At 72.4% G+C, this 55,407-nt stretch carries 52 protein-coding genes and 3 pseudogenes (1 of these 55 only partly in view); 28 read left to right on the top strand and 27 right to left on the bottom strand.

Annotated features, from left to right (window positions below; genetic code table 11):
• Positions 1-289: 289 nt before the first annotated feature.
• Together ACWFR1_RS23640 and ACWFR1_RS23645 are read right to left on the bottom strand one after the other, a co-directional pair.
• On the bottom strand, positions 290-1,201 hold the full coding sequence (locus tag ACWFR1_RS23640) for an SDR family oxidoreductase (RefSeq protein ID WP_453554222.1): 912 nt from the start codon (positions 1,199-1,201) through the stop codon (positions 290-292).
• Positions 1,202-1,279: 78 nt separating this feature from the next.
• A complete protein-coding gene (locus tag ACWFR1_RS23645) occupies positions 1,280-2,056 on the bottom strand; it encodes an SDR family oxidoreductase (RefSeq protein WP_453554224.1) in 777 nt (258 codons plus the stop codon).
• 78 nt (positions 2,057-2,134) lie between these two features.
• On the opposite strand from ACWFR1_RS23645, the gene ACWFR1_RS23650 reads away from it, so the two are divergent.
• Genes ACWFR1_RS23650 through ACWFR1_RS23665 form a run of 4 tightly spaced genes read left to right on the top strand, consistent with a single transcriptional unit; the run spans position 2,135 to position 5,620 of the window.
• Positions 2,135-2,917 (top strand): enoyl-CoA hydratase family protein, encoded by a 783-nt coding sequence (locus tag ACWFR1_RS23650; RefSeq protein ID WP_453554225.1) that lies wholly within the window; start codon positions 2,135-2,137, stop codon positions 2,915-2,917.
• Between the two features lie 14 nt (positions 2,918-2,931).
• The gene (locus ACWFR1_RS23655) at positions 2,932-3,780 is read left to right on the top strand and encodes a CoA transferase subunit A (protein ID WP_453554350.1); all 849 of its coding nucleotides are present in this window, start codon (positions 2,932-2,934) and stop codon (positions 3,778-3,780) included.
• Complete coding sequence (locus ACWFR1_RS23660; RefSeq protein WP_453554227.1) at positions 3,777-4,556, top strand: CoA-transferase subunit beta; 780 nt, start codon at positions 3,777-3,779, stop codon at positions 4,554-4,556. The genes ACWFR1_RS23655 and ACWFR1_RS23660 overlap by 4 nt, the downstream gene beginning before the upstream one ends.
• Positions 4,553-5,620 (top strand): NAD(P)H-dependent flavin oxidoreductase, encoded by a 1,068-nt coding sequence (locus ACWFR1_RS23665; protein ID WP_453554229.1) that lies wholly within the window; start codon positions 4,553-4,555, stop codon positions 5,618-5,620. The genes ACWFR1_RS23660 and ACWFR1_RS23665 overlap by 4 nt, the downstream gene beginning before the upstream one ends.
• A gap of 72 nt (positions 5,621-5,692) precedes the next feature.
• On the opposite strand, the gene ACWFR1_RS23670 is transcribed toward ACWFR1_RS23665, so the two are convergent.
• The 4 genes from ACWFR1_RS23670 to ACWFR1_RS23685 all read right to left on the bottom strand — a co-directional run bounded on the left by ACWFR1_RS23670 (position 5,693) and on the right by ACWFR1_RS23685 (position 9,502).
• The gene (locus tag ACWFR1_RS23670) at positions 5,693-6,850 is read right to left on the bottom strand and encodes an acetyl-CoA C-acetyltransferase (protein ID WP_453554230.1); all 1,158 of its coding nucleotides are present in this window, start codon (positions 6,848-6,850) and stop codon (positions 5,693-5,695) included.
• Positions 6,851-6,949: 99 nt separating this feature from the next.
• Positions 6,950-7,537 carry a TetR/AcrR family transcriptional regulator gene (locus ACWFR1_RS23675; RefSeq protein ID WP_453554352.1) on the bottom strand — a complete coding sequence of 196 codons (588 nt, stop codon included), beginning with the start codon at positions 7,535-7,537 and terminating at the stop codon, positions 6,950-6,952.
• A gap of 13 nt (positions 7,538-7,550) precedes the next feature.
• Positions 7,551-8,339 carry an SDR family oxidoreductase gene (locus ACWFR1_RS23680; protein WP_453554231.1) on the bottom strand — a complete coding sequence of 263 codons (789 nt, stop codon included), beginning with the start codon at positions 8,337-8,339 and terminating at the stop codon, positions 7,551-7,553.
• The gene (locus ACWFR1_RS23685) at positions 8,336-9,502 is read right to left on the bottom strand and encodes an acyl-CoA dehydrogenase family protein (RefSeq protein ID WP_453554233.1); all 1,167 of its coding nucleotides are present in this window, start codon (positions 9,500-9,502) and stop codon (positions 8,336-8,338) included. The genes ACWFR1_RS23680 and ACWFR1_RS23685 overlap by 4 nt, the downstream gene beginning before the upstream one ends.
• 45 nt (positions 9,503-9,547) lie before the next feature.
• On the opposite strand from ACWFR1_RS23685, the gene ACWFR1_RS23690 reads away from it, so the two are divergent.
• From ACWFR1_RS23690 to ACWFR1_RS23710, 5 genes are all read left to right on the top strand, one after another.
• Entirely contained in the window at positions 9,548-10,465 is a 918-nt protein-coding gene (locus ACWFR1_RS23690) for an enoyl-CoA hydratase (RefSeq protein WP_453554234.1), read from the top strand.
• A 34-nt stretch (positions 10,466-10,499) separates the two neighbouring features.
• Positions 10,500-11,669 (top strand): acyl-CoA dehydrogenase family protein, encoded by a 1,170-nt coding sequence (locus tag ACWFR1_RS23695; protein ID WP_453554236.1) that lies wholly within the window; start codon positions 10,500-10,502, stop codon positions 11,667-11,669.
• Positions 11,669-12,661 carry an acyl-CoA dehydrogenase family protein gene (locus tag ACWFR1_RS23700; RefSeq protein WP_453554354.1) on the top strand — a complete coding sequence of 331 codons (993 nt, stop codon included), beginning with the start codon at positions 11,669-11,671 and terminating at the stop codon, positions 12,659-12,661. The genes ACWFR1_RS23695 and ACWFR1_RS23700 overlap by 1 nt, the downstream gene beginning before the upstream one ends.
• Before the next feature lie 147 nt (positions 12,662-12,808).
• Complete coding sequence (locus ACWFR1_RS23705; protein WP_453554238.1) at positions 12,809-14,203, top strand: MFS transporter; 1,395 nt, start codon at positions 12,809-12,811, stop codon at positions 14,201-14,203.
• Entirely contained in the window at positions 14,200-15,285 is a 1,086-nt protein-coding gene (locus ACWFR1_RS23710; protein WP_453554240.1) for an acyl-CoA dehydrogenase family protein, read from the top strand. Before ACWFR1_RS23705 ends, ACWFR1_RS23710 begins: the two co-directional genes overlap by 4 nt.
• Positions 15,286-15,295: 10 nt before the next feature.
• On the opposite strand, the gene ACWFR1_RS23715 is transcribed toward ACWFR1_RS23710, so the two are convergent.
• Positions 15,296-16,489: an MFS transporter gene (locus tag ACWFR1_RS23715; RefSeq protein ID WP_453554241.1), complete on the bottom strand. Its 1,194-nt coding sequence runs from the start codon at positions 16,487-16,489 to the stop codon at positions 15,296-15,298.
• Positions 16,490-16,594: 105 nt separating this feature from the next.
• A complete protein-coding gene (locus ACWFR1_RS23720; protein WP_453554243.1) occupies positions 16,595-17,698 on the bottom strand; it encodes a chitinase in 1,104 nt (367 codons plus the stop codon).
• A 164-nt stretch (positions 17,699-17,862) separates the two neighbouring features.
• Between ACWFR1_RS23720 and ACWFR1_RS23725 the strand changes: the two genes are divergently transcribed.
• Positions 17,863-18,465 (top strand): HutD/Ves family protein, encoded by a 603-nt coding sequence (locus ACWFR1_RS23725; protein WP_453554245.1) that lies wholly within the window; start codon positions 17,863-17,865, stop codon positions 18,463-18,465.
• Between the two features lie 230 nt (positions 18,466-18,695).
• Here the strand turns inward: ACWFR1_RS23725 and ACWFR1_RS23730 are convergent, their stop codons facing one another.
• Entirely contained in the window at positions 18,696-18,839 is a 144-nt protein-coding gene (locus tag ACWFR1_RS23730; RefSeq protein ID WP_453554362.1) for a hypothetical protein, read from the bottom strand.
• On the opposite strand from ACWFR1_RS23730, the gene ACWFR1_RS23735 reads away from it, so the two are divergent.
• Complete coding sequence (locus tag ACWFR1_RS23735) at positions 18,778-19,662, top strand: DUF389 domain-containing protein (protein ID WP_453554247.1); 885 nt, start codon at positions 18,778-18,780, stop codon at positions 19,660-19,662. The genes ACWFR1_RS23730 and ACWFR1_RS23735 overlap by 62 nt on opposite strands.
• A 57-nt stretch (positions 19,663-19,719) precedes the next feature.
• On the opposite strand, the gene ACWFR1_RS23740 is transcribed toward ACWFR1_RS23735, so the two are convergent.
• The 3 genes from ACWFR1_RS23740 to ACWFR1_RS23750 all read right to left on the bottom strand — a co-directional run bounded on the left by ACWFR1_RS23740 (position 19,720) and on the right by ACWFR1_RS23750 (position 23,223).
• Positions 19,720-20,622: a YhjD/YihY/BrkB family envelope integrity protein gene (locus ACWFR1_RS23740; RefSeq protein ID WP_453554249.1), complete on the bottom strand. Its 903-nt coding sequence runs from the start codon at positions 20,620-20,622 to the stop codon at positions 19,720-19,722.
• A gap of 92 nt (positions 20,623-20,714) precedes the next feature.
• A complete protein-coding gene (locus tag ACWFR1_RS23745; protein ID WP_453554250.1) occupies positions 20,715-21,125 on the bottom strand; it encodes an SHOCT domain-containing protein in 411 nt (136 codons plus the stop codon).
• A gap of 61 nt (positions 21,126-21,186) precedes the next feature.
• Positions 21,187-23,223: a SpoIIE family protein phosphatase gene (locus ACWFR1_RS23750; protein ID WP_453554252.1), complete on the bottom strand. Its 2,037-nt coding sequence runs from the start codon at positions 23,221-23,223 to the stop codon at positions 21,187-21,189.
• Between the two features lie 298 nt (positions 23,224-23,521).
• Between ACWFR1_RS23750 and ACWFR1_RS23755 the strand changes: the two genes are divergently transcribed.
• The 3 genes from ACWFR1_RS23755 to pyrF all read left to right on the top strand — a co-directional run bounded on the left by ACWFR1_RS23755 (position 23,522) and on the right by pyrF (position 25,344).
• Entirely contained in the window at positions 23,522-23,716 is a 195-nt protein-coding gene (locus ACWFR1_RS23755) for a hypothetical protein (protein WP_453554254.1), read from the top strand.
• Positions 23,717-23,832: 116 nt separating this feature from the next.
• Positions 23,833-24,513: a DUF5701 family protein gene (locus ACWFR1_RS23760; RefSeq protein ID WP_453554256.1), complete on the top strand. Its 681-nt coding sequence runs from the start codon at positions 23,833-23,835 to the stop codon at positions 24,511-24,513.
• A 132-nt stretch (positions 24,514-24,645) separates the two neighbouring features.
• Positions 24,646-25,344 (top strand): orotidine-5'-phosphate decarboxylase, encoded by a 699-nt coding sequence (pyrF, locus tag ACWFR1_RS23765; RefSeq protein ID WP_453554258.1) that lies wholly within the window; start codon positions 24,646-24,648, stop codon positions 25,342-25,344.
• A 20-nt stretch (positions 25,345-25,364) separates the two neighbouring features.
• Here pyrF and ACWFR1_RS23770 read toward each other — a convergent pair.
• A pseudogene (locus ACWFR1_RS23770) lies at positions 25,365-25,835 on the bottom strand (transposase).
• A gap of 52 nt (positions 25,836-25,887) precedes the next feature.
• On the bottom strand, positions 25,888-26,481 hold the full coding sequence (locus tag ACWFR1_RS23775; protein WP_453554259.1) for a hypothetical protein: 594 nt from the start codon (positions 26,479-26,481) through the stop codon (positions 25,888-25,890).
• Between the two features lie 144 nt (positions 26,482-26,625).
• Here ACWFR1_RS23775 and ACWFR1_RS23780 point away from each other — a divergent pair, with 144 nt between their 5' ends.
• Entirely contained in the window at positions 26,626-27,645 is a 1,020-nt protein-coding gene (locus tag ACWFR1_RS23780; RefSeq protein WP_453554261.1) for a hypothetical protein, read from the top strand.
• Between the two features lie 470 nt (positions 27,646-28,115).
• On the opposite strand, the gene ACWFR1_RS23785 is transcribed toward ACWFR1_RS23780, so the two are convergent.
• Positions 28,116-29,528, bottom strand: a complete 1,413-nt coding sequence (locus ACWFR1_RS23785; RefSeq protein WP_453554262.1) for an amidase — start codon at positions 29,526-29,528, stop codon at positions 28,116-28,118.
• Positions 29,529-29,602: 74 nt separating this feature from the next.
• Positions 29,603-29,842, bottom strand: a pseudogene (locus tag ACWFR1_RS23790) (hypothetical protein); the annotation flags it as partial.
• 125 nt (positions 29,843-29,967) lie between these two features.
• Between ACWFR1_RS23790 and ACWFR1_RS23795 the strand changes: the two are divergent.
• The 3 genes from ACWFR1_RS23795 to ACWFR1_RS23805 all read left to right on the top strand — a co-directional run bounded on the left by ACWFR1_RS23795 (position 29,968) and on the right by ACWFR1_RS23805 (position 32,296).
• Entirely contained in the window at positions 29,968-30,390 is a 423-nt protein-coding gene (locus ACWFR1_RS23795) for a hypothetical protein (protein WP_453554264.1), read from the top strand.
• 218 nt (positions 30,391-30,608) lie between these two features.
• Positions 30,609-31,235 carry an RNA polymerase sigma factor gene (locus ACWFR1_RS23800; protein ID WP_453554356.1) on the top strand — a complete coding sequence of 209 codons (627 nt, stop codon included), beginning with the start codon at positions 30,609-30,611 and terminating at the stop codon, positions 31,233-31,235.
• Positions 31,232-32,296, top strand: coding sequence for a CU044_5270 family protein (locus ACWFR1_RS23805; protein ID WP_453554266.1), 1,065 nt, complete (start codon positions 31,232-31,234; stop codon positions 32,294-32,296). The genes ACWFR1_RS23800 and ACWFR1_RS23805 overlap by 4 nt, the downstream gene beginning before the upstream one ends.
• Before the next feature lie 97 nt (positions 32,297-32,393).
• On the opposite strand, the gene ACWFR1_RS23810 is transcribed toward ACWFR1_RS23805, so the two are convergent.
• Complete coding sequence (locus ACWFR1_RS23810; RefSeq protein ID WP_453554268.1) at positions 32,394-33,614, bottom strand: saccharopine dehydrogenase family protein; 1,221 nt, start codon at positions 33,612-33,614, stop codon at positions 32,394-32,396.
• Positions 33,615-33,732: 118 nt separating this feature from the next.
• Between ACWFR1_RS23810 and ACWFR1_RS23815 the strand changes: the two genes are divergently transcribed.
• Positions 33,733-34,428: a TetR/AcrR family transcriptional regulator gene (locus tag ACWFR1_RS23815; RefSeq protein ID WP_453554270.1), complete on the top strand. Its 696-nt coding sequence runs from the start codon at positions 33,733-33,735 to the stop codon at positions 34,426-34,428.
• Between the two features lie 116 nt (positions 34,429-34,544).
• On the opposite strand, the gene ACWFR1_RS23820 is transcribed toward ACWFR1_RS23815, so the two are convergent.
• The 3 genes from ACWFR1_RS23820 to ACWFR1_RS23830 form a co-directional block, all read right to left on the bottom strand.
• On the bottom strand, positions 34,545-34,928 hold the full coding sequence (locus ACWFR1_RS23820) for a nuclear transport factor 2 family protein (protein ID WP_453554272.1): 384 nt from the start codon (positions 34,926-34,928) through the stop codon (positions 34,545-34,547).
• 102 nt (positions 34,929-35,030) lie between these two features.
• A complete protein-coding gene (ligA, locus tag ACWFR1_RS23825; RefSeq protein WP_453554274.1) occupies positions 35,031-37,106 on the bottom strand; it encodes an NAD-dependent DNA ligase LigA in 2,076 nt (691 codons plus the stop codon).
• Between the two features lie 46 nt (positions 37,107-37,152).
• Entirely contained in the window at positions 37,153-37,710 is a 558-nt protein-coding gene (locus ACWFR1_RS23830) for a TetR/AcrR family transcriptional regulator (protein WP_453554276.1), read from the bottom strand.
• 168 nt (positions 37,711-37,878) lie between these two features.
• On the opposite strand from ACWFR1_RS23830, the gene ACWFR1_RS23835 reads away from it, so the two are divergent.
• The 5 genes and pseudogenes from ACWFR1_RS23835 to tpx all read left to right on the top strand — a co-directional run bounded on the left by ACWFR1_RS23835 (position 37,879) and on the right by tpx (position 43,545).
• The gene (locus tag ACWFR1_RS23835; RefSeq protein WP_453554278.1) at positions 37,879-38,862 is read left to right on the top strand and encodes an oxidoreductase; all 984 of its coding nucleotides are present in this window, start codon (positions 37,879-37,881) and stop codon (positions 38,860-38,862) included.
• A 147-nt stretch (positions 38,863-39,009) separates the two neighbouring features.
• On the top strand, positions 39,010-40,437 hold the full coding sequence (gene rox, locus ACWFR1_RS23840; protein ID WP_453554358.1) for a rifampin monooxygenase: 1,428 nt from the start codon (positions 39,010-39,012) through the stop codon (positions 40,435-40,437).
• Between the two features lie 315 nt (positions 40,438-40,752).
• Positions 40,753-41,382, top strand: coding sequence for a response regulator transcription factor (locus ACWFR1_RS23845; RefSeq protein ID WP_453554280.1), 630 nt, complete (start codon positions 40,753-40,755; stop codon positions 41,380-41,382).
• A pseudogene (locus ACWFR1_RS23850) lies at positions 41,382-41,934 on the top strand (DUF4255 domain-containing protein); the annotation flags it as partial. The gene ACWFR1_RS23845 and the pseudogene ACWFR1_RS23850, both read left to right, overlap by 1 nt.
• A 1,110-nt stretch (positions 41,935-43,044) precedes the next feature.
• A complete protein-coding gene (tpx, locus tag ACWFR1_RS23855; protein ID WP_453554281.1) occupies positions 43,045-43,545 on the top strand; it encodes a thiol peroxidase in 501 nt (166 codons plus the stop codon).
• Positions 43,546-43,683: 138 nt separating this feature from the next.
• Here the strand turns inward: tpx and ACWFR1_RS23860 are convergent, their stop codons facing one another.
• Positions 43,684-44,094 (bottom strand): Fur family transcriptional regulator, encoded by a 411-nt coding sequence (locus ACWFR1_RS23860; protein WP_453554283.1) that lies wholly within the window; start codon positions 44,092-44,094, stop codon positions 43,684-43,686.
• A 205-nt stretch (positions 44,095-44,299) separates the two neighbouring features.
• Between ACWFR1_RS23860 and katG the strand changes: the two genes are divergently transcribed.
• Positions 44,300-46,522 carry a catalase/peroxidase HPI gene (gene katG / locus ACWFR1_RS23865; protein ID WP_453554285.1) on the top strand — a complete coding sequence of 741 codons (2,223 nt, stop codon included), beginning with the start codon at positions 44,300-44,302 and terminating at the stop codon, positions 46,520-46,522.
• Positions 46,523-46,638: 116 nt separating this feature from the next.
• Here the strand turns inward: katG and ACWFR1_RS23870 are convergent, their stop codons facing one another.
• The 3 genes from ACWFR1_RS23870 to ACWFR1_RS23880 form a co-directional block, all read right to left on the bottom strand.
• Complete coding sequence (locus ACWFR1_RS23870) at positions 46,639-47,508, bottom strand: poly(ethylene terephthalate) hydrolase family protein (protein ID WP_453554287.1); 870 nt, start codon at positions 47,506-47,508, stop codon at positions 46,639-46,641.
• A gap of 249 nt (positions 47,509-47,757) precedes the next feature.
• Positions 47,758-48,756: a type I glyceraldehyde-3-phosphate dehydrogenase gene (gene gap / locus ACWFR1_RS23875; RefSeq protein ID WP_453554289.1), complete on the bottom strand. Its 999-nt coding sequence runs from the start codon at positions 48,754-48,756 to the stop codon at positions 47,758-47,760.
• 206 nt (positions 48,757-48,962) lie between these two features.
• Positions 48,963-49,919 (bottom strand): GlxA family transcriptional regulator, encoded by a 957-nt coding sequence (locus tag ACWFR1_RS23880; protein ID WP_453554291.1) that lies wholly within the window; start codon positions 49,917-49,919, stop codon positions 48,963-48,965.
• Between the two features lie 221 nt (positions 49,920-50,140).
• On the opposite strand from ACWFR1_RS23880, the gene ACWFR1_RS23885 reads away from it, so the two are divergent.
• Positions 50,141-51,469, top strand: coding sequence for a serine hydrolase domain-containing protein (locus tag ACWFR1_RS23885; protein WP_453554293.1), 1,329 nt, complete (start codon positions 50,141-50,143; stop codon positions 51,467-51,469).
• Between the two features lie 23 nt (positions 51,470-51,492).
• On the opposite strand, the gene ACWFR1_RS23890 is transcribed toward ACWFR1_RS23885, so the two are convergent.
• Positions 51,493-52,026: a GNAT family N-acetyltransferase gene (locus ACWFR1_RS23890; protein ID WP_453554295.1), complete on the bottom strand. Its 534-nt coding sequence runs from the start codon at positions 52,024-52,026 to the stop codon at positions 51,493-51,495.
• Between the two features lie 159 nt (positions 52,027-52,185).
• Between ACWFR1_RS23890 and ACWFR1_RS23895 the strand changes: the two genes are divergently transcribed.
• Positions 52,186-53,037 (top strand): excalibur calcium-binding domain-containing protein, encoded by an 852-nt coding sequence (locus ACWFR1_RS23895; protein ID WP_453554297.1) that lies wholly within the window; start codon positions 52,186-52,188, stop codon positions 53,035-53,037.
• A 71-nt stretch (positions 53,038-53,108) separates the two neighbouring features.
• On the opposite strand, the gene ACWFR1_RS23900 is transcribed toward ACWFR1_RS23895, so the two are convergent.
• Complete coding sequence (locus ACWFR1_RS23900) at positions 53,109-53,945, bottom strand: class II fructose-bisphosphate aldolase (RefSeq protein WP_453554299.1); 837 nt, start codon at positions 53,943-53,945, stop codon at positions 53,109-53,111.
• Positions 53,946-53,981: 36 nt separating this feature from the next.
• A complete protein-coding gene (locus ACWFR1_RS23905; RefSeq protein WP_453554301.1) occupies positions 53,982-54,905 on the bottom strand; it encodes an SIS domain-containing protein in 924 nt (307 codons plus the stop codon).
• Between the two features lie 150 nt (positions 54,906-55,055).
• On the opposite strand from ACWFR1_RS23905, the gene ACWFR1_RS23910 reads away from it, so the two are divergent.
• A protein-coding gene (locus ACWFR1_RS23910) for a DeoR/GlpR family DNA-binding transcription regulator (protein WP_453554303.1) crosses the window boundary here: on the top strand, positions 55,056-55,407 show its 5' portion. Its footprint extends 452 nt past the window's final position; only the first 352 of its 804 coding nucleotides appear in the window; the start codon lies at positions 55,056-55,058; its stop codon lies off the right edge, out of view.

A 55,407-nucleotide genomic window follows, 5' to 3' on the forward strand; every position in this document is an offset into this window, starting at 1 on the left:
GCCGCCGCGATCTGGCACAACCACAAGACCCGCCAGCCGGTCACACGATCACTGATCGCCTACGACCACTGATCATTCGGAATGACTCGTCTAGGCCGGTACGGATGAGCGCGGGGAGCGCCGTTTCCCGGTGAGCGGGAAAGGCCCCCCGGAGGGGGTGGAACGCGGGGCGGAAGGACCCGCAGGGGGCGGAACATGGCGCGAAGGGTCTGCCGAGAGAGCGGAACGCGCCGCGGGGTGGGCTCGTGGCCTGAGGCCGCGAGTCCGCCCCGCAGGGTGGGGAGATCGATCAGCGTGCCCCGTACACGGGCTGCGGGGGCTCCGCCTCGGCGAGGAGCTTCAGCGCCGTGTCGCCGGCCTCCGCGGGTGTCCAGCGGGCGCCCTTGTCGGCCGTGGGGCCGGGCCGCCAGCCCTCCATGACGGTGATCCGGCCGGCCTCGGCCTCGAAGACCCGTCCTGTCACTCCGGCGGAGGCGGCGGAGCCGAGCCAGACGACGAGGGGGGAGACGTTCTCGGGGGCCATGGCGTCGAAGGCGTCGCCCTCGGGGGCGGCCATCGTCTCGGCGAAGGTCCGCTCGGTCATCCGGGTGCGGGCGGCGGGGGCGATCGCATTGACCTGGACGCCGTAACGTCCCGCCTCGGCGGCGGCGACGAGGGTGAGGCCGACGATTCCGGCCTTGGCGGCGGCGTAGTTGCCCTGGCCTACGCTGCCGAGGAGACCGGCACCCGAGCTGGTGTTGATCACTCGCGCCTCGGGCGTCCGGCCGGCCTTGGCCTCGGCGCGCCAGTGCGCGGTGGCGTACTTGAGCGGCAGGAAGTGGCCCTTGAGGTGGACGCGCATGACGGCGTCCCACTCGTCCTCGTCCAGGTTGACCAGCATGCGGTCGCGCAGGAACCCGGCGTTGTTGACGAGCGTGTCGAGCCGGCCGAAGGCCTCAAGGGCGGTGGTGATCAGCGAGGCCGCGCCGTCGGCGGTGGCGATGTCGCCGCCGTGGGCGACGGCTTCCCCGCCCGCCGCCGTGATCTCGTCGACGACCTGCTGGGCGGGGCCCGCGCCTCCTCCGCTGCCGTCCGGGGCGACTCCGAGGTCGTTGACGACGACCTTGGCGCCCTCGGCGGCGAAGGCGAGCGCGTGCGCGCGGCCGAGGCCGCGGCCCGCCCCGGTGACGATGACGACGCGTCCGCTGCACAGTCCTGGCATGGTGTGTTCCTTTCGCTGAGCGATGAGGGATGAGCGATGAGGGATGAGCTTCGGGGTGGCTCGGGCCGTGAGCGACCGTCAGTGGTTGACGGTGGCGGCGTCGAGGAAGCCGGGGCGTTCCCCGCCGCCGTGGACGTGCAGGCTGGCGCCGCTGATGTAGGCGGCGCGGTCGGAGGCGAGGAAGACGCAGGCGTCGCCGATATCGGCGGGCTCGGCGAGCCTGCCGAGGGGGACGGTCCGGCCGACGGCGGCGACACCCTCCTCGTCCCCGTAGTGCAGGTGGGACAGTTCGGTGCGCACCATGCCGAGGACGACCGTGTTGACCCGGACCCGGGGTGCCCATTCCACGGCCATGGAGCGGGCGAGGTTGTCGAGTCCGGCCTTCGCGGCTCCGTAGGCCGCGCTCCCCGGTGACGGGCGGGTGCCGCTGACGCTGCCGATCATGACGATCGACCCTCCCCCGGCCTGGTGGCGCATCACCTCGTACGCGGCGAGGGAGGCGGTCAGCGGGGCGACGAGGTTCAGCTCGACGACGCGGGCCTGTCGCTCGGCCCCTCCCTCGTCGAGCATCCGGAACGGCGTTCCGCCGGCGTTGTTGACGAGGGTGTCGAGCCGTCCGTGGTCGTCGCGGACCCGCTCGAAGAATCCGGCGACCGCCGCCGGGTCGCGCAGGTCGACGGGGAGGAAGCGGGCCGTGCGCCCCGCCGCCCCGACGGGTGCGTCGGGTGGCCGTCGCGCGCAGGTCACGACCTCCGCACCGGCTTCCAGCAGGGCGCGGGTGATTCCCGCGCCGACACCCCGTGTGCCGCCGGTGACGACGGCGACGGATCCCGTCAGATCGATGATCGCTGCCAATGGGTACCTCCCGCAGCGCGCGAACCGCTGCTATCTTCCACCTAACAAACGTTAGGTGGAAAGGTAGCTGATCTGCTCATGGGTGTCTCCACCTCCGCCCCGGAAGAGGGCATCGCCGTCGTCACCGTGGACTTCCCCCCGGTCAACGCCCTTCCCGTACAGGGCTGGTACGACCTGGCCGCCGCGGTACGCGCCGCCGGCGCCGACCCCGAGGTGCGCTGCGTGGTGCTGGCCGCCGGGGGGCGCGGTTTCAACGCCGGCGTCGACATCAAGGAAATCCAGCGCACGAGCGGGCACGACGCCCTGCTCGGCGCGAACCGCGGCTGTTACGAGGCGTTCGCCGCCGTCTACGACTGCGAGGTGCCGGTGGTCGCCGCCGTCCACGGCTTCTGCCTGGGCGGCGGGATCGGTCTCGTCGGCAACGCCGACGTCGTCGTCGCCTCCGACGACGCGACCTTCGGCCTGCCCGAGCTGGACCGTGGCGCGCTCGGCGCGGCCACCCATCTCTCCCGGCTGGTCCCCCAGCATCTGATGCGGGCCCTGTACTACACCTCGCGCACCATCACCGCCCAGGAGCTGCTCGGGCACGGCTCGGTGTGGCGGGTCGTCCCGCGCGAAGGGCTGCGGAAGGAGGCCCTTGAGCTGGCCCGGGAGATCGCGGCCAAGGACGGGCAGCTGATCCGGCTCGCCAAGGCCGCGATCAACGGCATCGACCCGGTGGACGTCCACCGCAGCTACCGCTTCGAGCAGGGCTTCACCTTCGAGGCCAATCTCAGTGGTGTCGCCGACCGGGTCCGCGACACCTTCGGCACGGAGGCGGCGCACCCCACGCACAAGACGGTCAAGGAGGAGCAGTCGTGAGCAGGGACAAGACGATGACCGCCGAGGAGGTCGTCGGCCGCCTGGAGAGCGGGATGACGATCGGCATCGGCGGCTGGGGCTCGCGGCGCAAGCCGATGGCTCTGGTCCGGGCGCTGCTGCGTTCGGACCTCACCGATCTGACCGTCGTCTCCTACGGCGGCCCGGACGTCGGGCTGCTCGCCGCCGCCGGGAAGGTCCGCAAGCTGGTCGCCGCCTTCGCCACCCTGGATTCCGTCCCGCTGGAGCCGCACTTCGTGGCGGCCCGGCAGAACGGCGCGTTCGAGATGGTGGAGCTGGACGAGGCCATGGTCATGTGGGGGCTGACCGCCGCCGCGCAGCGTCTGCCCTTCATGCCCGTCCGGGCCGGGCTCGGCTCCGACCTGATGAGCGTCAACCCAGCGCTGCGTACGGTGACTTCGCCGTACGACGACCGTGAGGAGTTCGTCGCCGTGCCCGCGCTGCGCCTGGACGCCGCGCTGGTCCACCTCAACCGCGCCGACGCCCACGGCAACGGCCAGTACCTGGGCCCCGACCCGTACTTCGACGATCTGTTCTGCGAGGCCGCGGACGCCGCGTACGTCTCGTGCGAGCGGATCGTGGAGACCTCCGAGCTGCTGAAGGACTCGGGACCGCAGTCGCTGCTCGTGAAGCGCGCGTTCGTGAACGGTGTCGTCGAGACCCCGAACGGCGCGCACTTCACCTCCTGCGCGCCGGACTACGACCGCGACGAGACGTTCCAGCGCGCCTACGTCGCCGCCGCTCGCGATCCGGAGGCCTGGCGGGCCTTCACCGAGCGGTTCCTGTCCGGCGACGAGGACGCGTACCAGGCCGCGGTGGCGGCGTTCCACGAGGGGGAAGCATGAGCGGCAGCAGCACGACGGAAGCGACGAAGGCGACGAAGGCCGAGTACTGCGTGGTGGCGTGCGCCGAGGCCTGGCGGGACGCGGGCGAGATCCTGGCCTCCCCGATGGGCACCGTCCCGATGATCGGGGCCCGGCTCGCGCGGCTCACCTTCTCCCCCGACCTGCTCCTGACCGACGGCGAGGCGCTGCTCATCGGCGACGCACCGGCTCTCGGCGCACCGCCCCGAGTGGTGGAGGGCTGGCTGCCGTACCGCCAGCATTTGGCCCTCGTCAGCACCGGGCGGCGGCACGTGATGATGGGCGCGAGCCAGATCGACCGGTACGGCAACCAGAACATCAGCTGCATCGGCGACTGGGCGCGACCCAAGCGGCAGCTGCTCGGCGTCCGCGGCGCACCGGTCAACACCCTGAACAACCCGACGAGTTACTGGGTCCCCAAGCACTCGGCGCGGGTCTTCGTCGAGCGGGTCGACATGGTCTCCGGGGTCGGCTACGACCGCGCCGCCGCGGCCGGCCCCTCCGCGAGCCGCTACCACCGCGTCCCGGAGGTCGTCAGCGATCTGGGCGTCTTCGACTTCGACACCCCGGACCGGACCATGCGGCTGCGCTCGCTGCACCCCGGTGTCACCGTCGAGCAGGTCGCGGAGGCCACCGGGTTCGCGCTCACCGTTCCCGACGAGGTGCCGTACACCCGCGAGCCCACCGCCGAGGAACTGCGGCTGATCCGCGAGGAGATCGACCCGAAGGGGCTGCGCTACCGCGAGGTTCCCGCATGAGCGACGTCACGATCGCCACCCGCCTCACCGAGCTGGTCGGGGTGCGGCACCCCCTCGTCCAGACCGGCATGGGGTGGGTGGCCGGTCCCCGGCTGGTCTCGGCGACCGCCGCCGCGGGCGCGCTCGGGATCCTCGCGTCGGCGACCATGACCGTCGACCAGCTCCGCTCGGCGGTGCGCGAGGTCAGGTCGCGTACGGACGCGCCCTTCGGCGTGAACCTGCGCGCGGACGCCGGGGACGCGGGCGAGCGCGTGCAGATCATCATCGACGAGGGCGTACGGGTCGCCTCCTTCGCACTCGCCCCTTCGCGCGAGCTCATCGCGCGGCTCAAGGACGCGGGCGTCGTCGTGATCCCCTCCATCGGGGCCAAGCGGCATGCCGAGAAGGTCGCCGCGTGGGGCGCCGACGCGGTGCTCGTGCAGGGCGGCGAGGGCGGCGGTCACACCGGCAGCGTCGCCACCACGGTCCTGCTCCCGCAGATCGTGGACGCCGTGGACATCCCCGTGATCGCGGCCGGCGGCTTCCGCGACGGGCGCGGGCTCGTCGCGGCGCTCGCCCACGGCGCGGCCGGGGTCGCCATGGGCACCCGCTTCCTGCTCACCTCCGACTCGACAGTGCCGGACGCGGTGAAGGCCCGCTATCTGGCCGCCGCGGTCCAGGACGTCACCGTCACCACCGCCGTCGACGGTCTGCCGCACCGCATGCTGCGCACGGAGCTCGTCGACGCGCTGGAGCGCTCGGGCCGGGCCGCCTCGCTGCTGCGGGCGGTCCGGCACGCCGCCGCCTTCCGCCGTGAGACGGAGACGAGCTGGGCGCGGATGATCCGGGACGGTCTGGCGATGAAGCACGGCAAGGAGATGACCTGGAGCCAGATCCTGCTGGCGGCCAACACCCCGATGCTGCTCAAGGCCTCGATGGTGGAGGGCCGGACGGATCTCGGGGTGATGGCCTCCGGTCAGGTCGCGGGGCTCATCGACGATCTGCCGTCGTGTGCCGAGCTCGTCGACCGGATCATGGCGGAGGCGCGGGCGACGCTGGAGTCGCTGCCGCGCGCCACCGGCTGAGGTTCGGACCGCAGGAACATGCCCGCCGGGGTGGCGTCACCCCGGCGGGCATGTTCCTGTGGCGGCCGTCGTTCAGAGGCGCTCGATGATGGTGACGTTGGCCTGGCCGCCGCCCTCGCACATCGTCTGCAGGCCGTAGCGGCCGCCGGTGCGCTCCAGCTCGTGCAGCAGGGTGGTCGTCAGCTTGGTGCCGGTCGCGCCGAGCGGGTGGCCGAGGGCGATGGCCCCGCCGTTGACGTTGACCTTGTCCGGGTCGGCGCCGGTCTCCTTCAGCCAGGCGAGGACGACCGAGGCGAAGGCCTCGTTGATCTCCACCAGGTCGATGTCGTCGAGCGTCATCCCGGCCTTCTTGAGCGCGTACGCCGTGGCCGGGATCGGCGCGGAGAGCATGCGGATCGGATCCTCGCCCCGGACGGAGAGGTGGTGGACGCGGGCGCGGGGCGTCAGGCCGTGCTCCCGTACGGCCCGCTCCGAGGCGATCAGCATCGCCGAGGCGCCGTCGGAGACCTGCGAGGAGACCGCGGCGGTCAGCCGGCCGCCCTCGACAACCGGGTTCAGGCCCGCCATCTTCTCCAGGGTGGTGTCGCGGCGGGGGCCCTCGTCGGTGGTCACGTCGCCGTACGGCACGATCTCCCGTGCGAAGCGGCCCTCGTCGATGGCGCGGGCGGCCCGCTGGTGCGAGCGCAGGGCGAACTCCTCCATGTCCCGGCGGGAGATGCCCCACTTCGTGGCGATGAGCTCGGCGCCGTGGAACTGGTTGACGGGCTGGTCGCCGTAGCGGGCACGCCAGCCCTCGGAGCCGATGTACGGACCGTCGGTCAGGCCGAGCGGCGCGGCGGCCTGGCGGCTGGCGAAGGCGATGGGGACGAGGGACATGTTCTGCACGCCGCCCGCGACCACCAGGTCCTGGGTACCGGACAGGACTCCCTGCGCGGCGAAGTGCAGGGCCTGCTGGGAGGATCCGCACTGCCGGTCGACGGTCACACCGGGCACCTCCTCCGGCAGGCCCGCGGCCAGCCAGGCGGTGCGGGCGATGTCGCCGGCCTGCGGGCCGACGGTGTCGAGGCAGCCGAAGACGACGTCCTCGACGGCGGCGGGGTCGGCGCCCGCGCGCTCCATCAGCGCCTTCAGCACGTGGGCGCCGAGGTCGGCGGGGTGGACGGCGGCGAGCCCGCCGTTCCGCCTGCCGACGGGGGTGCGGACCGCTTCGATGATGTATGCCTCGGCCATGGCCGCTCCTCTTTCCTGTCTCACGAACGTCGATCACGCCACGCCACGCCACGTCGCGTGACGTGGACGTGGACGTGGGTCATGTCTTGTCATGGCATGTCATGTACGGAGTGCGACGCCCTCGAGGACCATGGACTGGTACTGGCGGGCGATCTCCTCCGGGCTGTGCTGCCCCCCGGGCCGGTACCAGGACGCGGCGACCCAGACGGTGTCGCGCACGAAGCGGTACGTCAGCCGGACGTCGAGGTCGGCGCGGAACACCCCGGCCGCGACCCCGCGCTCCAGCGTGCCGAGCCAGGCCCTCTCGAACTGCTGTTGCGAGTCGTCGAGGTAGCCGAAGCGCGGTTGCTCCCGCAGGTGCCGGGACTCCCGCTGGTAGATGGCGACGGCGGCGCGGTGCCGGTCGATCTCGCGGAAGGACTCGGTGACGAGGGCCTCGATGGTCTCCCTGGGGCCGAGGCCGGAGGCGAGTACGGCGTCGTACCTCGCCCAGAGCTCGTTCAGGAAGCCGGAGAGGATCTCGTCGAGCATCGACTCCTTGGAGTCGAAGTGGTAGTAGAGGCTGCCGGCGAGGATGCCCGCCGCGTCCGCGATCTTGCGGACGGTGGTGGCGTCGTACCCCTGGGCGGCGAAGACCTCGGCGGCGGTGGCGAGGAGTTCGTCGCGCCGCTCGGGCGCCGGGCTCACCACGGTCGACGGCTCACGGGTGCTGGCTGCTGACCGAGAGGACCTCCCCGGTCAGGTACGAGGAGTACCCGCTGGCGAGGAACACGATGACGTTGGCCACTTCCCACGGCTCGGCGTACCGCCCGAACGCCTCGCGTGCGGTCAGTTCCGCCAGGAGCTCGGGGGTGGTGACCTTCGCGAGGTGCGGGTGCATGGCCAGGCTCGGCGAGACGGCGTTGACCCGTACCCCGTACGCGGCGGCCTCCAGGGCGGCGCAGCGGGTGAGCGCCATGACGCCGGCCTTGGCCGCGGCGTAGTGGGCCTGGCCCTTCTGGGCCCGCCAGCCGACCACCGAGGCGTTGTTGACGACGACGCCTCCCGTGCCCGCGGCCTTCAGGCGGCGCAGTGCGGCGCGGGTGCAGCGGAAGGTGCCGTTGAGGGTGACGTCGAGGACCTTGTCCCACTGCTCGTCGGTCATGTCGACGAGGTCGGCGGTGCCGCCGAGGCCGGCGTTGTTGACGAGGATGTCGAGGCGGCCGTGGCGCTCCTCGGCGAGGTCGAGGAGGGCGGCGACCTGCGCCTCGTCGGTGACGTCGCAGGGCAGGGCGGCGACGCGGTCGGCGCCGAACTCCGCGGCCAGTTCGGCCTCGGACTCCTTGAGCCGACGGGCGTGGGCGTCCGAGAGGACGACCCGTGCGCCTTCCTCCAGGAGCCGCCTGGCGGTGGCGCCGCCGATGCCGGCGCCGGCCGCGGCGGTCACGACGGCGCTCCGGTCGGCCAGCAGCCCGTGCCCAGGGACGTAGGGGGGTGGTGTGCGGGTCACGGGCGGACCTCCTTGGGCAGGCCGAGGACGCGCTCGGCGATGATGTTCCGCTGGATCTCGTTGGATCCGGCGTAGATGGTGTCGGAGCGGGAGAAGAGGTAGAGCCGCTGCCAGTCGGTGAGGTCGTACGGTTCGCCGGCGGCCAGCATGCCGCCGGCTCCGCAGACGTCCATGGCGAGTTCGCCGAGCTCCCGGTGCCAGGTGGCCCAGAAGATCTTCCCGATGGACGCCTCGGGGCCGGGGGCTCCGGCCGCGACGCCGCCGAGCATGCGCAGGGCGTTGAACCGGATGGTCTCCAGGCCGATCCAGGCCCGGGCGAGGCGGTCGCGGATCAGCGGGTCGGCGGCCGCGCCGTTGCCCCGGGCCAGTTCGGTGACGGCCTCCAGCTCGCGGCGGAAGCCGACCTGCTGGCCGAGGGTGGAGACGCCCCGCTCGAAGCCGAGGGTGGCCATGGCCACCTTCCAGCCCTCACCCGGGGCGCCGACGACGTTCGCCGCGTCGGTCCTGGCTCCGTCGAAGAACACCTCGTTGAACTCCGAGGTGCCGGTGAGCTGGACGATGGGCCGGATGTCGACGCCGGGCCGGCGCAGGGGGACGAGCAGGTAGGACAGGCCCTGATGGCGGACCGATCCGGGCTCGGTGCGGGCGACGACGAAGCACCAGTCGGACTCGTGCGCCTGCGACGTCCAGATCTTCTGGCCGGTGACCACCCAGTCCGCGCCGTCCCGCTCGGCGCGGGTCCGGACGTTCGCCAGGTCCGATCCGGCGTCCGGCTCGCTGTAACCCTGGCACCACAGTTCCTCGACGGCGACGATCGGCGGGAGGAAGCGCTCGCGCTGCTCGGGCGTGCCGAAGGCGATGAGGGTGGGTCCGAGCAGCTGTTCGCCGATGTGGCCGACGCGCGCGGGGGCGTCGGCGAGGGCGTACTCCTCGTGGAAGGCGACCTGCTGTTCGAGGGTCGCGCCCCGTCCGCCGTACTCCTTCGGCCAGCCGACGCAGGTCCAGCCCTCGGCGGCCATGTGCCGCTCCCAGGCGAGGCGTTCGGCATGCGCCTCGTGCTCCCGACCGGGGCCTCCGCGCCCGCGCAGGGCGGCGAACTCGCCGGTGAGGTGGGTGCGCAGCCAGCTGCGGAACTCTGCGCGGAACTCCTCGACGTTGCTCATGGCCGTACGTTAACCTACCAAACACTTGTTAGGGAAGGAGGGCGAATGTCTGCTGCCCGCACCGCATCCACGTCCGCATCCACGTCCGCATCCACGGCCACGTCCACGTCCACGGCCACGGCCACGTCCACCACGCCTGTCCGGTACGAACGCGTCGGCCCCGTCGCCGTCGTCACCATGGACCGGCCCGACTACCGCAACGCCCAGAACTCCGCGATGACGTACGCCCTGGACGAGGCGTTCTACCGCGCGGCCGACGACAGCGAGGTCAAGGTCGTCGTGCTCGCCGGGGCGGGGAAGCACTTCTCCGCCGGGCACGACATCGGCACCCCTGAGCGTGACGCGCACCTGCCGTTCGAGCGCAGGGCGGGGCTCTGGTGGGACCACTCGGACAAGGAGGGCGCGGAGAGCCGGTTCGCGCGGGAGTCCGAGGTCTATCTGGGCATGTGCCGGCGCTGGCGCGAACTGCCCAAGCCCATGGTCGCGTCGGTCCAGGGCGCCTGCGTCGCGGGCGGCCTGATGCTCGCCTGGGTGTGCGACCTGATCGTCGCCTCCGAGGACGCCTTCTTCGCCGACCCGGTCGTCCGCATGGGCATCCCCGGCGTCGAGTACTTCGCCCACCCGTGGGTGATGCCCCCGCGCGTCGCGAAGGAGTTCCTCTTCACCGGCGACCGGATGAGCGCCCTTCGCGCCTACGAGGTCGGCATGGTCAACCGTGTCGTACCGCGCGAGGAACTGACCGACCGGACCATGGAGTTGGCCGGCAGGATCGCCGAGATGCCGCGCATGGGCCTCGCCCTGACCAAGCGCGCGGTCAACCAGGCCGAGGACCTCCAGGGCATGCACACCGGTATGGACTCGGTGTTCGGGCTGCACCACCTCGCGCACGCGCACAACGCCGAGACCGCGCCCGACTCCCTGGGCGGCATGGACATCCGGGCGATGAAGGCGGCGGGAGCCTGATGGACCACGACCTCACCACGGCGGAGGACGCCTGATGGACCTCGACTTCACCACGGCGGAGGACGCCTTCCGGGCCGAGGCCCGCGCCTGGCTCACCGCCCACGTACCCACGGCTCCCCTGCCCTCCCTGGAGACGGAGCACGGCTTCGCCGCCCACCGGGCATGGGAAGGGACCCTCTTCGCGGACCGCTGGTCGGTTGTCTCCTGGCCCGAGCAGTACGGGGGCAGGGGCGCGTCCGTCCTCCGGTGGCTGATCTTCGAGGAGGAGTACTTCGCGGCGGGGGCGCCCGGCCGCGTCAGCCAGAACGGCATCAACCTCCTCGCCCCCACCCTCTTCGAGCACGGCACCGACGAGCAGCGCGCCCGGATCCTCCCCTCCATGGCCTCCGGCGAGGTCATCTGGGCCCAGGCCTGGTCCGAACCGGAGTCCGGCTCCGACCTCGCGAGCCTGCGCTCCACCGCCGTCCGCACGGAGGGCGGCTGGCTCCTGAGCGGCCAGAAGACCTGGTCGTCGCGGGCGGCCTTCGCCGACCGCGCCTTCGGCCTCTTCCGCAGCGACCCGGAAGCGGCGAAGCCGCACCAGGGCCTCACGTATCTGATGTTCCCGCTGGCCGCGGACGGGGTGACCGTACGGCCCATCGGGCGGCTCGACGGCAAGCCCGCCTTCGCCGAACTCTTCCTCGACGAGGTCTTCGTGCCCGACGAGGACGTGATCGGCGCGCCCGGGCAGGGCTGGCGGGTCGCCATGAGCACGGCGGGCAACGAGCGGGGGCTCACGCTGCGCAGCCCCGGCCGATTCACGGCCGCCGCCTCACGCCTCACCGAGCTGTGGCGGGAGGGCGCCGACCCGTCGGACACCGCCCTGCGCGACCGGGTCGCCGACGCGGTCATCGGTGCGCGCGCCTACCGGCTGTTCACCTACGCCAATGCCTCACGCCTCGCCGCGGGAGAGTCGATCGGCGCCGAGTCCAGCCTCAACAAGGTCTTCTGGTCCGAGCTGGACATCGCGCTCCACGAGACCGCCCTCGACCTGCTCGGCCCGTACGGCGAGCTGTCCGACGAAGCCACGGAGGCCCCTGCCCACGGCAGTTGGGCCGAGGGCCACACCTTCTCCCTCGCCGGGCCGATCTACGCCGGCACCAACGAGATCCAGCGCGACATCATCGCCGAGCGGCTGCTCGGCCTGCCGAAGGGACGCCGGTGATGCGGTTCCTCCTCGACGACGAGCAGCGGGAGTTCGCCCGTTCGCTGGACGCCATGCTCACGGCGTCCGACACCCCGGGAGCGGTACGGGCCTGGGCCGCCGGTGACAGCGGGCCGGGCCGCGCGCTCTGGTCCCGGCTCGCGGACGCGGGGGTCTTCGCCCTCGCCGTCCCCGAGCCGCACGAGGGACTCGGCCCGCTGCCGGTCGAACTGGTCGTTTCCTTCACCGAGTTGGGCCGCCACGCCGTCCCCGGTCCGCTCGTCGAGACGGTCGCCGCGGCCGCGCTCCTCGACCGCCTCGGCGATCACGAGACGGCGGCGGCGTGGCTGCCGCGCATCGCCTCCGGCAAGGCGGTCGTCTCCCTGTGCGCACCGGCCGCCGGCGGCCCGTACGCCCTGGACCCGGACGCGGCCGACGCCGTACTCGTCGTGGAGGGCGACACCCTGCGCCTGACGGAGAGCTCCGGGCCCGTCCAGCCGTCCGCCGACCCCGCGCGCCGGCTGGCCCGGCCCCTCGGCGGCAGCGTCCTGGCCAGGGGGCCCGAGGTGGCCGCCGCCGCCGCGCACGCCGCCGACGTGGCGGCCCTGGTCACCGCGGCCCAGGCCCTGGGCGTCGGCCGCGCGCTGCTCGACCGGACCGTGACGTACGTCAAGCAGCGCACCCAGTTCGGGGTCGCCATCGGCTCGTTCCAGGCGGTGAAGCACCGCCTGGCCGACACGCTCGTCGCCCTGGAGTTCGCCCGGCCCCTGCTCCACTCGGCGGCGCTGGCCCTGGCCGGGCAGGACGTCGCGGAGGCCGGGCGCGCGATCGCCGCGGCGAAGGTCACGGCGGGCGACGCCGCGTACACCGCCGCCCGCGCGGCCCTGCAACTGCACGGCGCCGTCGGCTACACGGACGAGCTGGACCTGTCCCTGTGGATCCGCAAGGCACGTCCCCTGCGCGAGGCCTGGGGCACGCCCTCCGCCTGCCGCGCCCGCGTGCTCGCCCTCTGACGCCACCGGCTCGCTCGCCCGGACCACCCGACCGGGAGAGCGAGCCGCGGACGGGCCGCACGACACCGGACCGCTCACCGCTCGCCACGCATCACGCCGTACATCGCTCACCGATCCCCCGCTTCCCCACCGCACCCGGGAGCCCCCATGTCCTCCGCACCGTCTCCGCACACCCCCGAGAGACCTTCGGACCCCGCGCTGCTGCGCAGGGTGGCCCTGTCGAGTCTGCTCGGCACCGTCATCGAGTACTACGACTTCCTGCTGTACGGCACGATGGCCGCGCTCGTCTTCGGCCCGCTGTTCTTCCCTGACTCCGATCCCACGGTCGCCACCGTCGCCGCCTTCGGGACGCTGGCCGCCGGCTATGTGGCGCGGCCGCTCGGCGGGGCCGTCTTCGGTCACTTCGGCGACCGGCTCGGCCGCAAGTCCATGCTCGTCCTGACGATGGTCCTCATGGGGGTGGCGAGTCTCCTGATCGGGCTGCTGCCGACGTACGACACCATCGGTGTCGCGGCGCCCGTCCTCCTCGTGCTCCTCCGCGTCGTCCAGGGCCTCGCGATCGGCGGCGAGTGGGCCGGCGCGACGCTCATGGTCGTCGAGCACGCCGACCCGCGCCGCCGCGGCCTGTGGAGCGGGGTGATGCAGATGGGGTCCCCGATCGGCTTCCTCCTCTCGACGGTCGCCGTCACCCTGACCACCCTGCTCCCCCGCGAGTCCTTCCACTCCTGGGGCTGGCGCGTCCCGTTCCTCTTCAGCGCGGTGCTCCTCGCCATCGGCCTGTACGTGCGCGTCAGCATCACGGAGAGCCCGCTGTTCCGGCAGGCGGCGCGGGCGGACGAGGCGGTCAAGGAGCCCGGCGTGCCGCTGGCGCAGGTGCTGCGGAGGCCGCGGAACCTCGTGCTCGCGTGTGCCGTGGGCATCGGTCCCTTCGCCCTGACGGCGCTGATCAGCACGTACATGCTCACTTACGCGACGAGCATCGGGTACGCCACCTCCGAGGTGATGACGGGCCTGGTCTTCACGTCGGTCGCGGGTCTGGTGACCATTCCGCTGTTCTCCGCGCTCTCCGACCGCGTGGGCCGCCGGGCCGTCGTCCTCGGCGGCGCGACGGGCGTCGTCCTGCTCGCCTTCCCGGTCTACGCCCTCGTCGACGCCAGGTCCCCCGCCCTGCTCGTCCTCGGCATGGTCGTCGGCCAGGTGGTGCAGTCCGCGATGTACGCGCCGCTGGGCCCGCTGCTCTCCGAGATGTTCGGCACCCGGGTCCGCTACACCGGTGCCTCCCTCGGCTACCAGCTCGCCGCGCTGATCGGCGGCGGCTTCACCCCGCTGTTCGCGAGCAGCCTGCTTGCCGGGCCGGGCGACGCGCGGAGCGCTCCCCTCGCGGTGCTCGCGCTCGTCTGCGGGCTCGTGACGGCGCTGGCCATCTGGCGCACCGCCGAGACCCGGGGCCGGGACCTCTCGGCGGAGGACCCGGCGGCGAGCCCCGCCCCCTCCGCCGCATCACGTCGTGTCGAGCCGTACGGAAAGGAGCAGAGCGCATGAGGCTGACAGAGGAACAGGAAGAACTGCGGTCCGCAGTACGGGGGCTGCTCGGCCGCCATGCGGGGGACGCGGCCTGGCGGCCGCTGACCGAGCAGATCGGCGTCGCGGGGCTCGCCGTTCCGGAGGAGTACGGCGGCGCGGGCTGCGGGGCGCGCGAGGTCCATGTGGTGATGGAGGAGCTGGGGCGGGAGCTGAGCCCCGTCCCGTACCTCGGCTCCGCCGTGCTCGTGGTGCAGGCCCTGCTCGCCTCGGGCGACACGGCGGCGTGCGCGGAGCTGCTGCCCGGGCTCGCGTCGGGTGCCGTGGTGGGGGCCCTGGCCTGGGCCGAGGACGGCTCCTGGGACCCGGCGGCCGTACGGGCCGAGGCCGCCCCGGGGCCCGACGGGGGCTGGCGGATCACCGGCGTCAAGGAGCATGTCCTCGACGGCGCCGGAGCGGACCTGCTGCTCGTGGCCGCCCGGACGGGAGCGGGCGTCTCGCTCTTCGAGGTGTCCGGGGACGGATCGGGGGTGGACCGCACGCCGGCGGTGACGATGGACGCGACGCGCGGTCAGGCGCGTCTGGCCATCGCCGGGGCGGAGGGGCGGCTGATCGGGGCGGAGGGCGACGGCGAGCGGGTGCTGCGGCACGTCCTCGACCTCGCCTGCGTGGCGCTCGCCGCCGAGCAGGTCGGCGCCGCCTCGCGCTGCCTCGAACTCACCGTCGCCTATGCCGGGGAGCGCGTGCAGTTCGGCCGGCCCATCGGTTCCTTCCAGGCCGTGAAGCACCGGCTCGCGGACGCGTACGTCCTGGTGGAGTCGGCGCGCTCGGTCGCGCTCGGGGCCGCGTTCGCGGCGGCCGAGGGGACGCCGGGGTCGGCACGCTACGCGGCCGCCGCCAAGTCCGCCTGCTCGGAGGCGTTCTCGGCGGTGGCGGGCGAGATGATCCAGCTGCACGGCGGCATCGGCATCACCTGGGAGCACGACGCCCATCGCTATTTCAAGCGCGCCCACGGCTCGTCCCAGCTCTTCGGCCCGCCGGCCTGGCACCGCACCCGCCTGGCGGCCGACCTGGGCCTGGGCGCGGCCACGGCGCCACGGTGACCGCGAGCGGTCAGGGGGTCCTCGCCCGTACCGGCCGTCGGACCAGGTAGGCGGCGGCCGACGCGACGAGCAGCAGCATGCAGGCGATGAAGACCAGTCCCGCCCCTTCGAGTCCGAGCGGATCGGCCAGGAGCCCCACGCCGATCACGGGGATCGAGATGCCCGTGTACGCCACCACGAACAGGGTCGAGATCACCGCGGCGCGCCGGTCCGCCGGCGCGGCCGCGGCGACGGAGGACAGGCCGGCGCGGAAGGCGAGGCCCTGTCCGACGCCACCCACCACCGCCGACAGGACGACGAGCACCAGGAGGTCCGTGTACAGGGCCCCCGCGAGCAGGGCCAGGCCGGCGAAGAGCACGGCGCAGCCCAGGGGCAGTGAGCGCGCCACCCCGACGCGGTCCACGGCGAGCTGTCCTGCCGTCGAGGCGAAGAAGGCCAGGGCCACGACCAGGCCGCTCACGGCGTGGTTGTCCACGTGCAGGAAGCGGGCGAGGAAGGCGGGGCTCACCGAGGTGAACACGCCGAAGAGGGCGAAGCCCACGAAGGACGCGATCGCCGCCGGGACGAACACCGCTCTCACCTGCGCGGGGAGCGCGGGCCGCTGCGGCCGTACGGCGGTGAGGGGCCGGCGCTCCCGTACGGTCTCGGGGAGCCACAGCAGGACGAGGACGCCGAGGAGCACGAGGGCGAGGTGCACGGCGAACGGCAGGAGCAGCGGCTCGGGGGCGTACTCGGCGAGCAGGCCCGCGAGCAGCGGGCCGCAGCCGAGCCCTCCCATGTTGGCGGCGGTCGCCACGAACGTCGCACGGGAGCCGCCGCCGCGCGGGGCCAGCTCCATGACGTAGGCGGTGGCGGCACCGGTGAACAGGCCGGCCGACAGACCGGACAGCAGCCGGCCGGCGTACAGCCAGTCCACGCTGCTGGCGCAGAGGAAGCAGACGGCGCTGGCCGCCGAGAATCCCAGGCCCCAGAGCAGCGTCGGCCGTCGGCCGATCGTGTCCGAGGCGTTGCCCGCAAGGAGCAGGACGCCGATGACCCCGAAGGCGTACACGGCGTAGACGACGGTCACCGTCAGCTCGGAGAACCCGAACTTCTCCTGGTACAGGGGGTAGAGCGGCGTCGGCAGTGTGGTGCCGGCCATGCACACGACGAACACGGCCCCGGCGAGGAGACACCGGAGCCAGCCCTGACGTTCACCTTCCATGGCGCCGACCGTAACCCCGGGGCCGTCGCGACACCGGCACGACCTGCGGAAACCGCGACGGCGTCACCCGGGCCGCGGCCCGGGGCGGGCCGGGTGATGCTGCCGTTATCGGCCCTGGAGGGCCTTGACGTTGTCGCCGAAGGTCCAGTTCTTCGACCCGTCCCAGTTCGCCGACCAGGTCATCAGGCCCTTGAGCGCGCCGCCGTAGTGGTTCCAGGCCTGGGCGACGGTCAACGGTGCCATGTGGCCGCCGCCCGCGCCCGGCTGGGCGGGGAGGCCGGGCACCTGCTTGTCGTACGGCACGCGGATCGTCGTGCCCTGGATGACGAGGCCGCGGTTCAGGCAGTCGGTCTGCGCGACGAACCCGGCGACGGTTCCGGCGGCGTACGAGTCGCCCGAGCACCCGTACATGCTGCCGTTGTAGTACTGCATGTTGAGCCACCACAGGCGCCCGTTGTGGGCGTACTTCTTGATGATCGGCAGGTACGCGCCCCAGATCGACCCGTAGGCCACGCTGCCGCCGGTGACGTACGCGGTCTCCGGCGCCATCGTCAGTCCGAAGCCGGCGGGCATGCGGGCGAGGACTCCGTCGATGATGTGCACGAGGTTGGCCTGCGACGCGGAGAGCGTGCCGATGGCGCCGCTGCCGACCAGGCCGGTCTCGATGTCGATGTCGATCCCGTCGAAGTTGTACTTCTGCAGGAGGGGCACGACCGTCGCGACGAAGCGGTCGGCGACGGCGCGCGAGCTCAGGTCGATGCCGGCGGCGGCGCCGCCGATCGACATCAGGACGGTCGCACCGGCCGCCTTGGCGCGGCACATCTCCGCGGGGGTGGCCACCCGGACGGTGTTGTCCATGCCGTCCTCCCACAGCACCGTCCCGTCCGAACGGATCACGGGGAAGGCGGCGTTGATGACGTTGTAGCCGTAGGCCGCGAAGCGCGGGTCGTCGATGGGCGCCCAGCCGAAGGGCGGGTGGACGCCGTTGGCCGCGCCGTCCCAGTTCTCCCAGTACCCCTGGAGCACCTTCCCGGCGGGCTTCGGCTTGGGGGCACAGGTGTCCGCGGCGGCGGGAGCGGGGGCGGAGACGGTGGTCCGTGCCGCGGGCCGCGCGCTGTCGGCGGCGGCGGGAGCGGGGGCGGCGAGGGCGGCTGCGAGGAGGGTGACGAGCCCCGCTCCGAGGACGCGGGGGATCCGAGGGGCTGGCATGCGTGCTCCTTGGGACGTGGGGGGGGTGGTCCTAGGCATGGCGCGCGCTTCAGGAGACCGTAGGTTGGTCCAGACCTTTCGTCAACCATCCGTACAGGCAGGGCGGCCCCTTCGCCTCGCCGTATGATCCACACCCTTGCCGGACGCGGATCAGGAGTCCTCCCATGCACCACTTCGATGTCGAGACCCTGGCGGCGGGCCGGTGGCGCAACGACGGGGGCGCGACCAGGCAGATCGCCTCGCGGCCGGTGGGCGGCGAGGAGTTCGGGTGGCGGGCGAGCATCGCCGACATCGACCGGGACGGGCCGTTCTCCGCGTTCCCGGGTGTCGACCGGACACTCACCCTGCTGTCGGGCGACGGCGTACGGCTGACCTGCCCGGGGGTGTTCGACCGGCTCCTCGCGCACGTGGGCGAGCCGTTCGCGTTCTCCGGCGACCTCGCACTCGCCGCCGAACTGCCGGGCGGCGCCTGCCGGGTGCTCAACATCATGGTGCGGCGCGGACACTCGACGGCCCGGGTCGAACGGGTCACCGGACCGGTCGAGCCGGCCGCCGGGCACGCCGGAGTCCTCTACGTCCTCGGCGGACGCTGGCAGGCGGGCACGGACGGGCCCGTCCTCACGCCCGGCCAGGGTGTGTGGTGGGACGCGGACGAGCACGCGCCGGGCGGCGGAGCGGCCGTACCGCTCTCCCCCGACGCCACCGCCCTGTGGGCGGATGTCGCACCGGCGGGTGTCACACCGGCAGGTGTCACACCGGCGCAGTGACCCCGGAGCCGCCGGACGCGACCTTCGACGGTCGCGGGTCACCCACCCATGCCAGACAAGGTCGAGATGCGACCGTGTCGCGCCCACCAAAGATCACTTCGCCCCGGATCATTCCTTTTGTCGCATGCTTGACGGGCCTGCGGAATCGGGCAACTGACGACTCGAAGGACGGGGATCCATGGCAGGTGTGGACGCGAGCGCGGCTCGGCGCATGACCGACGCCCTCTTCATTAAAGGGCCTGGCGCAGTCGGAGTTCGACGCGGTTCTGGGTCCTGCTGGTACTGGCGGCGGTCATCGCCGGCGCCGGCGTGGTGGGCGACTCGACGGCGACGGTGATCGGCGCGATGATCGTCGCCCCGCTGATGACGCCCATCCTCGGCAGCGCGCTCTCGCTGGTCCTGGCCGACCGGGAGCATCTCGTACGCAGCGCCCTCCTCGTCCTCGGCGGAGCGGCGGCGGTCGTGCTCATCGGGATGCTGCTGGGCTGGATCGTCTCGCCACCGGACGCGTTCGCGTCCAACAGCCAGGTGTCCTCACGCATCAGCCCCCGGCTGATCGACCTCCTCGCCGCGCTGGCGACGGGCACCGTCGGGGCGATCGCGCTCGTGCGGACGGACATCTCCGACACGCTTCCCGGTGTCGCGATCGCGATCTCCCTCGTACCGCCGCTCGCCGTGACCGGTCTGCTGATCAGCGTCCAGCGCTACCACGACGCCGGAGAGTCCGCGCTGCTGTTCGCCACCAACGTCGCCGCCATCGTCGCCACCGGCACCGTCGTCTTCCTGGCGTACGGAGTCCGCACGGGGGCGCGCGAGGCCGCCATGACCGTGGGCGAGTTCCGCGGGGCGACCCTCTTCGCCGTCGGCGCCGTCCTGCTCCTCATCGCGGTGCCGCTCACCACGGGGACCCTGTCGGTCGCCCGCGACCAGGCCCTGGCGGCGGACGCCGGGCCCGTCGCGGACCGGTGGGCCGCCGACAGGAGCTGGCAGATCGCCTCGGTCGAGGCCCGTAACGGCATCGTCGTGATCGGGGCCCTCGGCCTGCCGCCGCAGCCCGCCCCCACGGCCCTGCGCGCGGCGCTCGACCGCAACGGCATGCGCGACGCCGACCTCGAACTCCACCTCGTCGGCGGCCGCACCCACTGGTGTCCGGCGGATCGAACCACGTGCACGACCCGCGAGTCCGGGCGGAGCTGAGGGTGTTCGACGGCCGGGTGCCGGCATCCCTCCTGAACGGGACGCCGGCACCGGCCCTCACGGCACCAACGGACCCGTGGCCGACCGATGAACGGCGTCTCCACCCTCCTCCACGGCCGCGGGCGCGACGCTCCCTTCGCGCATCACGTATCTGTTCAGCGGCGGCTCCCCCGCGACGACGGCACCGATGGTGACCGCGAAGGTGACCGCGCCGCACACCACGATCAGCCACGACAGCATGACGAGCACGAGGCCGAAGGCGCCGTACTCCCCCATGGCCCTGTCGACCGCGCCCGGCACGTAGAGCCGGGCCGTCAGGCCGAGCGTGGTCGTGGCGGTGGCGGCCAGCAGCGCCCCGGGCAGGAGCGCCAGCCAGGCGACGCGCTTGGCGAGGAGCAGGTGCTGGGTCCACAGCCAGACGCCGGTGGCCACCAGGAAGGTGAGGGCGACACCTACCAGGGCGCCGGCGCCGAAGCCGTTCCGGATCGGACCCTGGAACACGACGACCAGAAGCAGGACGAGGAGCCAGACCACCCAGCGCCAGGCCGCGATCCGGGTCCTGGCCCTCGGCAGCCGCCATGCACGCTCGCAGACGCGGGCCATGGCCCGGCTGAAGCTCGTCGCCGACACCAGGGCGACCACCGCCCCGACCAGGCCGGTCGTCTCACGCAGCTCGTCGCCGGCCGAGGAGTACAGCACTTGCTGGAACTGCTCGTCGGACTCCCCGCTGAGGCCGAACATCGCGCGGAGGGACTCGCTCAGCTGGTCGCGGACGCCGTGCGGGGCGAAGGCCGCGAAGGCGAAGAGGAGGGGGACCGAGGCCAGGAACGCCTGTGCGGCAAGCCTGGTCCCCGCGTCCAGGAGGTTCGCGGACAGCAGCCGGCCGGTGAGCTCGGTCAGCACGGGGAAGCGCTGCTCGGCGCCGGTCCGCAGACGCTCGAGCCGCTGCCTCCACTCCATGCCGCCTCCTGCCCCTCTCCGCCGGCCTTCGCCGTCGACCCTCTGCCTACCGTCGCCGTCCGCTTCGGTCCCGCCCTCCGCTTCGGTCCCCGTCAGGTCAAGAGCTTCGCCTTTGCCTTCTGGAACTCCTCCTCGGTGAGCGCCCCGCGCTCCCTCAGGTCGGCGAGCCGGGCGAGTTCGTCGGCTCCGCCGCCGGCGGAGCCGGACCCGCCCGAGGAGCCGGACGCCGACTTGCGGATGTAGTCCTGGAACGCCGCCTCGGCCTCCCTGGCGCGCGCCGTCTCCCGCTGGGTCATGCCGGTCCCGCGCACGATGACGTAGACGAGGACGCCGATGAAGGGAAGGAGCAGACAGAGGATCAGCCAGCCCGCCTTGCCCCAGCCGCTCAGCTCGTGGTCCCGGAAGATGTCCGAGATGATCTTGAACAGCAGGAACAGCCACATGATCCAGAGGAAGAACCAGAGCATGGTCCAGAAGAGGTTGAGCAAGGGGTAGTCGTCCATCGCCGTCTCCGTCCCGAGGACCGATCTTGGCCGTTTCGGGAAGTATCTGCGGTATATGGCATTACGGCGACTCGGACGGGTCGACGCGGAAGGCGATCATCGCCGTGTCGTCGCGATGGTCGGAGAGGCTCTGGAGTTCGTGCAGCAGTCCTGGCAGCACCGCCCCCCGGTGACGGGCCGCCGCACGGGCCAGTCGCCGCTGTCCGTCGGTGAGCGAGGCCGCGGGGGTCTCGACGAGGCCGTCGGTGTAGAGCAGGAGGGTGTCCCCCGTGTCCAGGACCCGGGTGTGGGTGCCGCGCGGGACGCCGAGGTCGACGCAGAGCGGCAGGTCCGCCTCCGTACCGTTGAGGAAGACCGGGTCGCCGCGGGCCGGGATCAGCAGGGGCGGCGGGTGCCCGGCGTTCGACCAGCTCAAGGACCACCGGTGGTCCGGCAGTCGGCGCAGCTGGGTGTGGACGGCCGTCGCGAAGGGCGCCGCGCCCAGGCCCTCCGCCACCTCGTCGAACCGGACGAGCACGTCCGCCGGGGAGACGCCGGGCTCGCGGCTGTAGGCCAGGGCGCGGAGCATGTTGCGCATCTGGGTCATCGCGGTGGCGGCGGCGAGGTCGTGTCCGACGACGTCGCCGACGTCGAGGACGAGCGTGCCGTCGGGCAGGACGAACGCGTCGTACCAGTCGCCGCCGATCTCGTTGGCCGAGCTGGCCGGCTGGTAGGAGGCGGCCAGGCGCGCCCCGCCGACGGCGGGCGGCCGGGTGAGCTGGGCGCGCTGGAGGGCGAGCGCGGTGCGCCGGGCGCGCTGGAGGTCCAGCGCCTTGCGGATGGGCTGCTGGGCGTGGTGGAGGACCTCGCGCAGCAGGTCCGTCTCGGTCGGGCCGAGGGGCGGGGAGTCGCCGTTGGTGCTGGTGGCCGCGTATCCGAGGACGGTGTCGTCGACGACCAGCGGGATGAGGGTGACGCTCGTGGCTCCCGAGGCGGCGAGCCACCGCTCCGTGACGGTCGGCACGAGCTCGGACGGGACGGGGCCGTCTGCGGGGATGTCGAAGGTACGGGGGACTCGGAGCTCCAGGACCTCGCGGACCGTCCGGGTGACGGTGACGCTCTGCCCGAGCAGGGCCGGCGGCGCCGGCAGTCCGGGACGGGTGGCGGAGGCGACCCGCCGGGCGGTGACACGGGCGTGCTCGGGCAGCGGCCACTCCTCGTGGGAGAGCAGGAGGATGAGGCAGGCGTCGGTCAGTTCGGGGACGACGATCTTCACCACCTCGCCGAAGGCCTCCCCCAGGCTCTGCCCCGTGACGGTCGCGACCTGGGCGAGGAGCCGTTCCCGCAGCTGCGCGCGCCAGGTGTCCTCGATGTCGACGGTGGCGGCGATCCACTCCGCGACGCGGCCCTCCCGCACGACGGGCACGCCGCGCGTGGACAGGTGGCGGTACGAGCCGTCGGCGGCCCGCACGCGGAACGTGCACTGGAAGACGCCGCCGGCGCCGCGCGTCGCGCTGTCGCGCCAGCCGGCGCTGAGCCTGTCGCGGTCGCGGGGGTGGATGTGCGTGTACCAGCCCTCGTCGGCGCGCGGATGCCAGGGGATGCCGGTCAGCCGTTCCCAACCGGGGACGATCTCCTCCATGGTCCCGTCGGCGTGCATGACCCACACCATCACCGACACGGCGGAGACCAGGGCGCGGTAGCGCTGCAGGGCGAAGGTCTCGGCGGTGGTGTCCATCGCCACCACGAGGATGCCGTCGCCCTGGGCGGTGGTCACGGGGCTGCAGGAGTACACGAAGTACCGCGCCTGTGAGGGGGCTCCGCGGTCGGGCTCGCGCGCGCCGGTGACCTGCCGGGCCCGCCCGGTGGCCCGTACCTCGTCCAGGACCGACAGGAACCGCCCGCCGTCGGGATCCGCGAACGCCTCCCGGGCGAGCAGGCCCGGCCGCCGGGCGCCGAACATCCTCGTGAAGGCGGAGTTGGTGTAGAGGAGGCGGCTCTCGGGGCCCGCGAGCAGCGCGACGGCGGCGACGGCACCGTCGAAGACGGTCGGGTCCAGGGGCGGCTCGGGGCTCGTCCCGGGGCCACCGGGGCTCGCCTCGGATCCGCCGGGACTCATCGCGGATCCACCTGGGCGCGTCCCGGTTCCGTCGTCACGGCTTCAGCCTGCTGGAGCGTCGGCGGACCGGCGAGGCGGGTCCAACCAATCGAGTGACCGCTCCCGGGACGGCGGACCGGGGACGTACCGCGGAATCAGCGGCGTACGGCAGAGCCGGGAGCACGGCAGAATCACCGACGGGTCTGCCGCCCGTGGACGGCGTCCGTGACTACACCTTCACCGACCGCCCGTGGCTGGCCACGGACCCGGTCCTGTCGCCGTGGGAGCCGACGGACCTCGGCGTGGTGCAGACCGGCGCGTGGATCCGACCGAGCTCGGCATCGGCGCGGCACACGACGGTCCGGCCCCGAGCGCCGAGTCCGTGGCGGCCGCGCTGCGGACGGCCCTGGCTCCCGAGACGCGTGCCCTGGCGTCAGCCGTGGCCGCCGCGATGGTCCGTCCGGGCGGGACGACGGTGGCGGCCAAGCTGCTGCGGGAGCTCGTGGGCCGGTAAGTGCCGTGCGGGGGCCGGGGGAAGGAGCGACGGTCCGAGGCCGCGGCGGGGAACATTCCCGGAGGCCGCCCCGTTGACCTTTCGTCCACCGCTCCGCACCTTGCCAGAGGAGTACCTTGCCCGACACTTCGTCCACCGACGTCTCGTCCACCGCCGCCCTGCCTTCGCTCCCGCCGCTCGCCGCGCAGGCCGAGCGTCTGATCGAGCTCGGGGTGCACGAGATCGCCGGGGTGTCCGCCGACGCGCTGCGGTCGTTCGCCGCCGATGCCTCCGGCGGCGAGCACGACGGTGACGCTCTGCTCGCCGTCCACCCGGACCGTGCCCCGGCCTCCGCGCTCGCCCCGCTGCTCCTTCGCGACGGCAAGCCCGGTTTCGTCGTGGTCGACATGCCTGACGTCGACGACTTCGCGCCGTACGACATCGAGCTCCCCGACGCGCCCTTCTACCTGGTCTCCGGCGTCGACCGCGGCGACCGCCTGGCCAACTGGAGCCCGGAGGAGGCGCTGCCCGCCCTCGTCAAGGACGCCCGCTCCCCGTTCGTCCTCACCGAGGGCATCCACTGGGTGCTCCAGCAGCCGGCCGCCCTCGAACGGAACCGCTGCTTCATGACCATCGGCTCCCGGCTGCGCAAGCCGAAGGGCGCCCTGGACGCCCGTACGCCGGCGATCTGGATCAGCAACGGCACGGGCCGGGACGGCCGCGAGCGGCGCAACGCCCCGAAGGTCGGCTGGTGCTGGTGGGGCAACCGCCACACCTGGCTGGGCTTCGCCTCGACCACGGGCCGAACCTCCCTGTAGGCGCGCGAAGCGCGCGCCAGTGCTGCGACCGGAAACGTTCATGGTGTCGCGAGGGTCCTGTTCCAGGGTGGTCCAGGCGAGCGAGAACGGGGCGGTGCGAAGCGGTCGACGGCGCGAGATCACAATGGCGTCATGAACACGACCCGTCAGATCATCGTCGCGCTGGACTGCGACAGCCTCCCAGCCGCTCAAGCTGTCGTCGATCAGCTCGGCAACGAGTGCCGCTTCTACAAGGTCGGCCTGGAACTCCTCACCGCGGTCGGGCCCCAGTTCGTGGAACACCTCGTTGCCCAGGGCAATGAGGTGTTCCTGGACCTCAAACTCTTCGAGATCCCGAACTCCGTCGCCGGTGCGGTCCGCGCGGCAGGCGCACTCGGCGTCTCCATGGTGACTGTGCACAGTATGGGCGGGACGGGGATCCTGGCCGCCGCGGTCGATGCGGCCCGCGACTATCCCGACCTTCGCGTCCTTGCCCTCACCGTCGTCACCAGCATGACCGACGCCGACCTCGCCGATATCGGAGTTGCCGACCCCACCGATAGTCAGGTGCTGCGGTTGGCCGGCCTGGCCGAGCGGGCCGGATGCCACGGCGTGATCGCCTCACCGCGGGAAGTCTCAGCCCTGCGCACGGCGTTGGGGAGCGACGCCCTGATCGTCACCCCTGGAGTCGCCTTGCCCGGCGAGTCCGCTGCCGAGCATGCTCGTCCCGGCACACCGAGGGCCGCCGTCGCGGACGGGGCCTCACATGTGGTCATGGGCCGCACGGTCACGCGCGCGCCGGATCCGCTGGCCGCGTTTCGCCGTGTCCGCGCCAGCCTGTCTGCTTCGTAGCAGACGTCACAGGTCGGTAGTCAGGCCGCCGCGGCGAGTGGGCGTACGCCCCAGCGGAGGCCCTTCTCGCTGCGGATCCGTGCCCGTTCGCGGCGTTGGGCGGCCAGCACGTCGGGGTGGCGGGCGTTCTGGTTGCGCCAGCGCAGGTAGGTGGGGGTGAAGCACAGCTCGACCCGGTTCTTCTCGCCCAGCGCCGGATGGTGTCGCCCCTGTGGACGGAGAGGTTGTCCAGGATGACGTTAGATCTCCGCGCCGTCCGGGCGGGCCGCGCGGATCGACTTCAGTGCGGCCAGGGTGTTCGCGGCACCCTTCTTGCGGCGGTTGACGCCCCACAGCTTGCCGTCGCCGATCGAGTAGCAGCCATGGAAGTAGCGCACCAGACCGATCTCGTTGAACCGGTGGATCACGTCCCGGATGGTGTCCTCGTCGGCCTGCACCATCTTCGCGATCACCAGCACCCGGTTCCCGCCGGCCGAGGCCGGCAGCATCATCGCCCGCCGGTAGCGCACCCATCCGGCCAACGTTCCCGGTCAGAGCACTAGTCTAGCCGACGGACACCACCCGGTCGGGTCGTCCGTCCTGGGCGATGGTGACGTGGTGGGCCACGCCTCCCGCGGTGGTCATGCGGATCCGGTCGGGAGCCGTCCACACGGCCTCGCTGAGTACGTTGTCCTCGGAGTCGCCGTTGAAGCACCCGACGCTCCAGCGGCGTTCCCGTGGCGGGTCGCCCTGATGGACGTGGACACACCACACCGGGTCCAGGGAGCTTCTGTCGGTCGTCACCGTCAGTCGGCGGTCACCGCGGCCGGGGGCCGGCTCGGTCCTCAGCGTCTCCTCCGAGCCACCGAACACGGCCGAGGCCCAGCCTCCGATGAGCAGTGTCGGGACTCCGATGACGAGCAGCATGGTGACCAGGGGCACGCGCAGCGAGGACTTCACCGGTCCCAGGAGGATCGCCCCGGTCAGTGCGGCCAGGGCCAGCCATCCCAGCAGAAGCACGTACTCGCGGAGCCGGACGAGCAGGATCAGCGCACCGTCCTCTCCCGACTCGAGGCCGGCCACGGCCGCGGCGCCGAGGACGACTCCCACGGTCAGCAGCAGGAAGGCCGACGGTCTGCGACAGCGCGTGACGTTCATGATCCCCCGAACGATGTGGATCACGCAGCCTACGGGGGACGGCCGGGTAGAGGCCAGAGGTACGGAACGCGGTTCTGAGCGGCGGGGTACTGAACCCGCCCGTGGGCTCGGCGGGTTGTCAGTGCGGCCTTCTATATTGACGCCATGAAGATCACCAAGCGGACACTTGCCGAGGCCTGGCAGCTGACGGCCTCGCGACACCCCCTGCTCGACGAGGTCGCGCTGCCGCCCGTGGCGTTCTCGGAGGACGAGCTGGAGGAGTGCGCCGAGGAGGACCCGGAGGAAGGCCTGTGCCTGCTCCTTGACGAGGACGGCACGGTGCACGGCCATCACGGTCCCTACCGGGAGGTCTTCGCCACCCGTGACCTCGACCAGGCGCTCTACCTCATCGCCGAGGCCGCGGTGCGGAAGCAAGGCGGCAGCGTCGAGGAGGTGGCCGGCGCGCTGGACCGGATCGATCCGGTGTGGGGCGGACGGTTCCGCAGTGGCGGTCTGGACGGCACGGGGACGGTCGAGGCGTGCGGGCGCGACCCGCTGGAGGGGCTCGCCTGGATAGCCGGGTCCTGGCGGAATCAGGATCCGTACACGACGCTCGCCTTCTACCGCGCGGAGCCGGGGCGCACCGTCGACGCCGAGCGGCTGGCCCTGCTGTACGGTGCCGATCCCGCGCAGGTCTCGGCCGGTACGCGTCTGAAGGACCTCCAGGCCCAGGACAACGGCCGGGCCTACTGGGACCGTCAGTGGAAGAGCTGCTGTTACGGGCAGGCGGGCGAGTGGACGTTCCTGCTGCACCACGAGACGCCGCCGGGGGCCTTCGCTGACAAGGAGGCGTACGCGGCGCTCGGGATCCGGGAGAGCGTGTGGCTGACCGCCACCGCCGCGAAGGCCATCTACACCTTCGACTACGTGCGGGACGGCCACCGCGTCGACGACGACTGGGGCCTGCTGGAGCTGATCTGGTACGAGCGCGGCCGCGCCCCCTACTGGCGCGGCGGCGAGCTGGACTTCCTCAACCGGGCCGTGCGTCGCGCCGAGCTGGACCACCCCGAGGTGACCAGTACGTTCGAGCTGTACTTCCACGCCTTGGAGGAGTCCCTCGGCCTGCGTCTGCCGCGCCGGGACTTCGCGGAGGGAGAGGTGCGGGCCGCGTACTGGGCCGAGTAGCGGCCCGGGGTACGCGGAGCGGGCGGGGCGCGGGAGTACGCCCCCGGACCCGGCTCACGACCCACTGCTGTCAGCCGTCACCGAGCTGATCCGCCCCGCTCCCACCGGACCTTCCTCTACACTGCCAGACATACCGCCCCGGTGGACTCCCCCGTACTACCGGGGCGGTTCTGCGTCCAAAACCACCGCCCGCGCTCCGTCCCCCGCCCGTGCAGCCCCTTCGGCGTGGGCCGCGACGAACGCGGCGAAGCGGTCCAGGGCCTCGTCCACGTCGTCCGGGTCGACGGCACTGCACGACAGACGCAGGCAGCGGAGGGGGACCGTGCTGCCGTAGAAGTGGTGGAGCGGGGTCCACAGGACGCGGTGGTCGCGGCCCGCCGACAGGAGAAGCGGCGGTCGCCGATCCGGGCGCCTCCGGGCCGGAGCCCGTCCGGCGCGTCGGGGTCGGACAGGCCTGGGGTCCCCCGGGGTCACGCGTCCTGGACGCGCCGGAAGGGCCGGTCCGCTTCCAGGGCGAACGCGACTTCCAGCAACGTCCGTTCACTGCCGGGACGGCCGGAGAACATGACGCCGATGGGCAGGCCGTCCTCCGTCGCCTCGGCGGAGGGCAGGGAGATCGACGGCGTGCCGACGACGTTGTCGACGGGGGTGAACGCGACGTACGCGAGGATCCGCTCGATCAGGGTCGGGTAGGGAACGGCCGGGCTCAGACGGCCGATCGGCGGCGTCGTGTGGGCGAGCACCGGGGAGAGGACGAGGTCGAGTCCGCGGAACCCGGCCGCGTACGCCTCCTTCGTCCGCTTGAGCCTCCGCACCACGCCCGGAGTGCCCCGCCAGTTCTTCAGGTACTCCTCGCGCAGGCCGCGGCTGAGGCCGTCCATGCGGTTCCGGTCGAAGTCCCGGCCGAGGGTCCGGCCCGAGGTGCCGATGAGGAACGACAACAGCCCCCAGTAGGTGAGGAAGTCGTCGGTGAAGCGCGGATCGATGGCCAACTCCACCGGCTGCACGCTGTGTCCGAGCCGTTCGAGCCGCGCCACGGTGTCCGTGACGGCCTGTCGTGTGGCGGCGTCGGAGGGGACACCGCTCGGCGAGTCCCGCAGGAACCCGATGCGCAGCCGTCGTTCCGACGGGCCTTCGACGAGGCCGAGGGGCGGCAGCTTCGGGTTGCGCCAGTACCTCTCGGTGTCGGCGAGGAAGGCGGCGGTGTCCCGTACCGATCGGCTCACGATGCCGTCGGAGACGAGGTCCAGGGGCAGTTGACGACTCTGGGCGTTCGGGACGACCCTGCCGCGGGTCGGCTTGAGACCGACGAGTCCGCAGCAGGCGGCGGGAATGCGGATGGAACCGCCGCCATCGTTGGCGTGGGCGATGGGCACGGCCCCGGCGGCGACGAGCGCCGCGCTGCCGCCGGACGAACCACCCGCCGAGTACGCGGTGTTCCACGGGTTGCGCACGGGCTCGGCGCCCTCGAACTCCGTGGTCGGGCTGAAGCCGAACTCGGGCAGCCGGGTCTTGCCCAGCACCGTGACGCCGCTGCTCAGGAACTGCCGGGTGAAGGGAGCGTGTCGGCGCGCGGCGCGCGGGGTGAAGGCCGCGCTGCCGTGACCGGTGGGCAGTCCCACGTAGTCGGTGTTGTCCTTGACGAAGGTCGGCACCCCGGCGAAGGCGCCGCCCGCCCAGGCGGCGGGCACCGGAGCGGCGACGTGCGCCTGGACCGCGTGGAGTGCATCGACCGCCCGGACCCGTTCGGCCGCGTCCCGGGCGACCTCGGCCGCGCTGACCTCGCCCCGCCGGATCGCGGCGGCGAGACCGACGGCGTCGTGCTCCCCCAGCGCGTCGTCTCGGAAGGCGTGCACCGTGGTCCGTCCCTCGAAAGTCGTCACCGCTACCTCAGCCCCCGGCCGTACGAATGGTTGTCCCACCATCATCGCCTACCAGCAAGTAACACGCGAGGGGATCAACGGGCCTTGTTCGAAGGGACGGAGGGTCGGGGACGGGGTACGGGGTCAGCGGCATTCGTGGTCGTCCTGCCTCCGCCCGCGCGAGCGGGGTCAGGCGAGCGTCGGGTAGCCGTGTAGCCCGTCTCGCCGCCGACGTACATCAGGTGCGCGTCCCGGATCGGGTTGAGGGGGGCGCCGGCCCGCACCCGGGCGACCAGGTCGGGATTGGCCAGGAAGGAACGGCCCAGGGCGATCAGGAGCCGGCGACCGATGGGGGACCGCCGCGGCCCGGGCACTGCGCTCCCACACCTCCTTCGCCGCCGGAGACCTGAGGGCCGCGCGGGAGGACGGTCTCGACGCCGCCGAGCGGCACCTGCGGACGATGCGCGACGCGTACCCGTCGTCGACCGCGGGCAAGCACCTGATCCATGTGGAGCTCGGCTTCGTCGCCGCGCTCCGCGGCCGGGTGGCGGAGGCCTCCGCGTATGAGGCGCGCGGTCTCGAGTTCGCCGAGCTGCTGGCGGACCCGCGGGCGCTCGCGCTCTCCCTCGAAGGCGTCGCGGGCGTCGCCGCGGCCGCCGGCGGCACACCGCAGCTCGCCCGTGCCGCCCTGCTCCTCGGCGCGGCCGACGCGGCCCGGCGGAGCGTCGGGGCACCGCTCCCGGAGGCCGAGGGCGCGGACGTACGCCGTATCGGCGCGGTGGCCATGGCGGCGCTCGGCGAGGCGGCGTACACCACCGCGTTCCACGAGGGTGCGGCCATGCCGCTCACGGACGCGGTGCGCACGGCGGCCGCCGGATTCTGACGCCGGACCGACGCGGGCCGGGTCGCCGCCGCAGGCCACCTCGGCGTTGCGGCTCCGGATCGGCGCCGGTCGGCCCGGACCGACATCGCGCCGGGACCGGCATCGCGGGCTCCGGACCCGCGTCGGTGTCGCCGCCCTCGTACACACCGAGATCGTTGTGGCGTGCGTCACGTTCCGGGAACCCGTTCGGGGCGGTCGGACAGTCCGGTGATATGGAGATGAGTGTGCGTGCCCGAATACGAGCGGGAGACTCCGATGCGTTCGGGTCTCTCTTCGACGACTACGCCCGGGCGGTGCACAACCACGCCTTCCGGCTGACCGGGGAATGGTCCGCGGCCGAGGACGTGTTGTCGCTGACGTTCCTGGAGGCCTGGAGGCTTCGGGCGTCGGTGGAGCCGGACGGCGGGTCCCTGCGGCCCTGGCTGCTCGGGATCGCCACCAACGTCGTGAGGAACACCCGCCGGGCCGCCCGGCGGCACGAGGCTGCCCTGAACCGCCTGCCCCGCGAGGAGGTGTTCCCCGACTTCGCCGAGGAGCTGGTCGGCCGGATCGACGACGCCGGCCGGGTGGCGGTGCTGCAGGCGGCGCTGTCGCGGCTGCGGCGTCCCGAGCGCGAGGTGGTCGCCCTCTGCGTCTGGTCGGACCTGGACTACGCGGCCGCGGCCAAGGCGCTGGACATCCCGGTGGGCACGGTCCGCTCGCGTCTGTCCCGTGCCCGCAAGAAGCTCCACAAGTACGCCGGAACCGACCTCACGTCAGGGAACGGGAACTCGGATCCGGGCCGCGGACAGATAGATGGTGACCGCGTCCCCGCGGTCCGGCCCACCCAGGAGGAAGCCCGATGAGCACCACCCCGTCCCGGCCCACCCCGGCCGAACGCGAGGAGTTCGCCCGGCTGTTGCCGGTCCCTGCCGAGCGGGACCGGCCCGGCCGCCACCACCAGGCCCTCAAGGACCAGCTGCTGCGCGAGTTCCGGCAGGACACCGCTCCCGCCGCCCCCGCCGTCAAGCCCCGCTTCAACGCCCGCCGACTGACCATTGCCGCCGTCCCGCTCGCCGCAGGCGCCCTGGCCGTCACGCTGGCGACGAGCGGTCAGGTCGACCCGCGGCCCGGCGCCGGCACGAACGCCGCCGTGGCCCCCGGCTCGGACAGGAAGACGGCGGAGGCGACGCCGGCGGCGGTGCTGCTGGACCGCATCGCCACCGTCGCCGCCTCGAAGCCCGCGCCCGCCCCCCGAGACAACCAGTTCATCTATGTCGCCAGCACCGTCGCCTGGTCCGGCCAGGGCGTCGACGAAACCGTCCTGCGGCTGGACACCCCTCACAGCCGCAAGGTCTGGCTGTCGGTCGACGGAAGCAGGGTCGGCCTCCTCCGCGAACGGGGCAAGAACATCCCGCTGGCCGACGACGTCGACAAGAGCGGCCGGCCCGTCAAAACCGTCGGCAAGCCCGCGTCCTACCTCAGCCCCCAGACATACCGCTACCTGGAGTCGTTGCCCACCGACCCCGACACGCTCCTCAAGAAGATCTACGACGAGACGCGGGGCCAGGGGCAGGGTCCGGATCAGCAGGCGTTCGTGACGATCGGCGAACTGCTGCGCGAGCAGCTCGCTGCGCCGAAGGTGAGTGCCGCGCTGTACAAGGCCGCGGCCGGGATCCCCGGTGTCACGGTCGTCGAGGACGCCGTCGACGCGGCCGGTCGCCACGGTGTCGCCGTCGCCCGTGTCCACAACGGTGAGCGGACCGAGTGGATCTTCGACAGGAACACCCTGGAGTTCCTCGGCGAGCGGGGCGTCATGGTCGAGGACAGGCCGTGGGCGAAGTCCGGCCAGGTCACCGCCACGACCGCCGTGCTGTCCCGCGGTGTCACGGACAAGACCGGCGAGGTCCCCGGCCGCACCGGCTGATCACCGCGCACGGAGGCGTACCGGTGGATGTTCCCTCCATCTGAGGGCGGCGTGGCCGACGTGGCCGCGCCGCCCTCTCGTCGCGAGCGGACGGCGGTCACTGCTCGCGCCGGCCCCAGGGGGATCCGTACGCGGTGAGCAGGTCCAGGAAGGGGCGCGGGGCGAAGGCCTCGGGGCCGAGGACACCCGCCCCGGACCACGCCCCGGTGGCCAGCAGTTCCAGGGCGACGACCGGGTTGATCGCGGTCTGCCAGACGACGGCCTGGCAACCGTACTCGCGCATCGACCACTCGTTGTCGACCACGTGGTACAGGTAGACCTCGCGCGGCTCTCCGTCCTTGACGCCCTTGACCCACGTGCCCGCGCAGGTCTTGCCGGTCATCCGGTCGCCCAGGGTCGCCGGGTCCGGAAGGACGGCCGCCACGACGTCGCGGGGCGAGACCTCCGCCGGGCCGCTGCTCGTCGCCACGGTGACGGGGGCGGTGCTGTCGAGGCCCAGCGCGCGCAGGGTCTTGAGCTTGCCGATGAAGTCCTCGCCGAGGCCGTACTTGAACGTGACCCGCGCCGCGTCGATCCAGCGCGGTACGAGCAGGACCTCCTCGTGTTCGACGTTCACGCACTCCACCGGGCCGATGCCCTCGGGGAAGTCGAAGACCTCGGGCTCGCTGAACGGCTCGGTGGTGAACCAGCCGCGCCCAGCCTCGTAGACGACCGGAGGGTTGAGGCACTCCTCGATGGTCGTCCAGATGTTGAAGGACGGCGCGAAGTCGTACCCCTCGACCGTCAGGTCGGCACCGTCACGGATGCCGATCTCCTCGATCTCGTCGAAGAGTTCGTCCGCGGCGTAGCGGGCGAAGACGTCGGACATGCCGGGCTCGACGCCCATGCCGACCAGGGCGAGCAGACCGGCCTTCTCCCAGCGCTCGGCCTGCTCGAACTGGGCGTCGCCCAGCTTGACCCCGCACAGCTCGTACGGGCGGTCGGGGTGCGGGCGCGACAGCGACATCGCCATGTCCAGGTAGTGGGCGCCGGCCGCGGCGGCGGCCTGGAACAGCGGCAGGACGAAGCGCGGGTCGGTGGCGTTGAGGAGGACGTCACAGCGCTGCTCCGTGAGGAGTGCGGCGACCGCGTCCTCGTCGGAGGCGTCCGTGCGGCAGGCGCTGAACCTGGTCTCGCCGTCGCCCAGAGCGGCGACGGCCGCCTCGGCGCGGGCGAGGTCGTAGTCGGCGACGACCATGTGGTCGAAGAACGGACGGCGGGCCGCGATCCGGGTGATCGCGGTGCCCACGCCACCGGCGCCGACGAGCAGTACACGCATGACAGGAATCTCCCTCTCCGAGGCGGTGACCTCTGGTGGAGACGATGAAACCCCCGCGCCCTCGCTAACGTCCATGGCGTTGGCATAAGGTGCCCGAGCGGCGGGAAGGAGCCAGGCCATGGGGAAGCAGGTGGTGCCGGAGTCGGCGCGCAGACGGCGGCGGCCGACGAAGAACGGCGCGGTGCTGTCGGAGCGGCTGATCGTGGAGACGGCGCTGCGGATGCTGGCCGAGCACGGTGGCGAGGGGCTCACGGCCCGGCGTCTCGGGCTCGCGCTGGGCGCCGATCCCAGCACCTTGTACCGGTACTTCGCCGGGATGGACGACCTGACGCTGGCGATCGGCGCGGAGCTCATCGGGCGGGCCCTGGACGGCTGGACGCCCAGCGGCGACTGGCGCGACGACCTGCGCCGCCTGGGTCTGCGCATCCACGGCGCCTATCTGGCGCATCCCCAGGCGGCCGTGCTCACCGCCAGCCGTGTCACCGGGCGGGACCAGGAGACGGCGGTGGACGAGGCGATCCTCGCCGTGCTGCGCACCGCCGGCTTCCCCGATCCGGACGCGGTACGGATCTACCACGCCTTCATCGACCAGAGCCTCGCCTTCGCCGCCCTGGACGCGGCCTCTCTGGCCCTGCCCGCGGCCGCCCGCGCGGCCGACGAGCGCATGTGGGAATCGACCTACGCCCGACTGTCGGCCGACTCCCACCCGAACATCGCCGCCACGGCGGGTCTGCTGGCCGCCCGGATGAACCACAGCGCCTACCCGACGGCGCTGGAGATGCTCCTGGAGAGCGCGGCGGCCCAGCTCGCCTGACTACCGCCGCACTGCCTCTATCGCCTCTACTGCCTTACCGCCTTGCTGCATTGTTGCCTTGCTTGTCATACCGCCTTGCTGCCTTGCTGCCTTGCTTGTCTTACCGCCCTGCTGCCTCACGCGTCCGGGACCGGCGTGGCCTGGTGGTAGTACATCCGCCACCCGGAGTCGTCGTCCGTCTTCCGCCAGATCGAGCTCCTGCGGGCTCGCCTGCCGTCGATCACGGTCTCGAACGTCAGGTGCACGATGCCCGGCGCCAACACGGTGCCGGTCATCTCGGTGGGCACGTACCGCGGGCCGTCGTCGGCCGCACCCTGCATGACCGGCAGCGCCGCGACCATCGACTCGTAGTCCCATCTACGCCCCGAGGCACCGACCTCCACGAACTCCGGATCGAGGAGTTCCTCGGCCAATGCCCTGGAGGACCGCACGCCCGGACTCAGCAGCTGCAGCTCTCGCTCGATCACCTCGGCGACGACGCTTTCCCTGTACACGTTCATGGGGGCATCCTGCCTACCTGACCTGGGCGTTCGCAAGCGAGATTGAGACCGACGCAACCTGCCGGAACGCCGGAACGCCGAAGGAACCAGCGCCCGCCCCGCTCAGTCGAGATAGGCGGCCGTGAGCGCGGCGAAGGCCTCCGGGGTGAGGACCTCCACGCCGAGCTCCTCGGCCTTGACGGCCTTCGAACTCGGCTTGCCGTTCGCGGACGGCGCGGCGACCAAGTACGTGGTCTTGGAGTTGACGCCGCTGCCCAGGCGCCCGCCCGCCTTCTCGATCAGCGCGCCCATCTCGGAGCGTCCCCAGCCGTCGAGCGGACCGGTCATCTTCCCCGTCACGACGACGGTGCTGCCGGTCAGCGGCCCGTCCTCGGCTTCCTCGGACGTCTCCTGCCGCGGCTCGGTCATGCCGACGCCGGCCGCGATGAGCTTGTCGATCACCGGGGCGAGTGCGGCGACCTGTTCGACGATGACGGGAGCCTTCTCCGGGCCGATGCCTTCGACGTCCTGCAGGACGTCCGCGTCGGCCGCTCGGATGGCCTCCATCGTGCCGAAGTGCTCGGCGATGCGCCGGGACATGCGGCGGCCGGTGCCCGGGATGCCGAGCGCGCAGAAGACGCGGCTGAGGGGACGGGACTTGGCGAGCCGGATCTGCTCGGCCAGCTTCGCGCCGCGCTTGGCGCTGCCGGAGGCGGCGGTGAGCAGCTCCTCGGTGAGGGTGAACAGGTCGGCGACGTCGCGGACGTCTCCGGAGGCGATGAGCGCGTCGACGTACTTCCTGCCGAGGCCGTCGATGTCGAGGATGTCGCGCCCGGCGACGTACTCGATGAGCGGCGCGAGCGCGCAGGCGGTGCCCTTGGCGCAGCGCCACCGCTCCTGGCTCTTGTCGACGGCTCCGCCGCAGTTCGGGCACTGCTCGGGCAGGGGCACCGGCGTGGCGCCCGCCGGGCGGAGCTCGACGACGGCCGCCTCGACGCGCGGGATGATGTCGCCGGCCTTGTGGACGGTGACGGTGTCGCCGAGGTGGAGGTCGCGGCGCAGGATGTCGGCCGGGTTGTGCAGGGTCGCGCGGGTGACCGTGGATCCGTCGAGCTCCACCGGGTCGAGGATCGCGGTGGGCGCGAGCACGCCCGTACGGCCCACGTCCCAGATGACGTCCTTCAGCACCGTCTGCCGCTCGACCGCCGGGAGCTTGTAGGCGATGGCCCAGTACGGGAAGCGGCTGCCGGAGCCGACCGCCGCCTGCTCGTCGGCGCTGTCGGCCTTGATGACGACGCCGTCGATGCCGAAGGGCAGTCCGGCGCGGAGCGCCGCGATCGCGTCGACCTTCTCCTGCGCCTCGTCGAGGGTCGCGACCACGTGCAGTCCGGCCGGGGTGTCCGCCGTCGTCCCGACGCCGGCCCGCGCCACCACCGCCAGCGTCTCGGCGTGGGTGGCCCCGGCGGGGAGGAACGCCTCGCCGTCGAGGTCGACCGCGCCGTACGCCCAGAACGTCATGGCCAGCCGGTAGGGGCGGTCCTTGGCCCGCAGGGTGCCCGCCGCGCCGTTGCGCGGGTTCGCGAAGACTGCGCCGCCGTGCGCGGTGCGCACCTGGTTGGCCTCCTCGAACTGCTCCTGGGTGAAGAGGACTTCGCCACGGGCCTCGAAGGTGGCGGGTACGGGCAGCTGCTCGGGCAGGCCCACGACGGTGCCGATGACGTGGCTGACGTCCTCGCCGCGGGCGCCGTCGCCCCGGGTGATGATCTGGACCAGTCGTCCGTCGCGGTAGCGGGCGGCGACGGCCGCGCCGTCCATCTTCGGTTCGACAGTGAACCCTCCCGTCGGCTCGTGGCCCAGGCGGCGGCGGAGCGACGCTCCCCAGGCCGTGAGCTCCTCGGGCGCGAAGACGTTGTCCAGGCTCAGGAGGCGTGTGGTGTGCGCGATGTCGCCGGTGGGGGCGGCGCCGTCCGCGACCTGGTCGGTGGGCGAGTCCGGCACGACGGCGTCGGGGTGCGCCTCCTCCCAGGCCTTCACGGCCAGCCGCAGCCGGTCGTACGTGACGTCGTCCATGAGGCTGTAGCCCGCGCCGTAGTACGTGCGGGACGCCTCGCGCAGGTGGTCGAGAGCGACCTCGTACGCGGCACGGTCGGACGTGCTGGACATGCGGAACAACGCCTCATCGGCGGAAAGGATCGTCATGGGGAACATCCTTGCCCATGGCACTGACAACGCCCGTGACGCGACATCAGTCCGCCGGCGGGGCGGGAGTGCGTGCGGCGGCGAGGGCCCCGTGCACGGCGCGGTCCGCGGCCGCCGCGTCGACCGGTTCGCCGGTGAACACGAGCCGGAAGTAGAGGGGCGCGGCGAGGTTCTTGAGGAGTTCGGCCGGGTCGGTGTCCGCGGGCAGCTCACTCCGCTCGACGGCTCGGGTGACGACGGGCTCCGCACGGCGGAACCGATCGTCGAAGAGGGCCCGCTTGACCTCGGCGAGCTGCGGCACGCGCACGGCGTCCGAGAGGACGGCGGCCAGGAGGGCGTTCCCTGCCGGTGTGGTCATGGCGGCGGCGAGGGAGCGGGCCAGCGCGCGCAGGTCGCCCTCCACCGTCCCGGTGTCGGGGATCGGGATCTCTCCGGCGAAGTGCTCGGCCAGCGATTCGGCGACGAGGCCGGCGGTGTCCTTCCAGTTCCGGTAGATCGTCGTCTTGTGCACGCCGGCCCGCTGGGCGACTCGCTCGACGGTCAGTGCGGCGTAGCCGGTCGCCGCCAGTTCCTCGATGACCGCCTCCCGTACGGCGGCGCGCATCCTGCTGCCCCTCCCGGGGGTGGGAGTGCGTCCCGAGGGCGACCCGACGGGCTCCATTGCAACTCCTAGTTGCGTTGATGTTGCGTTGACGGTGGTGACTGCGACAGGATCAGCGTATCGCAACTTCTAGTTGCAATAGCGTCGGCCCTTTCATGAATCGAGGCTCCTTTGAACCACGACTCCCGGGCAGCAGCCCGACCGTCACGGAACGCGGACTGGTCGCCGGACGCCATCCCCGACCAGACGGGACGCCTGGCCGTCGTCACCGGCGCCAACAGCGGCATCGGATACGCCACCGCCCGTCGGCTCGCCGTCGGCGGCGCCCATGTCGTCCTGGCCTGCCGCAGCCCTGAGCGCGGCCGGGACGCGCTGGAGCGGCTGCGCGGCGAGGTGCCCGGCGCGCGCGCCGAACTGCGGCTCCTCGACCTCGCCGACCTGGCGTCCGTACGCGGCTTCGCCGAGGGCTGGGACCACGACCGCCTCGACCTCCTGGTCAACAACGCCGGGATCGCCATGGTCCCGTTCTCCCGAACCACCGACGGCTTCGAGTCGCAGTTCGGCGTCAACCATCTCGGCACCTTCGCCCTCACCGGCCTCCTCCTGCCCCACCTGCTGGCCGCCCCCGCACCACGCGTCGTCACCGTCAGCAGCGAGGGACAGCGGTTCGCCCGCTTCGACATGACCAACCTCAACGCCGAGCGCCGCTACCGGGCCGCATTCGCCTACGTGCAGTCCAAGCGAGCCAACCTCTACTTCGCGATGGAGCTCCAGCGCAGGGCCGACGCCGTGGGGCAGCGGCTGCGCAGCATGGCGGTCGCCCCCGGACTCACCCGCTCCAACGTCCTCACCGGCGGGGCCAACGGGGCACGGGGGCGGGCGTACGGGTTCCTCACGGGGCTGCTCCTGCGCGTCGCGTTCCGCCCCACCGCCGACGGGGCCAAGACCTCGCTGTACGCCTCGACCGTGCCCGAACTGCCGGGCGGGAGTTACGTCGTGCCCGACGGACCGCTCCAACTCCGGGGCGAGCCCGTCCTCCGCGGCCGCGAACGCGCCATCCGGGACTCCGCCACGGCGGACCGGCTGTGGGCTCTCTCGGAGCGGCTCACCGGTGTGCGCTACGTGTGGCCGGGCGAAGTACCGTCCGCCGTCTGACCAGTTGCCGCACATGACGAAGGCAAGGAGGTTCTCCCGCTCCTTGCCATGGTCAAGATATAGCGCACGGGGGGACTTGCGACAAGGCCACGGGTATGACGCAGAATCAGCGGCCTAAGCCACGACCTGCGGAAATGGACATTCATGATGCACGACGTAATCATCGCCGGCGGCGGACCGACCGGACTGATGCTGGCCGCCGAACTGCGGCTGCACGGTGTACGGGCCGTCGTGCTGGAGAAGTTGACCGAGCCGACCCGGCAGCAGCGTGCGCGCGGCATACACGTGCGCAGCGTCGAGGTGATGGACCAGCGCGGTCTGCTCGACCGGTTCCGCGCGGCCGGCGAGTCGTTCTCCGTCGGCTCCCTGTTCTCCGCTATCGTCAAACCGTGGCCGGAGCAGGCCGACACCGCGCATCCGTACGGTCTCCTGCTCCCCCAGACCGTGACCGAACGGCTGCTGGCCGAGCACGCCGTCGAGCTCGGCGTCGAGATCCGGCGGGACTGCGAACTGGTCGGGCTCGGCCAGGACGAGGACGGCGTGACCGCCGAACTCGCCGACGGGACCACGCTGCGGGCCCGCTATCTCGTCGGCTGCGACGGCGGCCGCAGCACGGTGCGCAAGCTGCTCGGCGTCGGATTCCCCGGCGAACCGGCCCAGCACGAGACGCTGCTCGGCGAGATGGAGCTCGCCGAGGACCCCGCGACGGTGGCCGTGGTGACGGCGGAGATCCGCGAGACCAACGTCCGCTTCGGCACCATCCCCAACCCGGACGGTACGTACCGCGTCATCGTGCCCGCCGCGGACGTGAGCGAGGACCGCCCGGCCACTCCGACCATGGAGGAGTTCACGCAGCGGCTCCGGGAGGTCGCCGGCACCGACTTCGGCGCGCACTCACCGCACTGGCTCTCCCGGTTCGGCGACGCCAGCCGCCTGGCGGAGCGCTACCGGGTCGGCCGGGTGCTCCTCGCCGGCGACGCGGCCCACATCCACCCGCCGACCGGTGGGCAGGGCCTCAACCTCGGTGTGCAGGACGCGTTCAACCTCGGCTGGAAGCTGGCCGCCGAGGTCAACGGCTGGGCACCGGAAGGGCTGTTGGACACGTATCACGACGAACGGCACCCGGAGGGCGAGCGCGTCCTGACCAGCACCCTCGCGCAGGGCGTGCTCCTGGAGGACGCCCCCGGCCCGAAGGCGCTGCGGGAACTGTTCTCGAAGCTCCTGGACTTCGAGGAGGTCAACCGGTACCTGACCGAGTCGATCACCGCGATCGGTGTCCGCTACGACTTCGGCGAGGGCCACGAACTGCTCGGCCGCCGTCTGCGGGACCTGGAGCTGAAGCAGGGCCGTCTGTACGCGCTGATGCACGCCGGTCGCGGGCTGCTGCTCGACCGGACCGGCCGGCTCTCGGTGGAGGGTTGGGGCGACCGGGTCGACCATGTCGTCGACGCCGCGGAGGAACTCGACGTACCCGCCGTGCTGCTCCGGCCGGACGGCCACGTGGCCTGGGTCGGCGACGACCAGAAGGACCTGCTCGGCCACCTGGCGAAGTGGTTCGGCGTCGCGGCCGGTTGATCGTGAAGGCCGCGGTGTGAGCGTGACGCGAGCCACACGGCGGAGGGGAGGCCCCGGGACGGGGGGGTCGGATGAACGGCAGCGGAACGCTAGCGCGACGTGAGCACCGCTGAGGAAGCTGGGAGGGACCACGGTGGCCGAGGAGTCGGCCGCCGACCAGCAGAACACAGGGGGCCCCACCATGCGCGCCGACCAGCGGCCGCGAGACACCCGCATGCCCGATTTAGTCGCCGAGCCCGGGCGCACGACCACGCCCGGACCGTCGCGGCGAGTGGGAAAGGGCTGGTAGCCGGAGTGCTCAACTCGCGGGTGACAGTGACCGTCCACGCATCCGATCCGCTCAGCAGGGCCGGGCTCATCAGCCACCCGCGGCACCAGCCGACCGTCGACTTCGTCCCCGAGCAGGACGACGGGAGCCGGGACTCCCCGGCGGTGGCGGTGATGCTCGCCCACCGGATCGACGAACCCACCACGGCCGAGCTGCGGCGGCTGCTGCGCGGCAGGGACCAGCGCATCGTCCTCGTCGCGCGGGAGCTGCGCGAGCCCGACCTGCTCACGGTGGTCGAGTACGGGGTGCGCGCCATCATCTGGCGGCACCAGGCCACCGAGCAGCGGCTGCTGAGCGCCGTGCACAGCGCGGCCCGCGGCGAGGGCGAGCTGCCGCCGGACCTGGTCAGCCGACTGCTGAACCAGGTAGGCCGGCTGCAGAGGGCGACCACGGCGGGGTCGAACACCGGCGGGGCGGTGCCGCTCTTCGGGATGGCGCCGCGCGAGGTGGACGTCCTGCGGCTGCTCGCCGAGGGCCTGGACACCCGGCAGATCAGCGAGAAGCTCGCGTACTCCGAGCGCACCGTCAAGAACATCCTGCACGCGCTGATGACGCGTCTCCAGCTCACCAACCGCGCGCATGCCGTCGCATACGCGCTCCGCGAAGGCTACATCTGATGATCCATGAGATCGATGAGGCGCTGCGTCGGCTGCTCGCGCCCGCCGTCACGGGCGACATCGCCTTCGACGCGCCGACCCGGGACTGGACGGCGCGCCGTAACTCCCCCACGTTGAACGCCTATTTGTACGACATCCGGGAGGACGTGGCCCGGCGGGAGCGCGGTGCCTACGCCGAGCGGGACGCCCACGGGGTCGTGACGCGCAGGCGCCAACCGCCCCGGTGGTTCAGGCTCTCGTACCTGGTGACCGCGTGGACGGCCCGGCCGGAGGACGAACACCGGTTGCTCTCGGGCGCGCTGGCGCTGCTGCTCCCCCATGAGGTGTTGAGCGGGGACGCCGGTGCCGGAGTCGGTTCGGGCGATCGCCGCGCCCCTTCCGCTCTCCGTCGCGGTGCCGCCGGCGGAGTCGCGGTCGCTGGCGGACATCTGGTCGGCGCTCGGCGGCGAGCTCAAGCCGTCCCTCGACGTCGTGGTCAGCACGCCGTTCCCGGTCACGCCGGTGTACGAGGTGGCGCCGCCGGTCACGGTGGGCGCGGAGCTCGTCGTGCGTTCGCGGAGCGAGCGGTGCGCCGTCAGCCAGGCGTCGACCGTCGTGCGGTCGCCGTCGCGTGCGAGGCGGCTCAGGACGGCGAGGCCCCGCTCGGACGGCACATGTCCGAGGACGGCGGCCGCCCGGGGGCCGACGGAGGCGACGACGTCCCAGGCCTCTTCGCGGTCGTGGCGGAGCAGCGCGTGGAGCGCCGGGCGCCAGGCGTCCCAGTCGGCGAGCCGGCCGGCGTACCCCTCCTGCCACGCGTCGAGCACCCGGAGCGTCTCGTCGTCCGTGAGGGCGTCCCGGTGCTCCAGGGAGGTCACGAAGCGGGCGGCGGTGGCCGGATCCAGCGGGTCGCGCAGTCGGTCGTGCAGCCAGGCGGCCTCGGCGGCGGTCAACGGCCGGTAGCGGTAGGGCAGTCGGGAGCGGTCGACCGGTTCGTCGAGCGCGGCGAGGAACTGGCGCACCCCGGTCTGGTCCGCCGGGTCGGGTAGTCCCGCATCGTCCCGGAGTGTCACCCGGTCCAGCCGGAAGGCGCCCTGCGGACCTCCGTCGACGACGCGGAAGCCGGCCGGGCCGTCCCCGAGACCGGCGGCGACGGCCGCGTGGGCACCGCCCCAGTACAGCATCAGCTCGCCCGTCAGCGCGCCGGAGCGGTCGAAGGCCTGGTGCGCCTGCCAGTGCCAGTACGCGAAGGAGGTGCCGTCGGCGAGCCCGCGCACGGCGAGCAGCTCGGCCGCGTCCTCGTGCCCGTCGGACTGGGTGTAGCGGCTCCGGTTCGGCGGCGGAAGCACGACGAACCCGTCCCCGCCGAGCGTCTTCCACCAGGCTCTCACCCTGTCGAGGTCCGTGCGCCCCTTCACCGGAGACGGGGGAACGGCGTCAGGCGCGGGAGTGGTGTCGGGCGCGGCGGCGTCACGGGGGCCGGTCATGCGGTGCTCCTCGAAGGGTCGGTCCGGGTGGCGGCTGTGATCAGGCGGTGCAGCCGACCCAGGGCCATTTCATCAGCACGACGATCAGGACGGGAACGCCGATCTGGCTCACAGTGACGGCCCGTGTCGTTCGCGCAGGTCCGCACGCCGTACGATTTCCCGCGTTGCCACTCACACCGTCCGAAGGAGATCTCCCATGGCCCAGGTCACGCTGAAGGGCAGCCCCGTCCAGGTCAACGGCGCCCTGCCGGTCCCCGGCAGCCAGGCTCCCGACTTCACCCTCGTCGCCGAGGGGCTCGCGGACAAGTCGCTGCAGGACTTCGCCGGTCTGCGCAAGGTCCTCAACATCTTCCCGAGCGTCGACACCCCGACGTGCGCCTCCTCCGTCCGCGCCTTCAACAAGAAGGCCGGCGAGCTGGAGAACACCGTGGTGCTCTGCATCTCCGCCGACCTGCCCTTCGCCCAGGCCCGCTTCTGCGGCGCCGAGGGTCTTGAGAACGTCAAGAGCCTCTCGACGCTCCGCGGCCGTGAGTTCCACACCAACTACGGCGTGGAGATCGCGGACGGCCCGCTGGCCGGTCTGACCGCGCGCGCCGTCGTCGTCCTCGACGAGAACGACACCGTCCTGCACGCGCAGCTCGTCGGCGAGATCGCCGAGGAGCCCGGCTACGACGAGGCCCTCGCGGTCCTGAAGTAGTCACCGCGCGGTCAGTCACCGCGCGGTCAGTCAACCGCGCCGTCGGTCATCGCCCGGCGCGGTGACCGATCGCGGCGCGCGGAGGAGCCCCTCCACCGGTCACCGGTGGAGGGGCTCCTCTCGTTTCCGGGCGCCCGCTCAGGCGCAGGCCGGGCAGAGCCCGCGGTACGTCACGTCCGCCTTCGACACCGTGAAGCCGAACCGCTCCGCGGGCGGGAGGACCGTCAGCGGGTCCCCCGTCGGGTGGACGTCACGGATGAGGCCGCAGTCCGAGCAGACGAGGTGCTGGTGCGGGCGGTGCGCGTTCGGGTCGTAGCGCTTCGCCCGCCCGTCCGTGGAGAGCTCCACCACCTCCCCGAGGGCGACCAGCTCGCCCAGGGTGTTGTAGACGGTCGCCCGGGCGATCTCCGGGAGCCGGGCCACGGCCCGCGCGTGCACCTCGTCCGCGGTGAGATGCACGTGGTCGCCGGCCAGGACCTCCGCGACGACCCGCCGCTGGGACGTCATCCGCCAGCCTCGCGCTCGCAGTCGCTCGAGCAGGTCACTCATGTCTACTCACCTCTTCGGCGCGCCGGCCGTCGGACAGGGTTTGGCGGGGTTCTTGACTTGGACTAGGTCCATCGTAGGATCAGTTCCGTTGATGGCCAAGGGACAGGAAGCCTCCAACACGGCGGGAGACGACGTGACGGACCATCCCGCGTGTGTCGTCACACTTCCTGCGCACTGTGACCCGCCAGGTCCGGAAGGATTCCGCATGTCTGAGAACCATGAAGCAATCGTCGGAGACGCCAAGGCGGAGGGTGGTGGCTGCCCGGTCGTGCACACCCGCGCCGCGCACCCGACCCAGGGCGGCGGCAACAGCCAGTGGTGGCCGAACCGGCTCAACCTGAAGATCCTCGCCACGAACCCCGTCGTGGGGAACCCGCTCGGCGCGGAGTTCGACTACGCCGAGGCGTTCAACGCCCTCGACCTCGCCGCCGTGAAGCGGGACATCGCCGAGGTGCTCACCACCTCGCAGGACTGGTGGCCCGCCGACTTCGGCCACTACGGTCCTCTCATGATCCGGATGGCCTGGCACAGCGCCGGCACGTACCGCATCAGCGACGGCCGCGGTGGCGCCGGTGCGGGGCAGCAGCGCTTCGCGCCGCTCAACAGCTGGCCGGACAACGGCAACCTGGACAAGGCCCGCCGCCTGCTGTGGCCGGTCAAGAAGAAGTACGGCCAGAACATCTCCTGGGCCGACCTGATGATCCTCACCGGCAACGTCGCCCTGGAGACGATGGGCTTCGAGACCTTCGGCTTCGCCGGCGGCCGCGCAGACGTGTGGGAGGCCGACGAGGACGTCTACTGGGGTCCCGAGACCACCTGGCTCGGCGACGAGCGCTACACCGGTGAACGCGAGCTGGAGAACCCGCTCGGCGCGGTCCAGATGGGCCTCATCTACGTCAACCCCGAGGGCCCCAACGGCAACCCGGACCCGGTCGCCGCGGCCCGCGACATCCGCGAGACGTTCCGCCGCATGGCGATGAACGACGAGGAGACCGTCGCCCTCATCGCCGGTGGCCACACCTTCGGCAAGACCCACGGCGCCGGCCCCGCGGACAACGTCGGCGCCGACCCCGAGGCCGCGCCCCTTGAGGCGCAGGGCTTCGGCTGGGCCAACTCGTACGGCAGCGGCAAGGGCGCCGACGCGATCACCAGTGGTCTCGAAGTCACCTGGACCACCACTCCCGCGCGGTGGGGCCACGACTTCTTCAAGCACCTCTTCGAGTACGAGTACGAGCTCTCCAAGAGCCCGGCCGGTGCTCACCAGTGGGTGGCGAAGAACGCCGAGGCGATCATCCCCGACGCGCACGACGCGTCGAAGAAGCACCTGCCGACGATGCTCACCACCGACCTGTCGCTGCGCTTCGACCCGGCGTACGAGCAGATCTCGCGGCGCTTCTACGAGAACCCCGAGCAGTTCGCGGACGCCTTCGCCCGCGCCTGGTACAAGCTCACCCACCGTGACATGGGCCCCGTGGCCCGCTACCTCGGCCCTGAGGTCCCCTCCGAGACCCTGCTCTGGCAGGACCCGCTGCCCGCGCTCGACCACGAGCTCGTGGACGCCGCGGACGTCGCCGCCCTCAAGAGCAGCGTCCTCGCCTCCGACCTCACCGTCTCCCAGCTGGTCTCCACCGCCTGGGCGTCGGCCTCCTCCTTCCGCGGCAGCGACAAGCGCGGCGGGGCCAACGGCGCGCGCGTCCGTCTCCAGCCGCAGAGCGGCTGGGAGGTCAACGACCCCGACCAGCTCGCGACGGTGCTCCGCACCCTGGAGGGCATCCGGGAGACGTTCAACGGCGCGCAGAGCGGCGGCAAGCGGATCTCGCTCGCCGACCTGATCGTGCTGGCCGGCGCCGCGGGCGTCGAGCAGGCCGCGAAGGACGCCGGTGTCGCGGTCGAGGTGCCCTTCCGGGCGGGCCGGGTGGACGCCGCGCAGGACCAGACCGACGTGGAGTCCTTCGCCCCGCTCGAGCCGGTGGCCGACGGCTTCCGCAACTACCTCGGCAAGGGCAACCGCCTGCCGGCCGAGTTCCTGCTCGTCGACCGGGCGAACCTGCTGACCCTGAGCGCTCCCGAGCTCACGGTCCTCGTCGGCGGCCTCCGGGTGCTGGGCGCGAACCACCAGCAGTCGAAGCACGGCGTCCTGACGACCGCCCCGGGCTCCCTGACGAACGACTTCTTCGTCAACCTGCTCGACATGGGCACGGTCTGGAAGGCGACGTCCGAGGACGCGACCGTCTTCGAGGGCCGCGACGCCGCCACGGGCGCCGTCAAGTGGACGGGTACCCGCGCCGACCTGGTCTTCGGCTCCAACAGCGAGCTGCGCGCGCTGGCCGAGGTCTACGCGAGCGACGACGCGAAGGAGAAGTTCGTGACCGACTTCGTGTCGGCGTGGGACAAGGTGATGAACCTGGACCGGTTCGACATCGCCTGATCCCCGGCGGACGCTCAGGTCGCGTCGCGGCCGGACCGCCCGCCAGGCACCGGTGGGCCCCGCCCCCGCGAGGGGGCGGGGCTCACCGCCGGTGGACGGTCACCGGCGGCAGGGTGTCAGGACGTGGGCCCGGGAATCTGGAGCGCCTTGGTGTTCCGCTCCCAGCCGGACCAGAGGTCGTCGTCCACGCAGTAGCCGCAGCCGGGGCCGAAGAACAGGCCCCGGGCCTGCTCGTCGCCCATGAGCCAGAAGCGCAGCCAGGCCGTGGTCGGGGCGCGGAACTCGCCGCCGTCGCCGATGGAGCTGAGGTGCCCGGCGCCGCGGACCTCGCCGTAGACGGCGGGGACGTGGGAGGAGTCCCGGTAGAACGCCTTCACGAGGGCCGGCCACACCGTCAGGTCCCGCTGCCCGGCAAGGTAGAAGACGGGTTCGCCCATCAGGTCGGGGTCGGCGATGGGGCCCGGCTGGATGGGGACGGCGGTGTCGACGCGCGGGTCGATCGCGGCGTTGATCGCCGCGGCGCCGCCCTGCGAGTGCCCCGCGGAGCCGATGTGTTCCAGGTCGACCTTCCCGTGGAACGGGCTGTCGCTGTCCGCGTTCCAGCGCTCCAGCACATCGATCCCGGAGCGCATGGTGATCGCGAAGTTCGAGGCGGGGGTGTTGGCGGCGGCGACGATGAAGCCCTGGCTCGCCCAGTGGCGCAGCAGCGAGCTGTAGACGCCCGGCACGGCGCCGGTACCGTTGCCCCAGATGACCACCGGGTGCTTCTCGCCCGACTGCCCCATGTTCCGCGGGTGGTAGAAGGTGTGCACGACGCCGATGTCGACGTTCACCTCGTACGGGCCGGTCTGGCCGTAGTCGGTGCCGAGCGACGCGACGGTGCCCGTCGGCGCCTCGGCGGCGCCGGCGGTGCCGGGCGTGGCGACGGCCGCCAGCACGACGGCGAGGAGGGCGCTGCCGAGCGCCCGGCTCAATCTCCCTGACATGGGAACTCCTTCATGGGTACGGCGCGTTGCGCGTCCTCGCAATCGCGGCCAGTGCCCATGGTCGGGGTCGCCGGCACGGCTGTCTCCCGGCAGGAGCCCAGTGCTGTCCCGGCGGGATTGGGCACCTGCCCAAGGAGCCCGAGCCGGAACAGCGGAGCGCTCCGGCCGGCCGTCGCATGGGGACGGCCGGGCCGGAGCGCTCTCGGGGAGGCCTCGCAGGTGTGCGGCCTGCGAGGCGGGGTGGTGCGGTCAGTGGCCCGCGAGGAGTCCGAGCGTGTCGATCACACGGTTCGAGAAGCCCCACTCGTTGTCGTACCAGGCGACGACCTTGATGTGGCGGCCTTCGACGCGGGTGAGGGCCGAGTCGAAGATCGACGAGTGGGGGTTGCCCGTGATGTCGGAGGAGACCAGCGGGTCCTCCGAGTACTCCAGGACGCCGGCGAGCGGGCCCTCGGCCGCGGTGCGGTACGCGGCCAGGACGTCCTCGAGGGTCACGTCGCGGGAGACGGTGGTGTTGAGCTCGACGATGGAGCCGACGGGGACCGGGACGCGGATCGAGTCGCCCGACAGCTTGCCGTCGAGGTTCGGCAGCACGTGGCCGATGGCCTTGGCGGCGCCGGTCGTCGTCGGCACGATGTTCACGGCGGCGGCGCGGGCGCGGCGGGCGTCGCGGTGCGGGCCGTCCAGGAGGTTCTGCTCCTGCGTGTAGGCGTGGACCGTCGTCATGAAGCCGTGCTCGATGCCGGCGAGGTCGTCGAGGACCGAGGCCAGCGGGGCGAGCGCGTTGGTCGTGCACGAGGCGTTCGAGACGATCGTGTGCAGCTCGTGGTCGTACGCGTCGGTGTTGACGCCGTACGCGAGCGTGACGTCGGCGCCGTCGGCGGGCGCGCTGACGAGGACCTTCTTCGCACCGGCGTCGAGGTGGGCGCGGGCGGCCTTGGCCGAGGTGAAGCGGCCGGTCGACTCGAGCACGATGTCGACGCCCAGCTCGGCCCAGGGCAGCTGCGCGGGCTCGCGCTCGGCCAGGACCTGGATGCGGCGGCCGTCGACGACGAGGACGTTGCCCTCGACGGTCACGGGGCGGCCGAGGCGACCGGACGTCGTGTCGTAGGCGAGCAGCCGCGCGAGGGCGGCGGGCTCGGTGAGGTCGTTGACGGCGACGACCTCGAGGTCGCTGTCGCGCTCCAGGAGTGCGCGCAGCACGTTCCGTCCGATGCGGCCGAATCCGTTGATCGCGATGCGAGTCATGAGCGGTGTCCCTTCCGTTCCGTTCCGTTGCGCTTCAGACTCGCGCACGAAATCCACCCGTGACAGCGGCGTGATCGCCACGGTCCGCAAGGATCGCGCCAGGACGGGCCAGGGACGTGCGGGGGGACGTGCGGGGACGTGCTGGTGGGCAGGTCGGCGGACGTGCCGGTCGCGCGCCGCGCGGGGAAGGGGGCCTACTCCGGGGCCTACTCCCCCTGGGCGAACGTCCGTCGGTAATCGCTCGGTGTGGTGCCGAGGATGTGCTGGAAGTGCAGCCGCAGATTCGCTCCGGTGCCGAGGCCGACGTCGGCGGCGATCTGCTCGACGCTCCGCCCCGATCGTTCGAGCAGCTCGCGGGCCATGTCGATACGGGCGCGCATCACCCACTGCATGGGCGTGTACCCGGTGTCCTCGACGAACCGGCGGGAGAGCGTGCGCGCCGACACCGCCGCGTGCCGGGCGAGGATCTCCAGGGTGAGGGGTTCGCCGAGCCGGTGCAGCGCCCACTCACGGGTGGCGGCGAACCGTTCGCCGAGGGCCTCGGGCACGCTGCGCGGGACGTACTGGGCCTGGCCGCCGCTGCGGTACGGGGCCGCGACGAGCCGTCGGGCCGCGTGGTTCGAGGCGGCCACGCCGAGGTCGCCGCGCAGGATGTGCAGACACAGGTCGATGCCGGAGGCCGCGCCGGCCGAGGTCAGGACGCTTCCCTCGTCGACGAAGAGGACGTTCTCGTCGACCTGGACGAGCGGGCGTTTCGCCGCGAGTGCTCGCGCGTAGTGCCAGTGCGTGGTGGCGCGCTTGCCGTCGAGGAGGCCGGTGGCGGCGAGCGCGAACGCTCCGGTCGAGATGGCGGCCAGCCGGGCGCCCCGCGCGTGGGCGGCGATCAGCGCGTCGACGACGGCCCGCGGCGGGTCCTCGCGGTCGGGAAACCGGTAGCCGGGGACGAAGACGATGTCGGCCCAGGCGAGGGCGTCGAGGCCGTGGGCGACGTGGTACGACAGGCCGTCCCCGCCCGCGACGGGACCGGGCGCCGCGCCGCAGACGCGGACCTCGTACGGCATGCTCGCGCGGGTCGTGAACACCTGCGCCGGGATGCCGACGTCGAGCGGCTTCGCGCCTTCGAGGACGAGGACGGCGACGCGATGCAGGCGGGAACTGGGCACGTCAACGAGGGTACGCGGCGCCTACGACTCCCCGTGTCGCCACCCTCGGAACCACACCTTCCGGAACTCGTCCCCCGTGTCAGGAACCCTTCTCGGGCGTTGGCACTCATGATCCATGGGTACGGGGGGTCGCACCGTCACGGTCGCGCGTTCCCGGCCCCGCGGCCATCGTCGCCGCGCCGAACGATCCGGATCGAACCGGAAGAAGTCGAGGAACCACCGTGCCCCTGCCGTCCCACCGTCGCCGCCTGGCCGTGAGCGCCACCCTGATCGCCGCGCTCGCCGCGGGCGTCGCCCCGGCCACGAGCGCGTTCGCCGCCCCGGCCGTCCCCGCGGCCACCACCACGGCTCCCACGCCCGCCCCCGCTCCCACTCCCGACATGGAGGGCGTGACCGCCGCCCTCGACGCGGCGATGGCCAACGGCGCGCCCGGCGCCATGGCCCGGTACAGCGGTCCCGACGGGGTCAGGAGCCGGACCGTGGGCGTGCGTGACCGCGTCTCGGGTGCGGCCATGGACGTCCAGGCCCGTTTCCGGATCGGCAGCGTCAGCAAGACGTTCTCGACCGTCGTGCTCCTCCAGCTGGTGGAGGAGGGGAAGCTGGAGCTCGACGCGTCCGTCAACACGTACCTGCCCGGGCTGCTCCCCGACGACCGTGTCACCGTCCGGCACCTGCTCACCCATCGCAGCGGTCTCGCCGACTACACGGACGACATGTTCAACAGCACCGTGCCCGGCTTCGAGGCGGTGCGGAACAAGGTGTTCGGCTACCAGGAGCTCGTCGACCTCTCCCTGGCCCTGCCCCGGACCACGGAGCCGGGGGTCGCGTACAAGTACTCGAACACCAACTTCGTGGTGGTCGGCATGCTGATCGAGAAGGCCACGGGCCGGCCGGTGGCCGATGCGTACGAGCGCCGTATCTTCAAGCCGCTGAAGCTGCGCAAGACCTCGTACGTCCACCCCGACACCCGGATCAAGGGGCTGCACGTGCGCGGCTATCTGCACCCCGACGAGGCGGGCGCCCCGCTCGTGGACTCGACGGAGCAGACCGTGTCCTGGGCGCAGTCCGCGGGGGCGGTCATCTCCAGCCCCGGTGACCTGAACACCTTCACCAGCGCGCTCATGCGCGGCAGGCTGCTGTCGCCGGCCATGCTGGAGGCGATGACGACGGTCACTCCGACGGACACCGCCAACACCCGTTTCTACGGGCTCGGGCTGCGCCGCTACAACCTCTCGTGCGGTACGCAGGTCTTCGGCCACACGGGGACGGTGCAGGGCTTCTACACGTACGCCTTCTCGACGCGGGACGGCCGGCGCAGCCTCTCGGCGGTGGCGAACACCTCGAACCACGGCGCCGCCAACACGGCGCTCGGCGGGACGCTGGAGGCGGCGTTCTGCGGCAAGAAGCCGGCGGCGGCCGCCCCGTCCTCCCGCGCCGCCGCCTCGCCCGACGCCACCTCGTCGGACGCCACCTCGTCGGCCGCCGCCTCGCCCGCGGCCGATGACCTGACAGAGATGCCCGCGGAGCGGGATCTGCCCGAGCGGTACTGAGCGGTCCTCGACCGAGGGCCGGATCAGGCCTCGTACTCGGTGAGGTCGATGGCGTAGACGCGCAGCGGAACGTCGTGGACCGGGTGGTTCGTCTCGCGCTCGGCGGTCATGCCGAGCTTGCCCATGATGTTCTCGGCGCCCGAGTTGCTGATGTGGGTGACGGCGACGACCCGGTCCAGCCCCCGGTCCTGGAGCGCGAACTCCAGGACCGCGTGGGCGGCCTCGGAGGCGTACCCCTGCCCCCAGAAGGGCCGGCCCAGGCGCCAGCTGAGCTCCACCTCGGACAGCAGCTCCGGCAGTTCCTCCGGCACGGAGAGCCCGGCGAAGCCGATGAGTTCGCCGGAGGCGATGAGCTCCACGGCGAAGAGCCCGAACCCCTCGTCGTCCCACGCCTCCTCGTACCGCTCGATGTCCTCGGCGGTCTCGTCCAGATCCCGCACTGATCCGTCGCCGATCCAGCGCATGACCTCGGCGTCGGCGTTGATCTCGGCCAGGGGGACGAGGTCGTCGTCGGTCCAGCGTCGGAGGATGAGGCGGGGGGTGCGAATCTCGGTCATGCCTCCATCCTGACGCATGGAATCCGTCCCGGACGCCACCGGCCGCACCCCCTTCCGCTGGGAGTGGTCGCGGGCCGATTCGCAGAACGAGCGGTGAAGAGGTGAACATCCTGTGTAGGTTGAGCGCCGCTCAGTTCACCGCTCCCGTGGAGAGTTCCGATGACGCAACCGCCACCGCCCGGCTACGGCCAGCCGTACGGCCAGCCGCCGTATCCGCCCCGGTTCCCCCCGCCCGTACGACGGTGGTGGCAGCATCCGGCGCTCGTCATCACGGCCCTGGTCCTCTTCCCGCCCGCCGGCATAGCCCTGGTGTGGCTCACCCGCTGGAGCCGGTCGAGGAAGATCGTCGCGACCGTCCTCGCGGCGCTCTGGTTCCTGATCGCCCTGGTCGTCGATTCTCCGGAGGAGCCGGCGGACGACGCGAAGGCCGCACCCCGGCCCACCGTCACGGGGACGGCCACCTCCTCGGCGCCCGCGTCGCCCTCGCCTTCCCCCTCGAAGACCGCGCAGGCGAAGATGCCCCTGCTCGTCGGCGGGACCTACGAGGTGGTCGCCGAGCCGCTCCTCACCGAGCACCTGGGCCGCGCGTACGCCGCGTACAAGGACGTCGAGCTCCCGACCGCGTACGACACCTGGCTCGTCTGCTTCCAGCGGCCTTCCCCCGGTGAGCCGATCCTGTCGGCGGTGCCCGTGGTGTACCTGACGGCACCGGACGTCCCGTGCCCCGCTTCGCCCAACGCGGTGCTCCACAAGCCGACTCCGACCCCGACGACCGTGAGGCCCACACCGAGGCCGACACCGACGCCCACGCGCGCGCCCACCCGTACCCCGGCTCCCACACCGACCGAGGACGGCAGCGGGGACTCGTCCTCAGGTTCCGGCGGTGGCGGCAGCGTCTACTACCGGAACTGCACGGCGGTCCGCGCCGCCGGCGCCGATCCCATCCACGTGGGCGATCCGGGCTACGGCCGCCACCTCGACCGTGACGGCGACGGCGTGGCCTGTGAGTAGGTGACGGCTCGCGCCGTACCGAAGTCCCCTGCCCCCGGCGATCCGCGGCGGGCAGGGGGCTTCGCCGTTCGTCAGGCCGGGGACAGGACCGTCAGGAGGTGCGAGACCTCCTGGGCGACCGCCGTACGGGCCGGGGTCAGATAGTGGCGGGGGTCGAAGGCGGTGGGATGCTCGGCCAGGTGGGTACGGATCGCCCGTGTGAAGGCCTTGTTGAGGTGGGTGGAGACGTTCACCTTCGTCATGCCCGCCTCGACGGCCGCCGCGAGGTCCGCGTCCGAGACGCCCGAGGAGCCGTGCAGGACGAGCGGGGTGTCGACCGCCGCCCGGAGTCGGGCGATCAGCGCGAAGTCGAGGACCGCGTCCCGGGTCAGCATCTGGTGGGAGCTGCCGACCGCGACGGCTAGCGCGTCGACGCCGGTGGCGGTCACGAAGGCGTGGGCCTCGCCGGGATCGGTGCGTACGCCGGGGGTGTGGGCACCGCCCTTACCGCCGATCTCGCCGAGCTCGGCCTCCACCCAGACGCCGTGGCGGTGACAGTGCTCGACGACCTCGCGGGTCGCTGCCACGTTCTCCGCGTACGGCAGCTTGGCGGCGTCGAACATCACCGAGCCGAGGCCGAGCGCGACGGCCTCGCGTACGAGGTCGGGGTTCTCGGCGTGGTCGAGGTGGACCGCGACGGGCACCTTCGCGGCCCGGGCGACGGCCAGGGACGCGAGGGCGACCGGCTCCAGAGCGCCGTGGTAGCGAACCGTGTTCTCGCTGATCTGGAGGACGACCGGGCGGTCGGCGGCCTCCGCGCCGGCGACGATGGCCTGCGCGTGTTCGAGCTGGAGGACGTTGAACGCCCCCACGCCCGTACCGGCCGCGCGAGCCCGGCGGACGATCTCATCGGTGGGCGTCAGCGGCATGATCCTGCTTCCTCGGAGTCGTCGGGTGCGGGGCGGTCAGGCATGGTGGTCGGCCAGGACCACGGAACGGGTCAGGTTCCGGGGGGTGTCGGGGTCGAGGCCCTGCGCCTCGGCCACCGCGACCGCGAGGCGCTGGGCCCGGATCAGGTCGGCGAGCGGGTCGAGGTCGCTCTCGACGACCGTGCCGCCGACCTTGCGCACCTCGTCCGCGAGGCCCACCGGGAGGGAGCCGAAGCCCCAGGCGACGCGGCCCGGGCCGGTGATGCTGATCGGGCCGTGTCGGTACTCCATCGCCGGGTACGCCTCCGTCCACGCCCCGGCCGCCTCCCGCATCTTCAGCCCGGCCTCCAGGGCGAGGCCGTAGGTCCAGCCGGTGCCGAGGAAGGTGAACTGCTCGGCGGTGCGGACCGCTTCGTCGAGCGGCACGGCGACGGCGCGCTCGGCGTCCTCGGCGGCGTCCGCGAGAGACCGGACGCCGGCGGGCAGGGCGTCCTCGGACTCCAGGTGCGCGCGGAACAGGGCGAGCGCCGTGGTCGCGAAGCGGGTCTGCACGACCGACTCCTCGTCGGCGAAGTCCAGGACGGCGACCTCGTCGGCGAGGTCCATCACCGGGGTCGTGGGGTCGGCGGTGAGCGCGCCCGTGGGCACCTCGCCGCGCAGGCGGGAGAGGACGGCCAGGACCTCGCTGGTGGTGCCGGAGCGGGTGATGGCCACGACACGGTCGTAGCGGCGGCCGTAGGGGAACTCCGAGGCCGCGAAGGCGTCGGTCTCACCGTGACCGCCGGCCTCGCGCAGCTCGGCGTAGGCGAGGGCCATGAACCAGGAGGTGCCGCAGCCGATCACGGCGACGCGCTCGCCCCGGCGGGGCAGGGCGGCGGCGTGCTGGGGCAGGGTCCGGGCCGCCTGGCGCCAGGTGGCCGGCTGGGAGGCGATCTCCACGGCGGTGCGAGAGGTGGTCATGCAGGACTCCTTGCAAGAAGAGTGCGCGATGAATGCTTGAAGATGCGTGAAGGTGGACTCATTCAAGCAGATGTGCGCATGGCGCTGCCAGGCTTGACGCGCGTCGGCGGCTAGAATCGGACGCGCGCACGAACGGGAGGGGATGGACCCATGTCCAAGCACGAGCGGTGGAACACACTCCTGGAGCTCCTCGCGGCCTCGGGGAAGGTCGAGGTGGAGGAGGCGGCGACCGCGCTGGCGGTCTCCGCCGCCACGATCCGCCGGGACCTCGACGAACTCGCCGAGCAGCAGCTGCTCGTACGGACGCGGGGCGGGGCAGTCGCGCACGGCGTGTCGTACGAGCTGCCGCTCCGTTACAAGTCGGCACGGCACGCCTCCGAGAAGCAGCGGATCGCCGCGGCGACGGCCGATCTGGTCGCGCCCGGGGAGGTCGTCGGGCTCAACGGGGGCACCACGACGACGGAGGTCGCGCGGGCGCTCGCACTGCGATTCGCCGGCGGCC

This window comes from Streptomyces sp. NPDC055103 (assembly GCF_053607625.1).

Coding starts and splice junctions, on each gene's coding strand:
- ACWFR1_RS23745 (WP_453554250.1), bottom strand. CDS start 21,125: ATGGACGACTACCCCTTGCTCAACCTCTTCTGGACCATGCTCTGGTTC.
- ACWFR1_RS23830 (WP_453554276.1), bottom strand. CDS start 37,710: ATGCGCGCCGCCGTACGGGAGGCGGTCATCGAGGAACTGGCGGCGACC.
- ACWFR1_RS23900 (WP_453554299.1), bottom strand. CDS start 53,945: ATGCCGCTGACGCCCACCGATGAGATCGTCCGCCGGGCTCGCGCGGCC.
- ACWFR1_RS23860 (WP_453554283.1), bottom strand. CDS start 44,094: ATGAGTGACCTGCTCGAGCGACTGCGAGCGCGAGGCTGGCGGATGACG.
- ACWFR1_RS23795 (WP_453554264.1), top strand. CDS start 29,968: ATGCGCGACGCGTACCCGTCGTCGACCGCGGGCAAGCACCTGATCCAT.
- ACWFR1_RS23685 (WP_453554233.1), bottom strand. CDS start 9,502: ATGAGCAACGTCGAGGAGTTCCGCGCAGAGTTCCGCAGCTGGCTGCGC.
- ACWFR1_RS23695 (WP_453554236.1), top strand. CDS start 10,500: ATGGACCTCGACTTCACCACGGCGGAGGACGCCTTCCGGGCCGAGGCC.
- ACWFR1_RS23725 (WP_453554245.1), top strand. CDS start 17,863: ATGCACCACTTCGATGTCGAGACCCTGGCGGCGGGCCGGTGGCGCAAC.
- ACWFR1_RS23705 (WP_453554238.1), top strand. CDS start 12,809: ATGTCCTCCGCACCGTCTCCGCACACCCCCGAGAGACCTTCGGACCCC.
- ACWFR1_RS23805 (WP_453554266.1), top strand. CDS start 31,232: ATGAGCACCACCCCGTCCCGGCCCACCCCGGCCGAACGCGAGGAGTTC.
- ACWFR1_RS23800 (WP_453554356.1), top strand. CDS start 30,609: ATGAGTGTGCGTGCCCGAATACGAGCGGGAGACTCCGATGCGTTCGGG.
- ACWFR1_RS23640 (WP_453554222.1), bottom strand. CDS start 1,201: ATGCCAGGACTGTGCAGCGGACGCGTCGTCATCGTCACCGGGGCGGGC.
- ACWFR1_RS23730 (WP_453554362.1), bottom strand. CDS start 18,839: ATGGGCGTCATCAGCGGGGCGACGATCATCGCGCCGATCACCGTCGCC.
- ACWFR1_RS23750 (WP_453554252.1), bottom strand. CDS start 23,223: ATGAGTCCCGGCGGATCCGAGGCGAGCCCCGGTGGCCCCGGGACGAGC.
- tpx (WP_453554281.1), top strand. CDS start 43,045: ATGGCCCAGGTCACGCTGAAGGGCAGCCCCGTCCAGGTCAACGGCGCC.
- ligA (WP_453554274.1), bottom strand. CDS start 37,106: ATGACGATCCTTTCCGCCGATGAGGCGTTGTTCCGCATGTCCAGCACG.
- ACWFR1_RS23690 (WP_453554234.1), top strand. CDS start 9,548: ATGTCTGCTGCCCGCACCGCATCCACGTCCGCATCCACGTCCGCATCC.
- pyrF (WP_453554258.1), top strand. CDS start 24,646: ATGAACACGACCCGTCAGATCATCGTCGCGCTGGACTGCGACAGCCTC.
- ACWFR1_RS23905 (WP_453554301.1), bottom strand. CDS start 54,905: ATGACCACCTCTCGCACCGCCGTGGAGATCGCCTCCCAGCCGGCCACC.
- ACWFR1_RS23740 (WP_453554249.1), bottom strand. CDS start 20,622: ATGGAGTGGAGGCAGCGGCTCGAGCGTCTGCGGACCGGCGCCGAGCAG.
- ACWFR1_RS23660 (WP_453554227.1), top strand. CDS start 3,777: ATGAGCGGCAGCAGCACGACGGAAGCGACGAAGGCGACGAAGGCCGAG.
- ACWFR1_RS23890 (WP_453554295.1), bottom strand. CDS start 52,026: ATGACCGAGATTCGCACCCCCCGCCTCATCCTCCGACGCTGGACCGAC.
- ACWFR1_RS23815 (WP_453554270.1), top strand. CDS start 33,733: ATGGGGAAGCAGGTGGTGCCGGAGTCGGCGCGCAGACGGCGGCGGCCG.
- ACWFR1_RS23665 (WP_453554229.1), top strand. CDS start 4,553: ATGAGCGACGTCACGATCGCCACCCGCCTCACCGAGCTGGTCGGGGTG.
- ACWFR1_RS23870 (WP_453554287.1), bottom strand. CDS start 47,508: ATGTCAGGGAGATTGAGCCGGGCGCTCGGCAGCGCCCTCCTCGCCGTC.
- ACWFR1_RS23710 (WP_453554240.1), top strand. CDS start 14,200: ATGAGGCTGACAGAGGAACAGGAAGAACTGCGGTCCGCAGTACGGGGG.
- ACWFR1_RS23720 (WP_453554243.1), bottom strand. CDS start 17,698: ATGCCAGCCCCTCGGATCCCCCGCGTCCTCGGAGCGGGGCTCGTCACC.
- ACWFR1_RS23895 (WP_453554297.1), top strand. CDS start 52,186: ATGACGCAACCGCCACCGCCCGGCTACGGCCAGCCGTACGGCCAGCCG.
- ACWFR1_RS23810 (WP_453554268.1), bottom strand. CDS start 33,614: ATGCGTGTACTGCTCGTCGGCGCCGGTGGCGTGGGCACCGCGATCACC.
- ACWFR1_RS23820 (WP_453554272.1), bottom strand. CDS start 34,928: ATGAACGTGTACAGGGAAAGCGTCGTCGCCGAGGTGATCGAGCGAGAG.
- ACWFR1_RS23700 (WP_453554354.1), top strand. CDS start 11,669: ATGCGGTTCCTCCTCGACGACGAGCAGCGGGAGTTCGCCCGTTCGCTG.
- katG (WP_453554285.1), top strand. CDS start 44,300: ATGTCTGAGAACCATGAAGCAATCGTCGGAGACGCCAAGGCGGAGGGT.
- gap (WP_453554289.1), bottom strand. CDS start 48,756: ATGACTCGCATCGCGATCAACGGATTCGGCCGCATCGGACGGAACGTG.
- ACWFR1_RS23780 (WP_453554261.1), top strand. CDS start 26,626: ATGAAGATCACCAAGCGGACACTTGCCGAGGCCTGGCAGCTGACGGCC.
- ACWFR1_RS23670 (WP_453554230.1), bottom strand. CDS start 6,850: ATGGCCGAGGCATACATCATCGAAGCGGTCCGCACCCCCGTCGGCAGG.
- ACWFR1_RS23650 (WP_453554225.1), top strand. CDS start 2,135: ATGGGTGTCTCCACCTCCGCCCCGGAAGAGGGCATCGCCGTCGTCACC.
- ACWFR1_RS23775 (WP_453554259.1), bottom strand. CDS start 26,481: ATGAACGTCACGCGCTGTCGCAGACCGTCGGCCTTCCTGCTGCTGACC.
- ACWFR1_RS23715 (WP_453554241.1), bottom strand. CDS start 16,489: ATGGAAGGTGAACGTCAGGGCTGGCTCCGGTGTCTCCTCGCCGGGGCC.
- ACWFR1_RS23655 (WP_453554350.1), top strand. CDS start 2,932: ATGACCGCCGAGGAGGTCGTCGGCCGCCTGGAGAGCGGGATGACGATC.
- rox (WP_453554358.1), top strand. CDS start 39,010: ATGCACGACGTAATCATCGCCGGCGGCGGACCGACCGGACTGATGCTG.